54 protein-coding genes (2 of these 54 running past the window's edge) are annotated in these 56319 nt (G+C 61.9%); 40 read left to right on the top strand and 14 right to left on the bottom strand.

Annotated features, from left to right (window positions below; genetic code table 11):
• From dinG to pdxH, 4 genes are all read left to right on the top strand, one after another.
• Nucleotides 1-832, top strand: partial view of an ATP-dependent DNA helicase DinG gene (gene dinG / locus G7020_RS08155; RefSeq protein ID WP_181083567.1) — the end only. 1313 nt of this gene lie to the left of the window's left edge; the window shows 832 of its 2145 coding nt (coding positions 1314-2145); its start codon lies off the left edge, out of view; it ends in the stop codon at nt 830-832.
• Between the two features lie 34 nt (nt 833-866).
• A complete protein-coding gene (locus G7020_RS08150) occupies nt 867-2015 on the top strand; it encodes a serine hydrolase domain-containing protein (protein WP_181083566.1) in 1149 nt (382 codons plus the stop codon).
• A gap of 132 nt (nt 2016-2147) precedes the next feature.
• Nucleotides 2148-2780: an OmpA family protein gene (locus tag G7020_RS08145; RefSeq protein ID WP_181083564.1), complete on the top strand. Its 633-nt coding sequence runs from the start codon at nt 2148-2150 to the stop codon at nt 2778-2780.
• 117 nt (nt 2781-2897) lie between these two features.
• A complete protein-coding gene (pdxH, locus tag G7020_RS08140) occupies nt 2898-3518 on the top strand; it encodes a pyridoxamine 5'-phosphate oxidase (RefSeq protein ID WP_181083562.1) in 621 nt (206 codons plus the stop codon).
• Here pdxH and G7020_RS08135 read toward each other — a convergent pair.
• Nucleotides 3509-3739 carry a hypothetical protein gene (locus G7020_RS08135; RefSeq protein WP_181083560.1) on the bottom strand — a complete coding sequence of 77 codons (231 nt, stop codon included), beginning with the start codon at nt 3737-3739 and terminating at the stop codon, nt 3509-3511. The two genes, pdxH and G7020_RS08135, sit on opposite strands and share 10 nt — an antisense overlap.
• A gap of 216 nt (nt 3740-3955) precedes the next feature.
• Between G7020_RS08135 and G7020_RS08130 the strand changes: the two genes are divergently transcribed.
• The 7 genes from G7020_RS08130 to G7020_RS08100 all read left to right on the top strand — a co-directional run bounded on the left by G7020_RS08130 (nt 3956) and on the right by G7020_RS08100 (nt 10375).
• The gene (locus G7020_RS08130) at nt 3956-4417 is read left to right on the top strand and encodes a hypothetical protein (protein ID WP_181083558.1); all 462 of its coding nucleotides are present in this window, start codon (nt 3956-3958) and stop codon (nt 4415-4417) included.
• A gap of 238 nt (nt 4418-4655) precedes the next feature.
• The gene (locus G7020_RS08125; protein ID WP_181083556.1) at nt 4656-7448 is read left to right on the top strand and encodes a monovalent cation/H+ antiporter subunit A; all 2793 of its coding nucleotides are present in this window, start codon (nt 4656-4658) and stop codon (nt 7446-7448) included.
• Nucleotides 7448-7777, top strand: coding sequence for a Na+/H+ antiporter subunit C (locus tag G7020_RS08120; RefSeq protein WP_181083553.1), 330 nt, complete (start codon nt 7448-7450; stop codon nt 7775-7777). The genes G7020_RS08125 and G7020_RS08120 overlap by 1 nt, the downstream gene beginning before the upstream one ends.
• Nucleotides 7774-9282, top strand: coding sequence for a monovalent cation/H+ antiporter subunit D (locus G7020_RS08115; protein WP_181083551.1), 1509 nt, complete (start codon nt 7774-7776; stop codon nt 9280-9282). Before G7020_RS08120 ends, G7020_RS08115 begins: the two co-directional genes overlap by 4 nt.
• Nucleotides 9279-9773: a Na+/H+ antiporter subunit E gene (locus tag G7020_RS08110; protein WP_181083549.1), complete on the top strand. Its 495-nt coding sequence runs from the start codon at nt 9279-9281 to the stop codon at nt 9771-9773. Before G7020_RS08115 ends, G7020_RS08110 begins: the two co-directional genes overlap by 4 nt.
• Nucleotides 9767-10036 carry a K+/H+ antiporter subunit F gene (locus G7020_RS08105; RefSeq protein ID WP_181083547.1) on the top strand — a complete coding sequence of 90 codons (270 nt, stop codon included), beginning with the start codon at nt 9767-9769 and terminating at the stop codon, nt 10034-10036. Before G7020_RS08110 ends, G7020_RS08105 begins: the two co-directional genes overlap by 7 nt.
• A gap of 9 nt (nt 10037-10045) precedes the next feature.
• Nucleotides 10046-10375, top strand: coding sequence for a Na+/H+ antiporter subunit G (locus G7020_RS08100; protein WP_181083545.1), 330 nt, complete (start codon nt 10046-10048; stop codon nt 10373-10375).
• A gap of 24 nt (nt 10376-10399) precedes the next feature.
• Here the strand turns inward: G7020_RS08100 and G7020_RS08095 are convergent, their stop codons facing one another.
• Entirely contained in the window at nt 10400-13102 is a 2703-nt protein-coding gene (locus tag G7020_RS08095) for a [protein-PII] uridylyltransferase (protein ID WP_181083543.1), read from the bottom strand.
• A 23-nt stretch (nt 13103-13125) separates the two neighbouring features.
• Nucleotides 13126-13908, bottom strand: coding sequence for a type I methionyl aminopeptidase (map, locus tag G7020_RS08090; RefSeq protein WP_181083541.1), 783 nt, complete (start codon nt 13906-13908; stop codon nt 13126-13128).
• Nucleotides 13909-14225: 317 nt separating this feature from the next.
• Here map and rpsB point away from each other — a divergent pair, with 317 nt between their 5' ends.
• The 16 genes from rpsB to G7020_RS08010 all read left to right on the top strand — a co-directional run bounded on the left by rpsB (nt 14226) and on the right by G7020_RS08010 (nt 30090).
• Nucleotides 14226-14966 (top strand): 30S ribosomal protein S2, encoded by a 741-nt coding sequence (gene rpsB / locus G7020_RS08085; protein ID WP_181083539.1) that lies wholly within the window; start codon nt 14226-14228, stop codon nt 14964-14966.
• 126 nt (nt 14967-15092) lie between these two features.
• Nucleotides 15093-15962 carry a translation elongation factor Ts gene (gene tsf, locus G7020_RS08080; RefSeq protein ID WP_181083537.1) on the top strand — a complete coding sequence of 290 codons (870 nt, stop codon included), beginning with the start codon at nt 15093-15095 and terminating at the stop codon, nt 15960-15962.
• Between the two features lie 348 nt (nt 15963-16310).
• Nucleotides 16311-17054, top strand: a complete 744-nt coding sequence (pyrH, locus tag G7020_RS08075) for a UMP kinase (protein ID WP_181083535.1) — start codon at nt 16311-16313, stop codon at nt 17052-17054.
• Complete coding sequence (gene frr, locus G7020_RS08070) at nt 17051-17608, top strand: ribosome recycling factor (RefSeq protein WP_181083533.1); 558 nt, start codon at nt 17051-17053, stop codon at nt 17606-17608. Before pyrH ends, frr begins: the two co-directional genes overlap by 4 nt.
• Before the next feature lie 152 nt (nt 17609-17760).
• The gene (gene uppS / locus G7020_RS08065) at nt 17761-18522 is read left to right on the top strand and encodes a polyprenyl diphosphate synthase (RefSeq protein WP_181083531.1); all 762 of its coding nucleotides are present in this window, start codon (nt 17761-17763) and stop codon (nt 18520-18522) included.
• The gene (locus G7020_RS08060) at nt 18516-19331 is read left to right on the top strand and encodes a phosphatidate cytidylyltransferase (protein ID WP_181083529.1); all 816 of its coding nucleotides are present in this window, start codon (nt 18516-18518) and stop codon (nt 19329-19331) included. Before uppS ends, G7020_RS08060 begins: the two co-directional genes overlap by 7 nt.
• A complete protein-coding gene (gene ispC / locus G7020_RS08055; RefSeq protein ID WP_181083527.1) occupies nt 19328-20518 on the top strand; it encodes a 1-deoxy-D-xylulose-5-phosphate reductoisomerase in 1191 nt (396 codons plus the stop codon). The genes G7020_RS08060 and ispC overlap by 4 nt, the downstream gene beginning before the upstream one ends.
• Before the next feature lie 72 nt (nt 20519-20590).
• On the top strand, nt 20591-21943 hold the full coding sequence (gene rseP / locus G7020_RS08050; RefSeq protein ID WP_181083525.1) for an RIP metalloprotease RseP: 1353 nt from the start codon (nt 20591-20593) through the stop codon (nt 21941-21943).
• A gap of 68 nt (nt 21944-22011) precedes the next feature.
• Nucleotides 22012-24417, top strand: a complete 2406-nt coding sequence (bamA, locus tag G7020_RS08045) for an outer membrane protein assembly factor BamA (RefSeq protein ID WP_181083523.1) — start codon at nt 22012-22014, stop codon at nt 24415-24417.
• 50 nt (nt 24418-24467) lie between these two features.
• Nucleotides 24468-24971 carry an OmpH family outer membrane protein gene (locus G7020_RS08040; protein WP_181083521.1) on the top strand — a complete coding sequence of 168 codons (504 nt, stop codon included), beginning with the start codon at nt 24468-24470 and terminating at the stop codon, nt 24969-24971.
• Nucleotides 24971-26029 (top strand): UDP-3-O-(3-hydroxymyristoyl)glucosamine N-acyltransferase, encoded by a 1059-nt coding sequence (gene lpxD / locus G7020_RS08035; RefSeq protein ID WP_181083519.1) that lies wholly within the window; start codon nt 24971-24973, stop codon nt 26027-26029. The genes G7020_RS08040 and lpxD overlap by 1 nt, the downstream gene beginning before the upstream one ends.
• A gap of 94 nt (nt 26030-26123) precedes the next feature.
• A complete protein-coding gene (fabZ, locus tag G7020_RS08030; protein WP_181083517.1) occupies nt 26124-26564 on the top strand; it encodes a 3-hydroxyacyl-ACP dehydratase FabZ in 441 nt (146 codons plus the stop codon).
• The gene (gene lpxA / locus G7020_RS08025; protein ID WP_181083515.1) at nt 26561-27337 is read left to right on the top strand and encodes an acyl-ACP--UDP-N-acetylglucosamine O-acyltransferase; all 777 of its coding nucleotides are present in this window, start codon (nt 26561-26563) and stop codon (nt 27335-27337) included. Before fabZ ends, lpxA begins: the two co-directional genes overlap by 4 nt.
• A 1-nt stretch (nt 27338) precedes the next feature.
• Nucleotides 27339-28472: a lipid-A-disaccharide synthase gene (gene lpxB, locus G7020_RS08020; protein ID WP_181083513.1), complete on the top strand. Its 1134-nt coding sequence runs from the start codon at nt 27339-27341 to the stop codon at nt 28470-28472.
• Complete coding sequence (rnhB, locus tag G7020_RS08015) at nt 28472-29101, top strand: ribonuclease HII (RefSeq protein WP_181083511.1); 630 nt, start codon at nt 28472-28474, stop codon at nt 29099-29101. The genes lpxB and rnhB overlap by 1 nt, the downstream gene beginning before the upstream one ends.
• 155 nt (nt 29102-29256) lie before the next feature.
• Nucleotides 29257-30090, top strand: a complete 834-nt coding sequence (locus tag G7020_RS08010) for an HDOD domain-containing protein (protein WP_181083509.1) — start codon at nt 29257-29259, stop codon at nt 30088-30090.
• Nucleotides 30091-30581: 491 nt separating this feature from the next.
• Here the strand turns inward: G7020_RS08010 and G7020_RS08005 are convergent, their stop codons facing one another.
• Nucleotides 30582-31076 carry a methyltransferase family protein gene (locus G7020_RS08005; RefSeq protein ID WP_181083507.1) on the bottom strand — a complete coding sequence of 165 codons (495 nt, stop codon included), beginning with the start codon at nt 31074-31076 and terminating at the stop codon, nt 30582-30584.
• A gap of 114 nt (nt 31077-31190) precedes the next feature.
• On the opposite strand from G7020_RS08005, the gene G7020_RS08000 reads away from it, so the two are divergent.
• From G7020_RS08000 to ispD, 9 genes are all read left to right on the top strand, one after another.
• Nucleotides 31191-31550, top strand: a complete 360-nt coding sequence (locus G7020_RS08000; protein WP_181083505.1) for a helix-turn-helix domain-containing protein — start codon at nt 31191-31193, stop codon at nt 31548-31550.
• A 162-nt stretch (nt 31551-31712) separates the two neighbouring features.
• Nucleotides 31713-35234 (top strand): DNA polymerase III subunit alpha, encoded by a 3522-nt coding sequence (gene dnaE, locus G7020_RS07995; RefSeq protein ID WP_181083503.1) that lies wholly within the window; start codon nt 31713-31715, stop codon nt 35232-35234.
• Between the two features lie 185 nt (nt 35235-35419).
• Nucleotides 35420-36373, top strand: coding sequence for an acetyl-CoA carboxylase carboxyltransferase subunit alpha (locus G7020_RS07990; RefSeq protein WP_181083501.1), 954 nt, complete (start codon nt 35420-35422; stop codon nt 36371-36373).
• A 33-nt stretch (nt 36374-36406) separates the two neighbouring features.
• Nucleotides 36407-37690, top strand: coding sequence for a tRNA lysidine(34) synthetase TilS (gene tilS, locus G7020_RS07985; protein ID WP_181083499.1), 1284 nt, complete (start codon nt 36407-36409; stop codon nt 37688-37690).
• 171 nt (nt 37691-37861) lie between these two features.
• Nucleotides 37862-39493, top strand: coding sequence for a CTP synthase (locus G7020_RS07980; protein ID WP_181083497.1), 1632 nt, complete (start codon nt 37862-37864; stop codon nt 39491-39493).
• Complete coding sequence (gene kdsA / locus G7020_RS07975; RefSeq protein WP_014853633.1) at nt 39490-40335, top strand: 3-deoxy-8-phosphooctulonate synthase; 846 nt, start codon at nt 39490-39492, stop codon at nt 40333-40335. Before G7020_RS07980 ends, kdsA begins: the two co-directional genes overlap by 4 nt.
• A 33-nt stretch (nt 40336-40368) precedes the next feature.
• Entirely contained in the window at nt 40369-41658 is a 1290-nt protein-coding gene (eno, locus tag G7020_RS07970; protein WP_014853632.1) for a phosphopyruvate hydratase, read from the top strand.
• 174 nt (nt 41659-41832) lie between these two features.
• Nucleotides 41833-42111: a cell division protein FtsB gene (gene ftsB / locus G7020_RS07965; RefSeq protein WP_014853631.1), complete on the top strand. Its 279-nt coding sequence runs from the start codon at nt 41833-41835 to the stop codon at nt 42109-42111.
• Complete coding sequence (gene ispD, locus G7020_RS07960) at nt 42108-42806, top strand: 2-C-methyl-D-erythritol 4-phosphate cytidylyltransferase (RefSeq protein WP_181083496.1); 699 nt, start codon at nt 42108-42110, stop codon at nt 42804-42806. Before ftsB ends, ispD begins: the two co-directional genes overlap by 4 nt.
• 18 nt (nt 42807-42824) lie before the next feature.
• Here ispD and G7020_RS07955 read toward each other — a convergent pair whose 3' ends face one another.
• Both G7020_RS07955 and G7020_RS07950 read right to left on the bottom strand, forming a co-directional pair.
• The gene (locus tag G7020_RS07955; RefSeq protein ID WP_181083494.1) at nt 42825-43991 is read right to left on the bottom strand and encodes a hypothetical protein; all 1167 of its coding nucleotides are present in this window, start codon (nt 43989-43991) and stop codon (nt 42825-42827) included.
• Nucleotides 43992-44183: 192 nt separating this feature from the next.
• Nucleotides 44184-45077: a LysR family transcriptional regulator gene (locus G7020_RS07950; RefSeq protein ID WP_181083492.1), complete on the bottom strand. Its 894-nt coding sequence runs from the start codon at nt 45075-45077 to the stop codon at nt 44184-44186.
• A gap of 122 nt (nt 45078-45199) precedes the next feature.
• Between G7020_RS07950 and G7020_RS07945 the strand changes: the two genes are divergently transcribed.
• Both G7020_RS07945 and fghA read left to right on the top strand, forming a co-directional pair.
• Complete coding sequence (locus G7020_RS07945) at nt 45200-46315, top strand: S-(hydroxymethyl)glutathione dehydrogenase/class III alcohol dehydrogenase (protein ID WP_181083490.1); 1116 nt, start codon at nt 45200-45202, stop codon at nt 46313-46315.
• Nucleotides 46316-46413: 98 nt separating this feature from the next.
• Nucleotides 46414-47253 (top strand): S-formylglutathione hydrolase, encoded by an 840-nt coding sequence (gene fghA, locus G7020_RS07940; RefSeq protein WP_181083488.1) that lies wholly within the window; start codon nt 46414-46416, stop codon nt 47251-47253.
• A 124-nt stretch (nt 47254-47377) separates the two neighbouring features.
• Here the strand turns inward: fghA and G7020_RS07935 are convergent, their stop codons facing one another.
• The 6 genes from G7020_RS07935 to G7020_RS07910 all read right to left on the bottom strand — a co-directional run bounded on the left by G7020_RS07935 (nt 47378) and on the right by G7020_RS07910 (nt 53748).
• Nucleotides 47378-48712, bottom strand: a complete 1335-nt coding sequence (locus G7020_RS07935; protein ID WP_181083486.1) for an 8-oxoguanine deaminase — start codon at nt 48710-48712, stop codon at nt 47378-47380.
• A gap of 8 nt (nt 48713-48720) precedes the next feature.
• Nucleotides 48721-49422, bottom strand: a complete 702-nt coding sequence (locus tag G7020_RS07930) for an ABC transporter ATP-binding protein (RefSeq protein WP_181083484.1) — start codon at nt 49420-49422, stop codon at nt 48721-48723.
• Between the two features lie 2 nt (nt 49423-49424).
• A complete protein-coding gene (gene livG / locus G7020_RS07925; RefSeq protein ID WP_181083482.1) occupies nt 49425-50192 on the bottom strand; it encodes a high-affinity branched-chain amino acid ABC transporter ATP-binding protein LivG in 768 nt (255 codons plus the stop codon).
• The gene (locus tag G7020_RS07920) at nt 50189-51445 is read right to left on the bottom strand and encodes a high-affinity branched-chain amino acid ABC transporter permease LivM (protein ID WP_181083480.1); all 1257 of its coding nucleotides are present in this window, start codon (nt 51443-51445) and stop codon (nt 50189-50191) included. The genes livG and G7020_RS07920 overlap by 4 nt, the downstream gene beginning before the upstream one ends.
• The gene (livH, locus tag G7020_RS07915) at nt 51442-52365 is read right to left on the bottom strand and encodes a high-affinity branched-chain amino acid ABC transporter permease LivH (RefSeq protein WP_181083478.1); all 924 of its coding nucleotides are present in this window, start codon (nt 52363-52365) and stop codon (nt 51442-51444) included. Before livH ends, G7020_RS07920 begins: the two co-directional genes overlap by 4 nt.
• 264 nt (nt 52366-52629) lie before the next feature.
• Nucleotides 52630-53748: a branched-chain amino acid ABC transporter substrate-binding protein gene (locus G7020_RS07910; protein ID WP_181083476.1), complete on the bottom strand. Its 1119-nt coding sequence runs from the start codon at nt 53746-53748 to the stop codon at nt 52630-52632.
• Between the two features lie 198 nt (nt 53749-53946).
• On the opposite strand from G7020_RS07910, the gene G7020_RS07905 reads away from it, so the two are divergent.
• Both G7020_RS07905 and G7020_RS07900 read left to right on the top strand, forming a co-directional pair.
• Nucleotides 53947-54264: a DUF2288 domain-containing protein gene (locus G7020_RS07905; protein ID WP_181083474.1), complete on the top strand. Its 318-nt coding sequence runs from the start codon at nt 53947-53949 to the stop codon at nt 54262-54264.
• A 72-nt stretch (nt 54265-54336) separates the two neighbouring features.
• Complete coding sequence (locus tag G7020_RS07900; RefSeq protein WP_181083472.1) at nt 54337-54681, top strand: DUF5064 family protein; 345 nt, start codon at nt 54337-54339, stop codon at nt 54679-54681.
• Nucleotides 54682-54832: 151 nt separating this feature from the next.
• On the opposite strand, the gene phnE is transcribed toward G7020_RS07900, so the two are convergent.
• Both phnE and G7020_RS07890 read right to left on the bottom strand, forming a co-directional pair.
• Nucleotides 54833-55600 carry a phosphonate ABC transporter, permease protein PhnE gene (gene phnE, locus G7020_RS07895; RefSeq protein ID WP_181083469.1) on the bottom strand — a complete coding sequence of 256 codons (768 nt, stop codon included), beginning with the start codon at nt 55598-55600 and terminating at the stop codon, nt 54833-54835.
• On the bottom strand, nt 55597-56319 hold the 3' portion of the coding sequence (locus G7020_RS07890; RefSeq protein ID WP_181083467.1) for a PhnE/PtxC family ABC transporter permease. The gene runs 111 nt beyond the window's last position; the window shows 723 of its 834 coding nt (coding positions 112-834); its start codon lies beyond the right edge, outside the window; it ends in the stop codon at nt 55597-55599. Before G7020_RS07890 ends, phnE begins: the two co-directional genes overlap by 4 nt.

The following is a 56319-nucleotide window of genomic DNA, read 5'->3' as shown; positions in this document are numbered from 1 at the left end:
GCCGATGGCCCGCTGGCTGACGCTGGCCGAGGGCGGCGCGCTGTTCGATATCGAGGTCAATGCCAGCCCGATCCTCGCGGCTGAAACCCTGCGGCGCAATCTGTGGAACGTCTGCTACGGCGCGCTGGTGACTTCCGCGACGCTCACCGCGCTGAACAGTTTCGACCGTTATCGCATGCGCGCCGGCCTGCCGCGCTGCGCGGTGACCGCCGTGGTGCCGAGCCCCTTCCAGCATGCCGACGCCGGCGTGCTGCGGGTCCCTGATCTGAATGCCGATCCGCGTGACGCCACGGCGCATACCGCGGCCATCGTGCGCGAACTGCCGCAACTGGTGGAAGGTTCACGCGGCACTCTTGTGCTGTTCTCGTCGCGCAAGCAGATGCAGGATGTATTCGATGGCCTGGAGCGCGACTGGCGCAAGCGGGTGCTTATCCAGGGCAACCTGTCCAAGCAGGAAACCCTCAACAAGCACAAGGCGCGTGTGGACGAGGGCCAGGACAGTGTGCTCTTCGGGCTGGCCAGCTTTTCCGAGGGGGTCGATCTGCCCGGCGCTTACTGCGAGCATGTGGTGATTGCCAAAATCCCCTTTGCGGTGCCCGACGACCCGGTCGAGGCGGCGCTGGCGGAGTGGATCGAGGCGCGCGGCGGCAATCCGTTCATGGAGATCGCAGTGCCGGATGCCTCCCTGCGCCTGGTGCAGGCCTGTGGTCGGTTGCTGCGTAGCGAAGAGGATCGCGGCACCATAACCCTGCTCGACCGGCGGGTGGTGACCCAGCGTTATGGCAAGGCGATTCTCAATGCGTTGCCGCCGTTTCGCCGGGAAATCGGCTAGCAGGCCCGCTGAATATTATCGGAGAAGCGAACACATGCAGATTCAGGGCTATTTCGATTTGCGTTTCGAGGCGGTCAGGGACTGTTTTGAGGAATTGTTCGAACAGACCGGCCAGCGTGGCGCGGCGGTTTGCGTGATGATTGGCGGTGAAACCCTGGTCGATCTCTGGGCCGGCAGCGCCGACAATGCCGGCGAGCAGGTCTGGCAAAGTGACACCCTGGTCAATCTGTTTTCCTGCACCAAGACCCTCACCGCCGTGGCGGCGATGCAGTTGGTGGAGGAGGGCAAGCTCCAGTTCGATGCACCGGTTGCACGGTTGTGGCCCGAATTTGCCGCAAACGGCAAGCGGGACATCACCCTGCGCCACTTGCTCAGCCATCAGGCCGGGTTGCCGGCGATTCGTCAGCCGTTGCCCGCTGAGGCGCTGTACGACTGGGACACCATGGTTGCCGCGCTGGCCGCCGAGCGCCCGTGGTGGACGCCGGGCGAAGGGCATGGCTACGCCGCGATCACCTATGGCTGGCTGCTGGGCGAGCTGATTCGTCGCGCCGATGGGCGTGAGCCGGGCGAGGCGATAGTGGCGCGCATCGCCCGCCCGCTGAATCTGGATCTGCATATCGGGCTCGATGCCGCCGAGGACCATCGTGTCGCCTACCTGACACGGCAGAAGAACAACTTTGGCGATGAGGCCAGCCAGCGCCTGCTCAAGGCGATGATGGGCGATCCGCAGTCGCTCACGGGGCGGGCCTTCACCAATCCGCCGTCGGTCATGAACAGCGCCAACAAGCCTGAATGGCGACGCATGACGCAGCCTGCGGCCAACGGGCATGGCAATGCGCGCTCACTGGCAGGCTTTTACCAGGGGCTGCTGAACGGCGACCTGCTTGATCCGATGTCGCTTACGGAAATGACACGCGAGCACAGTATCGGCGAAGATCGCACCCTGCTGGCGCGCACCCGCTTCGCTCTGGGTTGCTGGCTGGACCAGCCGGGTGTGGCCAATGCTACCTTCGGCATGGGGCCGGGCGCCTTTGGCCATCCGGGCGCGGGCGGCTGCATTGGCTTCGCCGATCCGCAGCGTGAACTGGCATTCGGTTTTGTCACCAATACCCTGGGGCCTTATGTGCTGATGGACCCGCGAGCGCAGCGTCTGGCGCGGGTGGTGAACGCCTGTCTGGGCTGAGCCGCTCGTCTGTTTGTGCCAACACGACTTTTCAGAACAAGGACCTGCGTCCACAATCTGAAGCAAATCCTTGCTTAAGCTGTCCCACCCGTTATCTGCCGCATCAACATTCACATTCATGGAATCCGCTACATGAACCTGCTGAAAAGCACCTCCCTGATCCTGCTCATGATCCTTGCCGGCTGCAGTTCCAAAAGCGAGAAGCCAACCGAAGCGGCGGCGCTGCCGGAACCGGTGATCGATCATGCCTGGCTGGATGACTACGAGCCACGCCTGCGCGATGCCCTGAAAGAAAGCCGTTTCGAAGTCGAGCGGCGCAAGGAAGGGATGCTGGTGGTCACGGCACCAGTGGATGCCAGCTTCAACCCGGATCGCCCTGGCATGTTGCTGCCAGTGACGCTGGGGCCGATCAGCCGCGTGGCGAAGATGGTCGAAGGGGATGAGAAAACTGCAGTCGTGGTGCTGGGGCATGCGGACAGCACGGGTTCGCTGGAAATCAATCGCACCATCAGTCGCCAGCGCGCGGGTGCCGTGGCGGCTATCTTCCGCCTCAGCGGGCTCAAGCATGACCGGTTGCGCATTCGGGGCATGGGCTCGGATATGCCGCGAGCGTCGAACGAGCATGAAGAAGGCCGCGCGTTGAATCGTCGCGTGGAGATGATGCTTGCACCGCAAGCCACGCTGCTCGCCCTGATCAGTCAATACAATACGCCGCCGACCGAGCAGACTCAGGTCGCAGCCGCCGAGGTGAGCAAGGCCAAGTAACCCATGCCGTTGCTGCCTTGTGCAGGCAACTGTTTGGGTTTGTTTTGCGCTGAGTCAAGCGGAGTATGGCGCCAAACCGACTAAGCTTCGACTCCGACTGTTTCAGGAATGCCTGCGATGACCCAGACCCTGGCCGATATGCGCCGCGACTACACGCGTAATGGACTCAGTGAAGCCAATGCGCCGAACGAGCCTTTCGGCCTGTTCCGTCAGTGGTTCAGCGATGCCGTGCAGACCGAGCAGTTGCCGGTCGAGCCGAACGCCATGACCCTGGCCACGGTCGATGCCCAGGGTCGTCCGCATTGTCGCGTGCTGCTGCTCAAGGCGCTGGACGAACGCGGCTTCACCTTTTTCAGCAACTACGAAAGCGCCAAGGCCGAACAGCTTGAGGTCTGCCCGTTTGCAGCGATGACCTTCTTCTGGCCTAGCCTTGAACGGCAGGTGCGCATCGAGGGGCGAGTCGAGAAGGTCAGTGCTGCCGATTCGGACGCCTACTATCAGGTACGACCGCTGGGCAGTCGCCTGGGTGCCTGGGCTTCGCCGCAAAGCCGGGTGATCCGTGATCGAGCCGAACTGGAGCGGATGCTGGCCGAAGCCGAGCAGCGGTTTCTCGACAAACAGCCGCATTGTCCGCCGCACTGGGGCGGTTATCGGTTGCTTCCGGAACGGATGGAGTTCTGGCAGGGGCGTTCGAGTCGGTTGCATGATCGACTCAATTACCGGCTCGTTCAGGTGTGATTTTCCAGCTCCCGTTCCAGCCAGCTTTGCAAATCCTTTCTTTTGACTTTCGCCGCTTTGGCGGCTGCCAGTCTTTCCAATATCCAGGTGCGTCTATCCGGGTCATTCCCTGCCAGGGAAAGTGCCAGGTCGCGGTCGGCCCAGCGTCTGAAACGCACGAACAGCCAGGCATGAAATGCCAGGCCGGCAATGGTGGTGACGGCTATGATGAAGTAATCCATGGAGAAGTCTCATGAGTTGCAGAGGGCTTTTCGCCTGTGCGGGGCGCTATAGCCTCGGGTACAGTAGGGCCTTGCCAAGGTCTGTTATGTTTCATCGGACCGGGATGAAGGACCAGGATAGCCTGAACATGCTGAGTCAGGACGAGTCTGTTGCCAAGGGATTCTTCGCCACAGGCCTACCCAGCGCCGGGTCAATATCGTTTCAGGAGAGTACATATGCGCAACCCTGTCTTAGTTGCTTCGTTCACCGTCATGGCGCTGGCCGTGGGCGGTTGTACATCCAATCTGACCGGTGATTCCTATTCCCGCGATGAAGCGCGAACGGTGCAGACCGTTCGCTATGGAACCATCGAGTCGCTCCGTCCGGTCCAGATCGAAGGGACCAAGACGCCCATAGGCGGCGGCGCTGGCGCCGTTGTGGGTGGCATAGCTGGCAGTGGTGTCGGTGGTGGACGTGGCAGTGCGGTGGCCGCCGTGATCGGTGCGGTGGCTGGCGGCATGCTGGGTGCCGCAGCGGAAGAAGGTATCACGCGCACCCAGGGCGTCGAGATTACGCTGCGTGAGGACGATGGCAGCCTGCGTGCCTATGTGCAGCAGGTCGAGCCCAATCAGGTATTTCGAGTGGGCCAGCGGGTGCGGGTCATGACCGTCAATGGCACCAGTCGTATAGCGCCCTGATACTTTCGGCTGGTGCGGTGGTTTTGTACCGCTCCAGTTGTTAGGTTGAGCCCGTCATGCGAAGAAGTGCGATCCACGCAAGCGGATCGCGCTTTCGTTTTTAGAAATATATCAATCCATGACGTTACGGTAGTCGGTGTGGATAATCGTCGCACGCCGTCATGCCTCTTTGGGCTGAGTGCTGGCCTACCAAAGGATATAACCGCTGCGCACTTGCGCGGCTCAAGGGGTTTTGCTCATGGCGCTTGCGCTGATAATCGCTCTGCCATTCCTCGGAATCTGCCTGCCGTTGCTGTTCGAAAGGCTTGGCCGGTCCGCCTGTGCTTTCGGTGCAGGCCTGGCTCCACTGGCGGCGCTGATTCTCCTCATGACCAAACGTGCCGCGGTGTTCGACGGCGAAGTCGAAGTGCAGATGTTGCCCTGGCTATCGGAGCTCGGTCTGAATCTGAGCCTGAGGCTCGACGGGCTGGGCTTCCTGTTTGCCCTGTTGATTCTGGGCATTGGCTTGCTGGTCATTCTCTATGCGCGTTACTACCTGTCGAAACATGAGCCGATGGGGCGCTTTTACAGTTTTTTCCTGCTGTTCATGGGCGCGATGCTTGGCGTGGTGCTGTCCGAAAACCTGTTGCTGATGCTGATGTTCTGGGAGCTGACGAGCCTCTCTTCCTTTCTGCTGATCGGCTTCTGGAATCATCGCTCCGATGCGCGCCAGGGCGCTCGCATGGCGCTGGCGGTGACGGGGGGCGGCGGGCTGGCATTGCTGGCCGGCATCCTGCTGATCGGTCATATCGTTGGCAGCTACGAATTGAGTGCGGTGCTGGTCTCCGGCGACCTGATTCGGGCGCATGCCTTGTATCCGTTGACGCTGATTCTGGTGCTGCTCGGGGTTTTCACCAAGTCCGCACAGTTCCCGTTCCATTTCTGGCTGCCGCAGGCGATGGCCGCGCCGACGCCGGTTTCGGCCTTTCTGCATTCGGCCACCATGGTCAAGGCCGGAGTGTTCCTGCTGGCGCGCTTGTATCCGGCGCTGTCGGATTCGGAGTGGTGGTTCTACCTGGTCAGCATGACCGGGCTGGCAACGCTGCTGATCGGCGCCGTGATGGCGCTGTTTCAGCACGATCTCAAGGGGCTGCTGGCCTACTCGACCATCAGCCATCTGGGGCTGATCACCCTGTTGTTCGGTCTCGACTCGCGGCTGGCGGCGGTGGCGGCGATTTTTCACATCATCAACCACGCCACCTTCAAGGCCTCGCTGTTCATGGCCGCAGGGATCATCGATCACGAGACCGGAACCCGCGACATGCGGCGTATCAACGGCATGCTGAAATACATGCCGCACACGGCAGTACTGGCGATGATCGCCTCGCTGGCGATGGCCGGCGTGCCCCTGCTCAATGGTTTCCTGAGCAAGGAAATGTTCTTCGCCGAGACCCTCGACCAGCATCTGCTGGGCAGCTTCTACTGGACCATCCCGGCGCTGGCGACCCTGGCTGGCGCTTTCTCGGTAGCCTATTCGCTTCGCTTCGTGCATGACGTGTTCTTCAATGGCGAGCCGATCGACCTGCCCAAATACCCACCGCATGAGCCGGCGCGCTACATGAAGATTCCGGTGGAGATCCTGGTGCTGCTCTGCCTGATGGTCGGCATGTTGCCGGCCTACACCGTGGCGCCTCTGCTGGCGACTGCGGTTGCCGGAACCCTGAATGGCACGGTGCCCGAATACAGCCTGTCGATCTGGCACGGCTTCAACCTGCCGCTGTTGATGAGTTTTGTCGCGTTGCTCGGTGGGGTGCTCATCTATGGACTGCGCAAGTGGATATTCCTCTGGTACGAAGGGCTTCCCCGGGTCGATTCGCTGGAGGTTTTCAGGCGTGTGATCAGCGACCTTACCGCAGGCGCGCGCTGGGTGACCGAACGCCTGGAGAACGGTTCATTGCAGCGCTACCTGATGCTGGTACTGTTCAGTTCGCTGCTGTTGGTGATCTATGCCCTGACGCCGCTGAAGATCTTCAGTGGTCCGGTTGCACTCACCCCTCTGGATATCATCACTGTCGGCGGAATGGCGATCCTCAGTCTGGCATCGCTGCTGACAGTGCTTTTCCACCGTCGGCGACTCGTGGCGCTCATGGTGCTGAGCGTGGTCGGGCTGATGGTGGCGCTGGCCTTCGCTCGCTATTCGGCGCCAGACCTCGCCTTGACGCAACTGTCGGTCGAGGTGGTGACCATCATCCTGCTCATCCTGGCGCTGTTCTTCATGCCTGACCGAACTCCGGCGGAGTCGAGCAGCCTGCGCAGCTTCCGTGACCTGATCCTTGCCGGCAGTTTCGGCACCATGATCGCCTTGCTCACGTATGCGGTACTGACGCGGCCTTACGAGAGCATCGCATCCTTCTTTCTGGAGAACAGCGTTTCGGGTGGCGGCGGCACCAACGTGGTCAACGTGATTCTGGTGGACTTCCGTGGCTTCGATACGCTCGGCGAAATATCGGTCCTGGCCATCGCTGCGGTGGGCATCTATGGATTGCTCTATGGATTGCATCTGCCCCATCCGCTGCGTGACTACGGCGGTAGGCTGTGGAGCACCGACAGCCACCCGATGGTCCTGGACACACTGGCCCGTGCGTTGCTGCCGATGGCCTTGCTGATTTCCGTGTTCATTTTCCTGCGTGGGCACAACCTGCCGGGTGGCGGTTTCATTGCAGGCCTGATTACGGCGGTCGCATTGATCCTGCAATACATTTCCCACGGCGTGACCTGGGCGCAGCAGCGCCAACCCTTCAGCTACCACGGCATCGCCGGCCTCGGTGTTCTCACCGCAGGTCTGACCGGGTTGGGCAGCTGGCTGTTCGGTTATCCGTTCCTGACCTCAGCCTTCGACCATTTCCATCTTCCATTCATTGGTGAGTTCGAGCTGGCTACGGCCATGCTGTTCGACCTGGGCGTATATCTGGCGGTAGTCGGTGCAACCCTGCTGATCCTGTCCAATATCGGCCACGTCAGCCAGGATGAATCGTGCAAGGAGGTGCTCTGATGGAAGCTGTACTGGCGATAACGCTGGGAATCATGATGGCCAGCGGTGTCTATCTGCTGTTGCGTGCGCGAATATTTCCGGTGGTGATGGGGCTGACGCTCATATCCTACGCTGTGAACCTGTTCATTTTTTCCATGGGCCGGCTGACCACGGGCATGCCGGCTGTCATCGGCAGAAGCGCGGAATATGGCGATCCGCTCCCGCAGGCGCTGGTACTGACCGCCATCGTCATCGGCTTTGCCATGACTGCATTTGTCGTGGTGCTGTCTCTGCGTGGTCTGGGTGAGCTGAAAACCGATCATGTGGACGGTCGGGAGCCGCGCGAATGAATCATGTGTTGATCCTTCCGATCCTGCTGCCGTTGCTCGTCGGCAGTCTGCTGTTGCTGACCCATAGAATGGGTACGCCTTTCAAGCGTCTGCTGTCCTTGCTGGCGACCTGGTTGCTTGTGCCGCTGGCCCTGTGGCTGCTGCTGCAAGCCAATAGCGGAACGCTGTTCGTCTACCAGCTTGGCAATTGGTTGCCACCGTTCGGCATCATGCTGCTGCTCGATCGCCTGAGTGCGATGATGCTGTTGGTGACGGCAGTGCTGGCGGGCTTTGCGGTTCTTTACGCCTCGCGTGGAGACGATGAAAAAGGCCCGAATTTCCATGCGCTGTTCCAGTTTCAGCTGGCTGGCATCAACGGCGCCTTCCTGACTGGTGACCTGTTCAACCTGTTCGTGTTCTTCGAGATCCTGCTGATTTCATCCTATGCGCTGTTGCTGCATGGCAACGGGGCGAAGCGCGTGCAGGCCGGTATTCACTATGTGGTGTTGAACCTGCTGGGTTCGGGGTTGTTCCTGATCGGGGTCAGCATGCTGTACGGCCTCACCGGAACCTTGAACATGGCCGATCTGGCCATCCGGGTCGGCGCGACCGATCCTGCCGATGCACCCCTGCTGGCGGCGGCGGGCTATCTGCTGCTGATCGTATTTGCGCTGAAAGGTGCGATTCTGCCGTTGTACTTCTGGTTGCCGCGCGCCTATGCCGCGGCGACGGCACCGGTTGCGGCGCTGTTCGCGATCATGACCAAGCTCGGTCTGTATGCGATTGTCCGGGTATTCACGCTGGTTTACGGCAGCGAGGCAGGCATCCTGAACAATATGGTGCTCGACTGGCTGTGGCCGCTGGCGATGCTCACCCTTGCCGCTGGCGTGCTGGGCGCGCTCGCGGCGCGCAATCTGCAGATGCTGTTGGCGTATCTGGTGGTGGTTTCGGTGGGAACCCTGCTGGCCGGGTTTGCCCTGGGCACCGAGCAGGGCCTGAGCGCTGCGCTCTACTACCTGCTGCACAGTACGCTGGTCGCCGGTGGGCTGTTCCTGCTGGCGGATCTGATTGCCTGTCAGCGGGGTGAGAAGGGCTCAGAGCTGGTATCGGCGCCAGCGCTGAGGCAGCCGTTGCTGCTGGGGGCGCTGTTCTTTTTTGGTGCCATTTCGGTTGCCGGACTGCCACCTTTTTCCGGCTTTCTGGGCAAGGTGATGCTGTTGCAGGCGGTATCGCCCGGTAACGGCGCCCTGGCGCTCTGGCCTGTGGTGCTGGTGGGCGGGCTGGGCATGGTAATCACCCTGAGCCGCGCTGGGAGCACGATCTTCTGGCGACCGAGCGATGCGGTAGCAGAGGTTGTAGGGGCGCCGTCCGATTCGCTGCGCTTGCTGGCGACTCTTGGCTTGTTGCTGGGCAGCGTGCTGCTGGTCGTTTCCGCACAGCCGGTGCAGGCGTATGTCCAGGCCACGGCTGCACAGTTGTTCGACCTCGGTCCTTATCTGCAGATCATTCAGGGAGGTGGTGCATGAAGAGGTTCCGTCTGCTGCCCAATCCCATGCTGACGCTGCTGTTGGCTGCACTCTGGCTGCTGATGAACAATACCCTGGGGGTCGGTCACATCGTACTGGGGTTGTTCCTCGGCTGGGTGATCCCGCTGTTGGTCGCAGGCTTCCTGATCGATGTGCCGCCTGTGCGCAAGCCGCTCAAGCTGTGCCTGTTCATGCTGATGGTGTTCTATGACATCGTGATCGCCAACATTCATGTGGCCAGGCTGGTGCTCGGGTCGAAGGAGAAACTGCAGCCTGCGTTCATCGAAGTGCCGATGCTGATTGAAAACGAATTCGTACTGGCGACGCTGACCAGCATCATCTCGCTGACGCCCGGTACAGTATCGGCTGGCCTCAGTGCCGATCACAGGAGCTTGCTTCTGCATGCGCTGGATGCACCCGATATAGAGACGGTGGTCACCGAGGTGAAGAGCCGCTATGAGGCGCCGCTGCTGGAGATTTTCGAATGCTAGCCTACGTGATTCTCTTCTGTATGGGCCTGCTGGGTGTGGCGGTGCTGCTCAATCTCATTCGCCTGGTCAGGGGGCCGGACATGCCAGACCGGGTGCTGGCGCTCGATACGCTGTATATCAATGGCCTGGCGCTGATCGTGCTGTTCGGTATCTGGCTGGCTTCCGATCTGTTCTTCGAGGCCGCGCTGCTGATTGCGGTGATGGGCTTCGTCAGTACCGTTGCGGTAGGCAAGCATTTGCTGCACGGCGACATCATCGATTGAGGAGAGCACATGCCGTTCTGGATTGAATTGCTGGTCAGCGTCTGTCTGATCGTCGGAAGCATCTTTGCGCTGATCGGAGCGATAGGCCTGTATCGCCTGCCCGACTTCTATACTCGTCTGCATGGGCCGACCAAGGCCACCACCCTCGGAGTGGGCGGGATACTTGTCGCCTCGATGCTTTTCTTCAGCTATCAAAACGATGGCCTGAGCCTGCACGAACTGCTGATAACCCTGTTCCTGTTCATCACCGCCCCGGTCAGCGCTCACATGCTGGCCAAGGCGGCCATGCAGCAGAAGCTGTTCAGCGTCGAGCGCACCAAGGGCCGGCCTTGGGATTGAACGGCGCTTGGCAAGGCGGGCTGTTCAGATCTCGATGCTGCTGGGCGATGCCTGATGCTCGTTTTCCTGCGATAGCTGCCTGACCAGCGCCTCCTGCAGTTGGAGGCACAGCTGCGGGTCCGACAGTGGCTGATTATCGGCATTGGTCACGAAGAACACGTCCTCCACCCGCTCGCCCATGGTGGCGATCTTGGCGTTCTGCACCGACAGGTCGAAGTCCAGGAACAGCTGGCCAATGCGTGCCAGCAGGCCGGGGCGATCCGGTGCGATGACCTCGATGATGGTCTGCGGACGCTGGGTGTCGTTGTGGATGGTGACCTGCGGCGGAAAGGCGAAGTGCTTGAGTTGCCGGGGCACGTGCCGCTTGATGATCGTCAGGTACTCTTCCGGTCTGCGCAGCGCCTCGATCAGCCCGTGGCGGATTTCCTGGATGCGTTCCGGATCGTGGCCGATCGGCGCGCCATCGACGTCCAGCACGATATAGGTGTCGAGGGTGAACTGGCTGCTTGAGGTGATGATGCGGGCGTCATGGATGTTCAGGTTGAGCTGATCCATGGCGGCCACGGTCACGGCAAAGAAGTCATGCTGGTCGGCGGCGTAGATGAAGATCTGGGTGCCACCCTCGAACTCGCGCTGGGTGGTTTCCTTGATCAGTACCAGCGGCTCGCTGCTGTCGCCATGCTGGAGTATGGCTTCGGTATGCCAGGCCACATCGGTCGGCGAGTGACGCATGAAATAGTCATCGCCCAGTTGCGCCCAGAGCTGTTCGGCATCGTCCGGGTCGGTGCCGTTGCGTACCAGGCTGTCGAGTGCGGCGCGCTGGGTCTGGCGGATCTGTTCCTCGCGCTCCAGCGGGTTTTCCAGACCGCGCCGCAGGGCTCGCCTGGTCTCGTTGTGCAATTGGCGCAGCAGGCTGGCGCGCCAGGAGTTCCAGAGCGTCGGGTTGGTAGCGTTGATGTCTGCCACGGTGAGCACGTAGAGATAGTCCAGATGCGTCTCGTCACCGACCATCTGGGCAAAATCGTTGATCACCTGTGGATCGGAAAGATCCTTGCGTTGTGCCGTGGTGGACATGATCAGGTGATTGGCCACCAGCCAGACCACCAGGCGCGTGTCCCAGGCCGGCAGCTTGTGCCGCACGCAGAACGCCTGGGCATCGACCGCCCCGAGTTCGGAATGATCGCCGCCGCGGCCCTTGGCGATATCGTGATAAAGACCGGCGATGTAGATGAGTTCCGGCTTGGGCAGCAGCCCCACCAGTTTGCTGGCCAGCGGGTATTTCTCGGCGACGCCGGGCTTGCTCAGCTTGCGTAGGTACTTGATGACGTTGAGCGTGTGGGCGTCGACGGTATAGATGTGGAAAAGATCGTGCTGCATCTGCCCGACGATATGGCCGAACTCCGGCAGATAGCGTCCGAGAATGCCGTAGCGGTTCATCCGCCGCAGGTTGCGGTGGATGCCTTCCTTGCATTTGAACAGTTCGATGAACAGGCTGGTGTTGCGGATATCGCTGCGAAATTCGTCGTCGATCAGGTGGCGGTGATCGCGCAGCAGGCGGATGGTCTCGGCGCGCACGCCCTTGATCTCGGGGTGCTGTGCGAGCAGCACGAAGACTTCCAGCAGCGCAAAGGGACGATGGACGAAGACCGAGTCCCTGGCGACTTCCAGGTAACGATCACGCACCAGAAAGCGGCTGTTGAGCGGGACGGCATCGCCGCTGTCGCCTTCCCAGAGAATCACTTCGGCGAAGTGCTGGCCCACTAGGTCGCTGAGTTCGGAAATGCTCATCACCACCCGGTAGTACTTCTGCATGAAGCGTTCGATGGCCAGCTTGGCATCGCTGTCTTCATAGCCGAGCAGCGTGGCGAGGCTGCGCTGGTGATCGAACAGCAGGCGGTCCTCGGCGCGCCCGGCGAGCATGTGCAACCCGTAGCGGACCCGCCAGATAAAGGCCTGGCTGGACACCAGCAGCGAATATTCACCTTCGGTGAGAAAGCCCTGATCGACGATGGCGCTCAGGTTCAGGCTGCCGAACTGGCGCCGCGCGATCCACAGGATCGTCTGGATGTCGCGCAATCCGCCCGGGGAGCCTTTGACGTTGGGTTCCAGGTTGTATTCGGTATTGTTGTATTTTGCATGGCGGGCGCGCTGCTCGTTGCGCTTGGCGAGGAAGAACTCCTTGCTTGGCCACATTTCACTCGGGCTGGTGACCTTCAGCATGTTCTGCCTCAGGCGCTCGGGACCGGCAATGGTGCGGCTTTCCATCAGGTTGGTGATGACGGTCAGGTCTGCGCGAGCCTCTTCGGCGCATTCGGCCACCGAGCGCACGCTCTGCCCGACCTCCAGGCCGATGTCCCAGAGCAGGGTCAGAAAACCTTCGATGGCGTCGCGAAACAGTTCCTGATCGCTGTCGTCGAGCAGGATCAGCAGGTCGATATCGGAATAGGGGTGCAATTCGCCGCGCCCGTAGCCGCCAACGGCTACCAGGGCGATGTCGGCCCCCTTGCTCCAGTCGAAGCGCGACCAGGCGGCGCGCAGGATCTGGTCGACGAACCAGGCGCGGTCGACGATCAGGCGGCGAATGTCGCAGCCTGCGAGAAAGCGTGCGTCCAGCACCTGACGTGCCTTGCTGATGACCTTCTTGAATGCGGGAATCGGGCTGGCCTTGAGCGCCAGCTCCGCCTGGAACTGGCTGCGGTCGAAGAGTTCGGGATCAACCTGTGGCATGCCAGTTCTCCATCAAGCAGTATTCAGGGGCGGGTGCGGGCTATGGTGTCATCGCTGCGCAGGGTGAAGATTTCGTAGCCATCGGCGGTGACCACCAGCGTGTGCTCCCATTGCGCGGACAGCTTGCGGTCCTTGGTGATGGCCGTCCAGCCGTCGCCCAGCAGGCGGGTTTCCGAGCGGCCCTGGTTGATCATCGGTTCGATGGTGAAAGTCATGCCTTCCTTCAGCTCCAGGCCGGTGCCGGCACGTCCGTAATGCAGCACCTGCGGCTCTTCGTGGAACACCTTGCCGATGCCATGACCGCAGTATTCGCGTACGACGGAGAAGCCGTTCTTCTCGGCGTGCTTCTGGATCACTTCGCCGATATCGCCGAGGCGCGCGCCGGGGCGCACGAGTTCGATACCTTTATAGAGGCACTCCTGGGTCACCCTGCACAGGCGCTCGGCCCATTCGGGGGCTTTGCCGACGATGAACATCTTGCTGGTGTCGCCGTGATAGCCGTCCTTGATCACGGTGATGTCGATATTGAGGATGTCGCCATCCTTCAGTGGCTTGTCGTTGGGAATGCCATGGCAGACCACGTGATTGATCGAGGTGCAGATCGACTTCGGGTAGCCCTTGTAGTTGAGCGGCGCCGGAATGGCCTGCTGCACATTGACGATATGCTCGTGGCAGAGTCGATCCAGCTCTTCGGTGGTGACGCCCGGCTTCACATGTTCACCGATCATTTCCAGCACTTCGGCCGCCAGGCGGCCGGCAATGCGCATCTTCTCGATATCTTCAGGCGTCTTGATGGTGACAGTCATGCAAAACCTCAGAGGGTGCCGGGAAGCCCGGCGAAAAAAGGAAAGTTCGAATGATAAACCAAATAGGCGCAGAGCCGACAAAAGCGCTGGAAGGCTGGAGGCTGAACGACAAGTGATCCAGGTTCGGCATTTTCGTCCAGCCTCCAGCTTGTAGCTTGTAGCTTGTAGCTGCTTTCTATGCTATAAAACGCGCCGCTCGACGGGACAGCCCGTTGCGCCTGACCCCACACACGTGTCGACACGGTATCCTGGGTGCTCGAAAGAGTTGGATATCGGGGCGCGTGGAGGCCTAACCCGTTTTATCCGAGGAAGTATCAATGACTCAAGTCACCATGCGCGACATGCTGAAGGCCGGTGTGCACTTCGGCCACCAGACCCGTTACTGGAACCCGAAAATGAACAAGTTCATCTTCGGTGCGCGCAACAAGATTCATATCATCAATCTTGAAAAAACCCTGCCGATGTTCAACGACGCACTGCAGTTCGTCGAGAAGCTGGCCGCAGGCAAGAACAAGATTCTGTTCGTCGGCACCAAGCGTTCCGCTGGCAAGATCGTTCGCGAAGAGGCTGCTCGTTGCGGCTCGCCGTATGTCGATCATCGCTGGTTGGGCGGCATGCTGACCAACTACAAGACCATCCGCGCCTCGATCAAGCGCCTGCGTGAGCTGGAAGCCCAGTCCCAGGACGGCACTTTCGACAAGCTGACCAAGAAAGAAGCACTGATGCGCACCCGCGATCTGGAAAAACTGGATCGCAGCCTGGGCGGCATCAAGGACATGGGTGGTCTGCCGGACGCCATGTTCGTCGTTGACGTCGATCACGAGCGCATTGCCATCTCCGAAGCCAACAAGCTGGGCATCCCGGTCATCGGCATCGTCGATACCAACAGCAGCCCGGAAGGCGTCGATTACATCATCCCCGGTAACGATGATGCCATCCGCGCCGTGCAACTCTACCTCGGCGCAATGGCCGACGCCGTAGTGCGTGGCCGTCAGAATGGCGCCGGTGGTGCTGACGAATTCGTCGAAGAAGCCGCCCCCGAGGCCGCTCAAGGCTGAGTGAGCAGTACCGCCTAGTTGAACCCGGTGAACAAGAAGGGGGCTATGCCCCCTTTTTGCCACTTCCGAATTTGATCGCTCTGGTGAAGGGCGATGATCGATAACGAATCGAGAGGATTTGCGAACATGGCAGAGATTACTGCAGCCCTGGTTAAAGAACTGCGCGAGCGTACCGGCCAAGGCATGATGGATTGCAAAAAGGCACTCACCGCTGCTGGTGGTGATATCGAAAAAGCCATCGACGACATGCGTGCTGCGGGTGCCATCAAGGCAGCCAAGAAAGCCGGCAACATCGCCGCCGAAGGTTCCATCGCGATCAAGGTCGCCGATGACAACTCGCGTGCCGTGATCATCGAAGTCAACTCCCAGACCGATTTCCTGGCCCTGCAGGAAGACTTCAAGAATTTCGTCAACAACAGCGTCGAGCAGGCTTTCGCCGAAAACCTGACTGATGCCGCTCCGCTGATCGCCGCTCAGGAAAGCAATCGCGAAGCGCTGGTCGCCAAGTGCGGCGAGAACGTCAACATTCGTCGCCTGACCGCCGTTGCCGGCGAAACCGTGGGTGCCTACCTGCATGGTCACCGCATCGGTGTCCTGGTGGTGCTCAAGGGTGGTAGCGAAGAGCTGGCCAAGCATGTTGCCATGCACGTCGCCGCCAGCAACCCGGCCGTAGTCAGCCCGGATCAGGTGTCCGAAGAGCTGATTGCCAAGGAAAAGGAAATCTTCCTGCAACTGAACGCCGAGAAGATCGCCGGCAAGCCGGAAAACATCGTCGAGAACATGGTCAAGGGCCGCATCAACAAGTTCCTCGCCGAAGCCAGCCTGGTCGAGCAGGCCTTCATCATGGACCCGGAAGTCAAGGTCGGTGAGCTGGTGAAGAAAGCCGGCGCCGAAATCGTTTCCTTCGTGCGTTACGAAGTAGGCGAAGGCATCGAGCGTGCCGAGGTCGACTTCGCTGCCGAAGTGGCCGCTCAGGTCGCCGCGACCAAGCAGTAACAGCTTCCTGCTGTCCCTCGAAGAGGCTGCCCGCTCACGCGCGCGGCCTCTTTGTCGAATAGAAGGTCGATGAAAAACGTAGGCGAGGCAGGCAAGACAAGGCAAAAACAGGCGAGGAAGCGGAGTTTAGTCTTCTAAATAAGCATTCCGAGCCTGTTTTTAACGCAGTATTGCCAACGCAGGTAGTTTTTCAACGGCCTGATAGGGATAAAGAAATGGTTATTTGTCCCTGTATAGTCACCGCTTGGCACCAAAACGCAGTCGCGCTGTCATAGCGCAGATATTTCTGGTTGTGTGGCCCGAACCGACATGCAACCTGGTCATAACGCCGCAGGAGAAACAACGCCAATGGCTCAGCAGATGAGTGCACGCAACCCACGCTACAAACGCATTCTGCTCAAATTGAGTGGCGAAGCCCTGATGGGTTCGGAAGATTTCGGCATCGATCCCAAAGTGCTCGATCGCATGGCTCTGGAAGTTGGGCAACTGGTCGGCATCGGCGTTGAGGTGGGGCTGGTCATTGGTGGTGGCAACCTGTTCCGTGGCGCGGCGCTGTCGGCTGCCGGGATGGATCGGGTCACCGGCGATCACATGGGCATGCTGGCGACCGTAATGAACGCCCTGGCCATGCGCGATGCCTTGGAGCGCTCGAATATTCCTGCGCTGGTGATGTCCGCCATTTCCATGGTCGGCGTGACCGATCATTACGACCGTCGCAAGGCGATGCGTCATCTGAAGACCGGTGAGGTGGTGATTTTCTCCGCCGGGACCGGCAACCCCTTCTTCACCACCGATTCGGCGGCATGCCTGCGCGCCATCGAGATCCACGCCGACGTCGTGCTCAAGGCCACCAAGGTCGATGGTGTCTACACCGCCGACCCTTTCAAGGATCCTAATGCCGAGAAGTTCGAGCAACTGACTTATGATGACGTGCTCGACCGCAAGCTCGGCGTGATGGACCTGACCGCCATCTGCCTGTGTCGCGACCACGAGATGCCGCTGCGGGTATTCAACATGAACAAACCCGGCGCCCTGCTCAATATCGTGCTTGGCGGTGCCGAAGGAACCCTGATCGAGGAGCCGAATCAATGATCAACGAGATCAAGCAAGATGCGCAGGAGCGCATGAAGAAAACCCTGGAGTCGCTGGCAGGCGCCTTCGCCAAGATCCGCACGGGCCGCGCGCATCCGAGCATTCTCGATGGCGTGATGGTGTCCTACTACGGCAGCGATACACCGCTGCGTCAGGTTGCCAACGTCACCGTCGAGGATTCGCGCACCCTGGCTCTGACCATCTTCGACAAGAGCATGATCCAGGCGGTGGAAAAAGCCATCATGACCTCCGACCTGGGCCTGAACCCGGCCACTGCCGGCACCACTATCCGCGTACCGATGCCGGCGCTGACCGAGGAAACGCGCAAGGGCTTCACCAAGCAGGCGCGTAGCGAGGCCGAGAATGCCCGTGTCGCGGTGCGCAACATCCGTCGTGACGCCATTGCCCAGCTCAAGGATCTGGTGAAGGAAAAGGAAATCAGCGAAGACGAGGAACGTCGTGGCCAGGATGACGTTCAAAAGCTCACCGACAAGTACGTTACGGAAATCGACAAGGCGCTGGAAAACAAGGAAAACGACTTGATGGCGGTTTGACCGAGCCGTGTCGGCACGCTTCGTACTGCTCGCTTACAGCATGCCAGGCCGCATCGGACTGGCATGCGTGGGGCTGATGAGTCGTATCCCCGGAATTCCGCTGGTTGTTTCTCCTATTGTTTGCAGCGTGATTGAGCGCAGGTAGTCGTTTCATGGAAAAGGTCAGGCCGATTGCCGGGCGGAATGTACCCCGTCATGTCGCAATTATCATGGATGGCAACAATCGCTGGGCAAAGCGGCGTCTCCTGCCTGGCGTGGCCGGGCACAAGGCGGGCGTCGATGCGGTGCGGGCGGTCATCGAGGTATGTGCCGAGGAGGGCGTCGAAGTCCTGACCCTGTTCGCCTTTTCCAGCGAGAACTGGCAAAGACCGGCTGATGAAGTGGGCGCGCTGATGGAGCTGTTTCTGTCGGCCCTGCGCCGCGAAGCGCGCAAGCTCAATGAAAACGGTATCAGTCTGCGCATCATTGGCGACCGCACGCGTTTCCATCACGAATTGCAGTTGGCGATGGCCGAGGCCGAAGCGATGACGGCCGGCAATGATCGCTTCGTGCTCCAGGTGGCGGCCAACTATGGCGGGCAGTGGGACATTCTCCAGGCTACGCAGCGCATGGCACGCGAGGTCCGGTCGGGCCAGCTTGATGCCGACGCGATCACCGCATCGCTTTTCCAGAGCTACCTGGCCACCGGCGATATGCCGCTGCCGGATTTATGCATCCGCACGGGTGGCGAGCGGCGCATCAGCAATTTTCTGCTGTGGCAGATGGCTTACGCCGAACTCTATTTCTCCGACCTGTTCTGGCCGGATTTCAAGCACGAAGCAATGCGCACCGCACTGGCTGATTTCGCCAGGCGGCAGCGGCGCTTCGGCAGAACCGGCGATCAGCTCGAAACAGAGGTTCGTGCAGAATGTTGAAGCAACGCATCATCACCGCTGCGATTCTCCTGCCGATCGCGCTGATCGGTTTTTTCCTGCTCGAAGGGCTCTCCTTCGCCCTGTTCATCGGTGTGGTGGTGAGCCTCGGCGCCTGGGAGTGGGCAAGGTTGGCCGGGCATGTCGGTCAGCCAGCGCGGGTGGCTTATGCGCTGTTCGTGGTCGCGCTGCTGGCCGTGCTCTACCAGCTTCCGGCACTGGCGCCCTGGCTGCTGGCCGCCAGCGTGCTCTGGTGGCTGGCGGCGACGGCACTGGTGCTGAATTACCCGGACAGCCAGCGCCACTGGCGTGGCCGGGCAGGCAGCCTGGTGATCGGCCTGCTGATCCTGCTGCCGGCCTGGCAGGCGCTGGTTGTGCTCAAGCAGTGGCCGCAAGGCAACTGGCTTATCGTTGCCGTCATGGTGCTGGTCTGGGTCGCCGATATCGGTGCCTATTTTTCCGGCAAGCGTTTCGGGCGGCGCAAGCTGGCACCGCAGGTCAGTCCCGGCAAGAGCTGGGAAGGGCTGGTGGGCGGCCTGCTGACCAGCCTGCTGGTTACGCTCGGGGTCGGGCTCTATCGCGGCTGGTCCGCACGTGAGCTGGTGCTGGCGCTGCTGGGGGCGACAGTGGTGGTACTGATATCGGTGGTGGGTGACCTGACCGAAAGCATGTTCAAGCGCAGTGCGGGGATCAAGGACAGCAGTCAACTGCTGCCGGGCCACGGCGGCGTCATGGATCGTATCGATAGCCTGACCGCAGCCGTGCCCGTATTTGCCGTCCTGCTGTGGCTCGCCGGCTGGGGTGCCTGGTGACTGAGCCCTTGCAGATAACGGTGCTCGGCGCGACGGGTTCGATCGGTCTGAGCACGCTGGACGTGATCGCGCGTCATCCGGGGCGCTATCAGGCTTTCGCCCTGACGGCCTTCAATCGCATTGCCGAGTTGCGCGAGTTGTGTCGCCTGCATCGTCCGCGTTACGCGGTGGTGGCGAACAGCGATCAGGCGCGGCTGTTGCAGGATCAGTTGTTCGGCGATGACCTGCAGACCCGTGTGCTGGTGGGTGAGGGTGGGTTGAGCGAAGTGGCGGCCCATCCCGAAACCGATGTGGTGATGGCGGCCATCGTCGGTGCGGCGGGTTTGCGTCCGACCCTGTCGGCGGTGCAGGCCGACAAGCGCGTATTGCTGGCGAACAAGGAAGCCCTGGTCATGTCCGGCGCGCTGTTCATGCAGGCGCTGCGCCAGAGCAAGGCGGTGCTGCTGCCCATCGACAGCGAACACAATGCGATTTTCCAGTGCCTGCCCGGTGATTATGCCCAGGGCCTTGCGGGCGTCGGCGTCAGGCGCATATTGCTCACCGCGTCCGGTGGGCCGTTTCGCGAGTGGCCGCTGGAGCAGTTGGTTGACGTGACTGTCGAGCAGGCCTGCACGCATCCCAACTGGTCCATGGGCCGCAAGATTTCGGTGGATTCGGCGAGCATGATGAACAAGGGCCTGGAGCTGATCGAGGCGTGCTGGCTGTTCGATGCGCGCCCGGATCAGGTCGAGGTGGTGATCCATCCCCAGAGCGTCATCCACTCGATGGTCGATTATGTCGACGGCTCGGTGCTGGCGCAGTTGGGCAATCCCGACATGCGCACGCCGATTGCCCATGCGCTGGCCTGGCCGGAGCGCATCGACTCTGGCGTATCCGCGCTGGATCTGGTGCGCATTGGTCGGCTGGATTTCCATGCGCCGGATGAGTGGCGCTTTCCCTGTCTGCGCATGGCGCGTCAGGCAGCGCACAATGGCGGGACGGCGCCGGCGATGCTCAATGCCGCCAACGAGGTGGCCGTCGATGCCTTCCTTGATGGGCGGATTCGCTTCACTGAAATCGCGAGTATCATCGAAGACGTGCTGAATCGTGAGGCGGCGGTTGCGGTGCACTGCCTCGGTGATGTCCTGGGCGCCGATGCGCAGGCGCGCAGGCTGGCGTCGCACTGGCTTGAGGGGCGCAATCGCTAGCGGGTCGGTCTTGGACCGGCGGAGCGGGCGAGCCCCATCGCTGCAGAACGGCCTTTCGAGGCAGAGGAATTTATGAGCGCGCTGTACATGCTTGCCGGCACCCTGGTTGCTCTGGGTGTACTGGTCACCTTTCACGAATACGGGCATTTCTGGGTCGCGCGGCGTTGTGGCGTCAAGGTGCTGCGCTTCTCGGTAGGCTTCGGGCGGCCCCTGGTGCGCTGGCACGATCGCCAGGGCACCGAGTTCGTCATCGCGGCCATCCCGCTCGGCGGTTATGTGAAGATGCTCGACGAGCGCGAGGGCGATGTGCCGCCCGCACTGCTCGATCAGACCTTCAATCGCAAGACGGTGAAGCAGCGCTTCGCCATCGTCTCTGCCGGGCCGCTGGCCAACTTCCTGCTTGCGCTGGTGTTTTTCTGGGCGCTGGCGCTGCTCGGCAGCGAGCAGATCCGGCCGGTGGTGGGCGCCGTTGAGGCGGGCAGCCTTGCCGAACGTGCTGGTCTGATATCGGGACAGGAGATCATCGAGGTCAACGGCAAGCCCACCTCCGGCTGGGCTGAGGTCAACCTGCAACTGATCCGCCGGCTGGGCGAGAGCGGTTCGCTGGACATGCGTGTGCGCAGCCTTGGCAGCACTCAGGAACAGTCCATACGGCTGGAGCTGAACGACTGGCTGAGAGGCGCCGAAGAGCCCGACCCGATCGGCTCGCTGGGCATCCGTCCCTGGCGACCGGCCATCGCCCCGGTGGTCGCGCAACTGGATCTCGAAGGTCCTGCGCAGGCTGCCGGCGTGCGTCTGGGGGATCGACTGGTCAGTCTCGATGGCGAGCCGTTGCAGGAATGGCAGGAGGTCATCGACCGGGTCCGGTTGCTGCCCGGCAAGTCCGCGCAGCTGGAAGTGGAGCGTGAAGGGCGGCGTCTGGAGCTGCCCCTGACCCTGGCGACACGTGGCGAAGGTGAGGATTTGCGCGGCTACCTGGGGGCCGGTGTTGCCGCCGGAGAATGGCCGGACGACATGCTGCGCACCATCAGTTACGGGCCTCTGGAAGCCATTGGCGAGGGGCTTCGGCGGACCTGGGCGATGAGCCTTCTGACCCTCGATTCCTTGAAGAAAATGCTCTTTGGCGAGCTCTCGGTAAAAAACTTGAGCGGCCCGATAACCATTGCTAAAGTGGCGGGCGCTTCTGCACAGTCCGGCCTGGGTGACTTTCTAAACTTCCTCGCCTACCTGAGCATCAGCCTTGGAGTACTCAATCTTTTGCCTATCCCGGTTCTGGATGGCGGGCATCTGCTCTTCTATCTGGTCGAGTGGGTCCGTGGACGTCCCCTGTCGGACAGGGTCCAGGGTTGGGGAGTACAGATTGGTATCAGCCTGGTTATCGGGGTGATGCTGCTTGCGTTGGTCAATGATATTGGCCGGCTTTAATCGCCTACAACTTGATGTCGCCGCGCCCTGCGCAGGTTCAATTTTCAGGTTTGAAAAGAAAGGACTTCATGAAACGTCTGCTGCTACCTGCGGTGATTTCCGCACTGATGATTGCCGAAGTTCACGCCGAGTCCTTCACCATCTCCGATATACGCGTCAACGGCCTGCAGCGGGTTTCCGCCGGCAGCGTCTTCGGTGCCCTGCCGCTGAACGTTGGCCAGGCCGCTGATGACCGTCGCCTGGTCGATGCGACCCGTGCGCTGTTCCGCACCGGTTTCTTCGAAGACATTGAGTTGGGCCGAGAAGGCGATGTGCTGGTCATCAGCGTAGTGGAGCGACCTTCGATCTCCGGTATCGAAATCGAGGGTAACAAGGCGATCAAGACCGAAGACCTGCTTTCCGGTTTACAGCAGTCAGGCCTGGCCGAGGGCGAGATTTTCCAGCGCGCTACCCTTGAGGGCGTGCGCAACGAGCTGCAGCGCCAGTATGTGGCCCAGGGTCGTTACTCGGCCACCATCGAAACCGAAGCCGTACCGCAGCCGCGCAACCGTGTCGCGTTGAAGATCACCATCAACGAAGGCTCGGTCGCTTCGATCAAACACATCAATGTGGTGGGCAACACGGTCTTTGCTGATGAGGACCTGACCGACCTGTTCGAGCTGAAGACCAGCAACTGGCTGTCGTTCTTCCGTAACGACGACAAGTATGCCCGTGAAAAGCTCTCCGGCGATCTTGAGCGCCTGCGTTCCTATTATCTGGATCGCGGCTACATCAACATGGATATCACCTCTACCCAGGTATCCATTACGCCGGACAAGAAAGACGTCTACGTCACGGTGAACATCGACGAAGGCGACCGCTATACCGTCAGCGACGTCAAACTGAGTGGTGACCTGAAGGTCCCTCAGGAAGAGTTGCAGGCGCTGCTACTGACGAAGGAAGGTCAGGTTTTCTCGCGCAAGGTCATGACCACCACCTCGGAACTGATCACGCGGCGGCTCGGCAACGAGGGTTACACCTTCGCCAACGTCAACGGTATCCCCGAAGCCAATGACCAGGACAATACCGTCTCGATCACCTTCGTGGTCGATCCCGGCAAGCGTGCCTACGTCAACCGCATCAACTTCCGCGGCAACACCAAGACCGAGGACGAAGTACTGCGCCGCGAAATGCGCCAGATGGAAGGTGGCTGGGCCTCGACCTATCTGATCGACCAGTCCAAGACCCGCCTGGAGCGTCTGGGCTTCTTCAAGGAAGTCAACGTCGAAACCCCGCAGGTACCAGGGACCGACGACCAGATCGACGTCAACTACAGCGTCGAGGAGCAGCCCTCCGGCTCGATCATGGCGAGTATCGGTTTCGCCCAGAACGCCGGTCTGATCCTCGGTGGCTCGATCAGCCAGAACAACTTCCTCGGCACCGGCAACCGCGTCAGCATCGGCCTCAACCGCAGCGAATACCAGACGCGCTACAACTTCGGCTTCGTCGATCCCTACTGGACCGAAGATGGCGTGAGCCTGGGCTACAACGCCTTCTACCGCACCACCGACTACGACGAGCTCGATTACGACGTGTCCAGCTACTCGGTGGACAGTCTGGGTGGCGGCATCAATATCGGTTATCCGATCAGCGAGACCTCGCGCCTGTCCTTCGGGCTTACCGTGCAGCAGGACGATCTGGGCACAGGTCGTTATACCGTCGACGAGATCTACGATTTCATGGAAGAGGAAGGCGACAGCTTCCTCAACTTCAAGGCGTCGGTGGGTTGGTCCGAATCGACCCTGAACCGTGGCGTGCTGGCTACCCGTGGTCATTCGCAGAGCCTGGTGTTTGAAACCACCATTCCGGGCAGCGACCTGTCGTTCTACAAACTCGACTACAACGGTCAGCTGTTCGTGCCCATGACTCAGAACTATACCCTGCGCATGCACACGCGCCTGGGTTATGGGGACGCCTATGGCTCCACTTCGCGCCTGCCGTTCTATGAGCATTACTATGCCGGCGGCTTCAACTCGGTACGCGGTTTCGAGGACAGCAGCCTCGGCCCGCGCAGCACGCCGAGCCAGGCTTATGATCCTGTCACTGGAGCTCCATTGAATGGTGAAGGCCAGTGTGGCGTCGATAGAAAGGGCCGACCGACCTGTACCGATGACCAGGACCCAAGGCCCTTCGGTGGCAACGTACTGGTCCAGGGTGGCCTCGAAGTACTGTTCCCGATGCCGTTCGTCAAGGACCAGCGGTCGCTGCGTACCTCTGTCTTCTGGGATGTTGGTAATGTGTTCGACACCAACTGCCCCTCCGGTTCGAACAATTGCAGCGATATCGACTTCGGCGACATGGCCAGCTCGGTCGGCGTAGGCCTGACCTGGATCACCGCTATGGGCCCGCTGAGCTTCAGCCTGGCGATGCCGGTGGTCAAGCCGGATGATGCCGATACCCAAGTCTTCCAGTTCTCCCTGGGACAAACCTTTTAACGACCTGGGGCGTTTCGCTCCAGGGCTTTCTTTCAAGAGTGGTATATACCGTGCGTAAGTTGACCCAACTGCTTTTCGTTGTTGCTGCACTGGCAGCCGCCCCTGCATTCGCCGATATGAAAATCGCCGTGCTGAACTACCAGATGGCATTGCTCGAATCCGACGCCGCCAAGCGTTATTCGGTCGATGCGGAAAAGAAATTCGGCCCTCAGCTGGACAAGCTCAAAGGGCTTGAAAACGATGCCAAGCGCATTCAGGACCGTCTCGGCAAGGACGGCGACAAGATGCAGCAGGCCGAGCGTGAGCGCCTCGAACTGGAGTTCAAGCAGAAGGCCCGTGATTTCCAGTTCCTCTCCAAGGAGCTCAATGAATCCAAGGCTGCAGCTGATCGCGACATGCTCAAGCAGCTCAAGCCGAAGCTGGACAAGGCCGTCGAGGAAGTCATCAAGAAAGGCGACTACGATCTGGTTCTGGAGCGTGGCGCGGTGGTCGATGTCAAACCTCAGCTCGACATTACCCGCCAGGTCATCGAGCGCATGAATCAGCTGCGCTAATGAACGGGCCTGTCTATACGCTCGGTGAACTTGCCGAGCAGCTGGGCGCCACATTGCGTGGCGAGGCGGCACAATCGGTGACGGGTCTGGCTACGCTGCAGGACGCCGGCCCGCAGCAGCTGAGCTTTCTGGCCAACGCGCAGTACCGCAAGTATCTCGCCAGCACCCGCGCCGGGGCCGTCCTGCTTACACCGAAGGATGCCGAAGGTTACCCCGGTACCGCGTTGCTCGTTGCCAATCCCTATCTTGCCTATGCGCGCATCTCGCACCTGTTCGAGACGCGGCCAAAGGCAGCGGGCGGCATTCACCCCAGCGCCATCGTCGATCCGCGCGCGAAGATCGATCCCAGTGCCAGCATCGGCGCTCAGGTCGTGATCGAGGCGGATGCATGGATTGGCGCGGATGTGGTGATCGGCGCCCAGTCGTTCGTCGGCGCACGTAGCCGGGTGGGCGCGGGTGGTCGTCTGGCTTCGCGCGTCACCCTCTGCCATGACGTCTGCATCGGTGAACGGGTCGTGATACAGCCGGGAGCGGTGATCGGTGGTGAAGGTTTCGGTTTCGCCAACGAAAAGGGCAACTGGGAGAAGATCGCCCAGCTCGGTGGCGTGCGGATCGGCGATGACGTCGAAATCGGCGCCAACACCACGATCGATCGTGGGGCGCTTTCCGACACGCTTATCGGCAACGGCGTCAAGCTGGATAACCAGATCATGATCGCGCACAACGTGCAGATCGGCGACAACACGGCCATAGCCGGTTGTGCCGGGATTTCGGGAAGCGCCAAGATCGGTCGCAACTGCATGCTGGCGGGTGGTGTCGGGCTCGTCGGGCATATCGAGATATGTGACAACGTATTCGTCACCGGTATGACCATGGTGACCCGCTCGATCACCGAGCCAGGCAGCTATTCATCGGGCACTGCCATGCAGCCTGCCGCTGAATGGCGCAAGAGTGCCGCCAGAATACGGCATCTCGACGAGATGGCCCGCCGACTGCAACAGGTGGAAAAAAGCCTGGCTGCCGTGACCCCGGACGGGGATTCGTCTTCAGATGCCTGATCCTATCCTCTGATTGCCCTGCCAGCCACTCAGCGGCTGGCTGCACAGCCGTGATGGCGTGCTGCTTCCCTACTCATTACAGGCATTTCCCCACATGATGGACATCAACGAAATCCGCGAATACCTTCCGCACCGCTATCCTTTTCTGCTGGTTGATCGGGTGGTGGAGCTGGATACGGAAAGCAAGCGTGTTCGCGCCTACAAGAACGTCACCATCAACGAACCGTTTTTCAATGGGCACTTTCCGCAACATCCCATCATGCCGGGCGTGTTGATCATCGAGGCGATGGCGCAGGCGGCTGGATTGCTCGGTTTCAAGATGATGGGCGTCAAACCGGCTGACGGCACGCTCTACTACTTCGTCGGCTCGGACAAGCTGCGTTTTCGCCAGCCCGTGGTGCCGGGCGATCAGCTTGTGCTTGAAGCGTCCTTCATCAGTGCCAAGCGCGGCATCTGGAAGTTCGATTGCCGCGCCAGCGTTGATGGCAAACCTGTATGCTCGGCTGAAATCATCTGTGCGGAACAGAAGATATGAGCTTGATTGACCCTCGCGCCATCGTCGACCCTGCCGCACGGCTGGCCGACGACGTTCAGGTCGGACCGTGGTCGATCATCGGCCCGGACGTCGAGATAGGCGAGGGCACGGTGATCGCGTCTCATGTGGTCATCAAGGGGCCGACCCGGATCGGTCGACACAATCGTATCTACCAGTTCTCCTCGGTAGGCGAGGACACCCCCGATCTCAAATACAAGGGCGAGCCAACGCGCCTGGTGATGGGCGATCACAACGTGATTCGCGAAGGAGTGACCATTCACCGGGGCACCATACAGGACCGCAGCGAAACCACCATTGGGGATCACAACCTGATCATGGCCTATGCGCATATCGGTCATGACAGCGTCATCGCCAATCACTGCATTCTGGTCAACAACACAGCGCTCGCCGGCCACGTGCATGTCGGTGACTGGGCGATTCTTTCCGGCTACACCCTGGTGCATCAGTACTGCCATATTGGCGCCTTCAGCTTCTCCGGGATGGGCACCGCCATCGGCAAGGATGTCCCTGCGTTCGTCACGGTATTCGGTAGCCCGGCAGCGGCGCGCAGCATGAACTTCGAGGGCATGCGTCGTCGTGGTTTCAGTGCCGAGACCATTGCGGCTCTGCGCAACGCCTACAAGATCGTCTATCGCAAAGGGCTTACCGTCGAGCAGGCGCTTGGCGAGCTGGCTGGCGATGCAGGGATCTTCCCGGAAGTGGCGCTGTTCCGTGATTCGATCCAGGCATCCAGCCGTGGTATCACCCGCTGATATGTCCAGACCTCTGGTAGTGGCGCTGGTCGCTGGTGAGGCTTCAGGCGACATCCTCGGTGCGGGCCTGATGCAGGCGCTCAGGGCGCAACGACCGGATGTTCGTTTCGTCGGCGTCGGTGGGCCGCGCATGGAGGCTCAGGGCCTCACTTCCTATTTTCCGCTTGAACGCCTGTCCGTGATGGGGCTGGTGGAAGTGCTCGGTCGCCTGCCGGAGCTGCTGATGCGTCGCAAGCGTCTGGTGCAGACGCTGTGCGAGCTGCGTCCCGATGTGTTCATCGGTATCGACGCGCCGGATTTCAACCTGGATCTGGCCCTCAAACTGCGACGTTCCGGCATCAAGACCGTGCATTACGTCAGCCCTTCGGTGTGGGCCTGGCGGCAGAAGCGCGTGCTGAAGATTCGCGCCGCCTGCGACCTGATGCTTACCCTGTTCCCCTTCGAGGCGAAGTTCTACGACGAGCATCAGGTGGCCGTATGTTTCGTTGGCCATCCACTGGCCGATGCCATCCCGCTGGAGCCTGATCGCGATGCTGCGCGGGATGCGCTCAACCTGCCCCGGGAAAGCCAGGTCGTGGCGCTGATGCCGGGCAGTCGTGGTGGCGAGGTCGGGCGGCTTGGCGAGCTGTTCCTGGATGCGGCTGACCGCCTGCGGGCGATGCGCCCCGGCATCCATTTCGTGATGCCCTGCGCGAGCCCCGAGCGTCGGGCGCAGCTTGAGCAGATGCTGGCAGGGCGCGACCTGCCGCTGACATTGCTCGATGGTCGTTCCCACGAGGCACTCGCTGCGTGCAATGCGGTGCTGATCGCTTCCGGTACGGCAACGCTCGAAGCCCTGCTGTACAAGCGCCCGATGGTGGTGGCCTACAGCGTTGCGCCGCTGACCTTCGCCATTCTCAAGCGTATGGTAAAAAGCCCCTACGTCGCACTGCCCAACCTGCTTGCACAGCGCCTGCTGGTGCCCGAGCTGTTGCAGGATGCGGCAACTCCCGAGGCCATGGCGCAATTGCTGTCGCCCTTGCTGAGCAACGGCGAGGTGCAAACCGAAGGCTTTGACGCCATTCATCGCACGCTGCGCCGCGATGCGTCGGACCGGGCTGCCCAGGCGGTGCTCGAACTGGTCGAGGCAGGCTGATGCAGATGGGGCTGGATTTCAATCTCGTCGAGGAACTGGTGGCGGGAGTCGATGAGGTGGGCCGGGGGCCACTGTGCGGGCCTGTCGTCACCGCCGCGGTGATCCTTGATCCCAGGCGTCCGATTGAGGGCCTCAACGATTCCAAGAAGCTCACCGCCGCGCGCCGCGAAGTATTGTTCGACGAGATCTGCGAGAAGGCCCTGGCCTGGTGCATTGCCCGTGCCGAGGTGGACGAAATCGACCGTCTCAACATTCTCCACGCCACCATGCTGGCCATGCAGCGTGCTGTGGAGGGGCTGAGCATTACCCCGAAGCTGGCACTGATCGACGGCAACCGATGCCCGCAGCTTGGCGTGCCCTGTGCACCTGTGATCCAGGGAGACGGTCGAGTGCCGGCAATTGCCGCCGCCTCGATCCTGGCCAAGGTCAGCCGCGACCGTGAGATGCAGGCCTTCGATCTGGTTTATCCCGGTTACGGCCTGGCCGGACACAAGGGCTATCCCACACCGGCCCACCTCGAAGCCCTGCAACGCCTTGGCGCCACCCCGATTCATCGCCGCAGCTTTGCGCCGGTGCGGATGGCGCTGGAGGTCGAAAACCTGGCGTGCGCTGAGCAAGTCTCGGTCTGAAGACATGCCTGCTCGCAGCGTGTTGCGCGAGAAAGAATGGGTTTTGCGGAAAGTCCCTTCCTGGAGCAAAGCAGCAAGCCGCCTCGGCAAAGTCGGTCGCTATCTTCTGTGACAGAATTCCGTTGCGACGTTATGCCGGGGAATCAGGGGCTGAAGTGAGAGAGCGTGCCAAGTATCTGTTGACGTTGTTGCAAAGCGATATCGCAGCCAACCGGCTGATATTGCCGTCGCTGCCCGAGGTGGGGTTGCGCGTTCGTTTGATCACCCTGCAGGAAAACTGCACCCTCGGTGAACTGGAGCGCGAAATCGCTACCGATCCTGCCCTCGCTGCCCGTCTGGTCAAGGTAGCCAGTAGCTCGGTCATGCGCCGGGGCGTTCCCGTCAGTTCCCTGAAGCAGGCCATCGCCGGCCTGGGTTTCGACCTGGTGCGCCTGCTGGTCAGCCAATTGGCCATCCTGCAAACAATGAAGAGTACCCAGGGTGACAAGGTGCGCCTACGCGGTTTCGTTGCCAGCGGCTCGCATATCAGTGCGCTCTGCCGTGCTCTGTCCGCCCCGTTTCCGCATCTGGATGCCGAGCTGGCCACCCTTGGCGGGCTGCTGCACGACATCGGTAAGCTGCCCCTGCGTGATTTCCTTCAGCGCCAGGAAAACCTGACGCCGACCGAGCGGCTGCATTTCGAGCTGATGCTGCATCCCCATGTGGGCGCCATGATGCTGCGCCAGTGGAAGGTGTCCGAGGAGCTGGTGCAGATGGCGCGCGGGCATGAGTCTATCCTGCGTGAAACCGGGCAGCCCTTGCCCGACTATGTGGACTTGGTGATCGCCGCCAACCTGCTGCACTACGGCGTGGAAAAGGGCCGTTATGCGCGCTTCGCCGGTCTCGACATTCCGGCGCTGAGAAAATGCACTGGCGGCACCCATACCCGCGAAGACGCCCAACGCGCTGACGAATGCCTTCGTATGGCGCAGCTGCTGGCCTGCGCCTGATGTCGGCCTGTTTTTTCCGTTTATTAAGTATTTTAAGAGTTAAAATTTTTGCGCATTGACACCAAGCTCTCTCTGAATTGACTGGAATAGTCGGGTCACCCAGTTGTTATAGTTTCTGTGTATTCGTTCATTGCGATGGCCAAGTTTTTCGCTGCTTTTATAATAAATGCTGTAGTTGTTTTTTGAGTACGGGATGCTTATCTCCGCGCGATGAGTGCGGACCGAAATTCTGGCTTCTATGAGGCCCGGCCTGACTATGCGCGAACTCCAGCCACGCTTCTGGGATGCGGATAGTATTGCTTTCTCTATTTCTTCAATAGCAAAATTCTTTCCGCTCCATCCTGTTGGTATGACTTCATTCTGTATGTTGTTTATTGGTGCGCTGGTGCAGCCGAATAGGAACAAGCTAATTGCAAGTAATATGATTTTCATGCCGTTCTAATGTTCTATTGTTTGTGCAGTAGGTAGATGTCTGTATTCATTGAGGCCTATTAGATGGGTTTCGGCCACCAGCGAGGTGTCGTTCGGCAGTATTCACGATATTCGTCACCGAAGATTCTCACCAGATAAGGCTCTTCGTAGCGGTCAATATAAATTGCTGCGAAGCGACTCCATATCAACAGCCAGAGTGCCAGCAGCGGCGAGCTGTATATCAGCATGAGTCCGATCAGCACGAAGTTGCCCGCCCACATCATGGGGTGTCGCACCCAGGCATAAGGTCCTCGGCGCACCAGCTCGGTCGGTCGAACGAAAGGGCTGATCGTGCCGCTTTTGCGGGTGTGCATGAATAGTGCGCAGGTAATCGCCAGCAGGCCGCCGAGGTTCATCAGCAAGACCCCGGTATATTTCAGTGCGAGGATGCGCGGCAGTTCGATGTCCAGGTTCTGTTCCAGGCCGAGAAAGAAGCGCGGGAACACATAGAGGACTCCGAAAGGGGCGACGAAACCATAGATAAGCGTATCGAGGGATTTGATAAGTCTCTGCATGCGTATCAATTATGCTCGTTGTAGACATAAAAACATGTATCACGGCAAATTACCTCATTCAACATAATGTGTCTATAGGCAACGATTTACGGCGTACTCCTTAGGGCGCCAACCATGTCAAAACCCAAGAACAGATCTTCTCGTATCGCCCAGTTGCTTGGAGCACAGGTGCGGGGGTATCGGCAGGCGCGGGGCCTGACTCAGAGCCAGCTGGCTGAGCGCGTGGGGGTGGAAACAGAAACCATCTCGCGACTGGAGCGAGGTAGCGCGTTGCCGTCGCTGCTGAAGATCGAAGAGCTGGCAGCCGCGCTGGACGTATCGGTTGCCGCGCTCGTCGGCGGCAGCTCCACGTTGCCCAGTGACCAGGCCCGGCAGATGGAAAGCCTGTTCGAGGGGCTTGATGAGGCAAGCCGCAGTTTCATTCTCGATATCGCCCGCAGGCAGCGGGAGTTCCTGCTTGGGCGCGGTCAGTAAGTCGCTCGAAGCCTTGATATTGCTGCTCCGAACCTGAGGCGAGACGGGCGTCTCTGCAACTGCGGCTATGCAATCGCAGTTCGATTCCCGGCGGCAGCTGTGGTTTCCGGCAAGGGCCGGTACAATCCCCGGCCTGTCGTTTCACCAGCTCAAGGTTCGTCCATGCCCGTCTCGTTCGTCCATCTCCGTCTGCACACCGAATTCTCCCTGGTCGATGGGCTGGTGCGCGTCAAGCCACTGATCAAGGCGGTGGCTGCGGCGGGAATGCCGGCAGTGGCGGTCACCGACATGAGCAACATGTGCTCGCTGGTGAAGTTCTACAAGACAGCGCAGGGGGCGGGGATCAAGCCGATCTGCGGCGCCGATATCTGGCTGGCCAGCCGTGAGGACGACGGCCCGTTGACTCGTCTGACCCTGCTGGCGATGAATGTCCAGGGTTATCGCAACCTTACCGAGCTGATTTCGCGTGGCTGGACCGAAGGCCAGCGCAATGACCAGGTGATCATCGAGCGCGACTGGGTGAAGCAGGCAGCTGAAGGGCTGATCGCGTTGTCCGGCGCCAAGGAGGGCGAGATCGGGCTCGCCCTGCTCAACGGCGAGGAAGCGCAGGCCGAGGCGCTGCTGGCCGAGTGGCAGGCGGTCTTCCCCGGACGTTTCTACCTGGAGGTCCAGCGCACCAATCGCGTCAACGACGAGGAGCACTTGCACGCGGCGGTGGCGCTGGCCGAGCGCTGCGGCGTGCCGCTGGTGGCGACCAATGACGTGCGCTTCCTCAAACAGGATGATTTCGAGGCCCATGAAACCCGCGTCTGCATCGGCGAAAGCCGCACCCTCGATGACTCGCGGCGACCGCGCAACTACTCCGATCAGCAGTACCTGAAAACGCCCGAGGAAATGCACGAGCTGTTCAGCGATCTGCCCGAGGCGCTGGAAAATACGGTCGAGATCGCCAAACGCTGCAACATCGAGGTGCAGCTGGGCACTTATTTCCTGCCCGATTTCCCGGTGCCGGACGGCATGACCATGGATGATTACTTCCGCAAGGTCTCCTTCGACGGCCTCGAAGAGCGCCTGGAAGTGTTGCTGCCCAGGGATACGCCCGACTACGAGGCGAAGAAGCAGGTCTACGTCGACCGGCTGAATTTCGAGCTGGATATCATCATCCAGATGGGCTTTCCGGGTTACTTCCTGATCGTCATGGACTTTATCCAGTGGGCCAAGAACAATGGCGTACCGGTGGGGCCGGGGCGTGGTTCGGGCGCCGGTTCGCTGGTGGCCTATGTGCAGAAGATCACCGATCTGGACCCGCTGGCCTACGACCTGCTGTTCGAGCGCTTCCTCAATCCCGAACGGATCTCCATGCCCGACTTCGACGTCGACTTCTGCATGGATGGCCGCGACCGGGTCATCGACTACGTGGCCGAGAAGTATGGCCGCAATGCGGTCAGCCAGATCATCACTTTCGGCACCATGGCGGCCAAGGCGGTGGTGCGCGACGTGGCGCGGGTGCAGGGCAAGTCCTACGGCCTGGCTGACCGGCTGTCGAAGATGATTCCCTTCGAAGTGGGCATGACCCTGGAAAAAGCCTATGAGATGGAAGAGCCGTTGCGCGATTTCCTCGCCGTCGATGAAGACGCCAAGGAAATCTGGGACATGGCGCTCAAGCTCGAAGGCATCACCCGCGGCACCGGCAAGCACGCCGGCGGCGTGGTGATCGCGCCGACGAAACTGACCGACTTTGCGCCGATTGCCTGCGATGAAGAGGGCGGCAGCCTGGTCACCCAGTTCGACAAGGATGACGTCGAGTCAGCCGGGCTGGTCAAGTTCGACTTTCTCGGCCTGCGTACCCTGACCATCATCAAGTGGGCCATGGAGACGATCAACCGCGAACAGGCCAGGAAAGGCCTGGAGCCGCTGAATATCGACTTCATTCCTCTGGATGACAAGCCGACCTTCTCGTTGCTGCAGAAAGCCGAAACCACCGCCGTGTTCCAGCTCGAATCGCGGGGCATGAAGGAGCTGATCAAGAAGCTCAAGCCCGACTGCCTGGAAGATCTGATCGCCCTGGTGGCGCTGTTCCGCCCCGGCCCGTTGCAGTCGGGCATGGTCGACGACTTCATCAACCGCAAGCATGGTCGTGCGGAAATCTCCTATCCGCATTCGGACTACCAGTACGAAGGCCTCAAGCCGGTACTGGCGCCCACCTACGGCATCATCCTGTACCAGGAACAGGTGATGCAGATTGCCCAGGTCATGGCCGGCTACACGCTGGGCGGCGCCGACATGCTGCGTCGCGCCATGGGCAAGAAAAAGCCCGAGGAAATGGCCAAGCAGCGCGGCGGTTTCATCGAGGGCTGCAAGAACAATGGTATCGACGCCGACCTGGCAGGCAACATCTTCGATCTGGTGGAGAAGTTCGCCGGTTACGGCTTCAATAAATCGCACTCGGCGGCCTATGGTCTGGTGTCCTACCAGACGGCCTGGCTCAAGGCGCACCACCCCTCGCCGTTCATGGCGGCGGTGCTTTCGGCGGACATGCACAACACCGACAAGGTGGTCACGCTGATCGAGGAATGCCGCAGCATGAAGCTGCGCATCGATGCGCCGGACGTGAACAACTCCGAATTCAAGTTCACCGTCGGCGATGACGGGCGGATCATCTATGGCCTGGGTGCGATCAAGGGTGTGGGTGAAGGGCCGGTGGAAGCCATCGCCGAATGTCGCAGCGAAGGCGGGCCGTTCAAGGACCTGTTCGATTTCTGCAGCCGGGTCGATCTCAAGCGCATCAACAAGCGCACCCTCGAAGCCTTGATCCGTGGCGGCGCGCTGGATCGCCTCGGGCCGTATTTTTCCGATGAGCCGAAGCTCTATCAGGCCGGTATCGATCGCAACCGGGCGGTGCTGCTGTCTGCCATGGAGGAGGCGATCCAGGCGGCGGAGCAGACCGCGCGCAGCGAGGAAAGCGGCCACATGGACCTGTTCGGCGGGCTGTTCGCCGAGCCCGAGGCGGATGTCTACGCCAACCATCGCAAGGCCCGCGAGCTGACGCTCAAGGAGCGCCTCAAGGGCGAGAAGGACACCCTGGGTCTGTACCTCACCGGCCATCCGATCGATGAATACGAAGGCGAGGTGCGCCGCTTTGCTCGCCAGCGCATCATCGACCTGCGTCCGGCGCGCGATACCCAGACCGTCGCGGGGTTGATCGTCAACCTGCGGGTGATGAAGAACAAGAAAGGCGACAAGATGGGTTTCATCACATTGGACGACCGCTCCGGGCGCATCGAGGCCTCGCTGTTCGCCGAAGCCTTCAATACGGCCCAGGCGCTGTTGCAGACCGATGCGCTGGTGGTGGTCGAGGGCGAGGTCAGCAACGACGACTTCTCCGGTGGTCTGCGTCTGCGTGCCAAGCGCGTGCTGAGCCTGGAGGAAGCGCGCACCGGCCTGGCCGAGAGCCTGCGTGTCAAGGTCGCCAGCGATGCGCTCAAGGGTGACCGGGTGCGCTGGCTGGCGGACGTCTGCGGTCGTCATCGCGGCGCCTGTCCGATCACCCTGGAGTACACCGGCAGCGATGCGAAGGCGCTGCTGCAGTTCGGCGAGAGCTGGCGCATCGACCCGGCTGACAACCTGATCCAGGCATTGCGTGACCAGTTCGGGCGCGACAACGTCTTCCTGCAATACCGATAGCGGCCAGCATCGCGTCGGCGCCGGAAAAGGGGCGCATGAGCCGACCGCTGCCGAAGGCCCGATCCGATCGGGTCACGATTACGAACATTTTTTGTTCGACCTGAAAGCGCCTGTCCCGTAAGGTAGGGCGCAAAAAAACGGAACAGCTCCCGGCCACCTAGGCCGACGACGCATGACGGATGACTATGAACCCGAATTTTCTCGATTTCGAACAGCCGATCGCCGACCTGCAAGCCAAGATCGAAGAACTGCGCCTGGTTGGTAATGACAATTCGCTGAACATTGGCGAAGAAATCACCCGCCTGCAGGACAAGAGCGAGTCGCTCACCGAGAGCATCTTCGGCAATCTGACCAGTTGGCAGATCGCTCGCCTGGCCCGGCACCCGCAGCGGCCCTATACCCTCGACTACATCAGGCATCTGTTCACCGAGTTCGAAGAACTGCACGGCGACCGGCATTTCTCCGACGATGCCGCCATCGTTGGCGGTACTGCGCGCCTGAACGGCGAGCCGGTGATGATCATCGGTCACCAGAAAGGCCGCGAAGTGCGCGAGAAGGTGCGCCGCAACTTCGGCATGCCGCGCCCTGAAGGCTACCGCAAGGCCTGCCGCCTGATGGAAATGGCCGAACGCTTCAAGATGCCGATCCTGACCTTCATCGACACCCCCGGTGCCTATCCGGGTATCGATGCCGAAGAGCGCAACCAGAGCGAGGCCATCGCCTGGAACCTGCGTGTGATGGCGCGGCTGAAGACCCCGATCATCGCAACCGTGATCGGCGAGGGTGGTTCCGGCGGCGCGCTGGCCATCGGTGTCTGCGACCAGCTGAACATGCTGCAGTATTCCACCTACGCGGTGATTTCGCCGGAAGGCTGTGCCTCGATCCTCTGGCGTACCGCCGAGAAGGCGCCGGAAGCCGCCGAAGCCATGGGTGTGACGGCTGAGCGCCTGCAGAGCCTGGGTATCGTCGATCAGGTCATTCCCGAGCCGCTCGGTGGCGCTCATCGCAACCCGGTCGCCACTGCGGCCTCCGTTCGCGAAGCACTGACCGCACAGCTGGACATGCTCAAGGGACTCGACACCGACGCGCTGCTGGCCCGTCGTTACGAGCGGCTGATGAGTTACGGCATTCAGCAATAACAGGCTGCACGCGACAGGCAGGGTGAAAGGCAGGTGACTCTGGAATCCCGTCTTCTTCAGGCCCTGTCTCAATGGCGCCAGGCTCCGGCCTGGCGCGTTGCGTTTTCAGGCGGGCTGGATTCCACGGTGCTGCTGCATGCCCTGGTGCAGCTTGCCGAGCGACATCGGCTTCCGCCCATTTCCGCGATCCATATCCATCATGGTCTGCAAGCCGTGGCTGATGCCTGGCCCGAGCATTGCCGGCAGTTCTGTGCGCGGCTGGGCGTGCCGCTGCAGGTCATTCCTGTGCAGGTTCGGGCGGGCGCCAGCCTGGAGCGGGCCGCGCGCGAGGCGCGTTATGCGGCCTTTGCCTCCTGCCTGCAGAATGGCGAGCTGCTGCTGACCGCGCAGCACCGCGACGATCAGGCTGAAACCCTGCTGTTCCGCCTGCTGCGTGGCGCCGGGGTGCGTGGGCTGGCGGCCATGCCGGCAAGCCGGGCGCTGGGGGCTGGCTGGCTGGTGCGGCCCTTGCTGAATGTGGGCCGTGCGGAGCTGGAGGTCCATGCCCAGGCGTATCGGCTGGAATGGATCGATGATCCCTCCAACCAGTGTCTCGATCATTCGCGCAATTATCTTCGCCATCAGGTCGTGCCGCTGCTGCAGCGGCGCTGGCCGCAGGCCTCGGCGAATATGGCGCGAACCGCTGCGCATCTGGCAGAAGCGCAGTCGCTGCTCGATGAATTGGCCGAGATGGATTTGCTGGCGGCTCGGGTATCGGACGACTGGCCCTGGTTGCCGCTGCCAAGCCTGGATCTGCCGGCCCTGCGTTCACTGAGCCCGGCCCGTCAGCGCAATGCGCTGCGTCACTGGCTGGCCCCTTTGACCCCGCTGCCGGACACGGACCATTGGGCCGGCTGGGACGCATTGCGCGATGCCGCTGCGGATGCCGCGCCGTGCTGGCGTCTGGCGGGTGGCGAGCTGCGGCGTGCGGGGGATCGTGTGTGGTGGCTGTCCGGGGCCTGGCTTGAGCCGGTTTCCGCTGTATGTCCCTGGCCGGACACTTCTGTGGCGCTGAGGCTGCCTGGTAATGGCGTGGCCAGCCTTGAGGGGGCGGAGCACGGCTCGTTCGAGGTGCGTTATCGGCAGGGCGGCGAGACGCTGGCGTTGCCTGGTCGCGGCAGGCGTGATCTGAAACGTCTGCTCAATGAGGCTGCGGTGCCCGGCTTTGCCCGTTCGCGCCTGCCGTTGCTCTACCGCAATGGCGAGCTGGTCGCCGTCGCCAATATGCCGCAATTCGATGTCGCACGGGCGTCACTCGTCTGGACGCCACCGGCGTGATGCGTGTTTGAGCTGATGGGGTCTTTCCAGTAGACTACGCTCCCGTCTCAATACAGCTTCTGCGGTTTCTTCGAATCCGTGGCAGTTGCGCTATTGCCGCCTGTGGCGCAATGGCATCTTCGCTTTCCCCCGGCGGCGCTGACCGCTTAACGCAGACTTCTAGGGTTTTTCATGACGCGCTACATCTTCGTCACGGGTGGTGTTGTTTCTTCATTGGGGAAAGGCATCGCCTCGGCTTCATTGGCGGCCATCCTGGAGGCGCGGGGCCTGAAGGTCACGATGCTCAAGCTGGACCCTTACATCAACGTCGATCCGGGCACCATGAGTCCGTTCCAGCACGGCGAGGTGTTCGTCACCCACGACGGCGCCGAGACCGACCTTGACCTGGGTCACTACGAGCGCTTCATTCGCACGCGCATGACCCAGAACAACAACTTCACCACCGGTCGCGTCTACGAGGACGTGCTGCGCCGCGAGCGCCGTGGTGACTATCTGGGCGCGACCATCCAGGTCATCCCGCACATCACCGACGAGATCAAGCGCCGCGTCATCAAGGGTGCCGGCGATGCCGACGTGGCCCTGGTGGAAGTGGGCGGTACCGTCGGCGACATCGAGTCGCAGCCGTTCCTGGAGGCGATTCGCCAGTTGCGTGTGGAAGTCGGCGCCAAGCGCGCCATGCTGATGCACCTGACGCTGGTGCCCTACATCGCCACCGCCGGCGAGACCAAGACCAAGCCGACCCAGCATTCGGTGAAGGAGCTGCGCTCCATCGGCCTGCAGCCGGACGTGCTGGTATGCCGTTCGGAAGTGCCGATCGACCTGTCCTCGCGGCGCAAGATCGCCCTGTTCACCAACGTCGAAGAGCGAGCGGTGATCAGCCTGCCGGACGCCGACACCATCTACAAGATTCCCGGCATGCTGCATGCCCAGGGCCTGGACGACTATGTGCTCGAACGTTTCGGCCTCGAATGCCGTGGCGCCGACCTCTCCGAGTGGGACCGCGTGGTCGATGCCAAGCTGAACCCGGAGAAGGAAGTCACCATCGCCATGGTCGGCAAGTACATGGAACTTCTCGATGCCTACAAATCTCTGATCGAGGCCATGAGCCACGCCGGCATCCAGAGCCGTACCAAAGTGAATCTCCGTTATATCGACTCCGAAGACATCGAGAACCAGGGCACCGGCCTGCTCGAAGGCATGGACGCGATCCTGGTGCCGGGCGGTTTCGGCCTGCGCGGCGTCGAAGGCAAGATCGCCACGGTGCAGTACGCCCGCGAGAACAAGATTCCCTACCTCGGCATCTGCCTCGGCATGCAGGTGGCGGTGATCGAGTTCGCCCGCAATGTGCTGGGCTGGACCGACGCCAACTCCACCGAGTTCGACAAGGACAGTGGCCATCCGGTTGTGGGCCTGATCACCGAGTGGGCCGATGCCACCGGCGCCGTGGAAACCCGCAGCGACGCTTCCGACCTGGGCGGTACCATGCGCCTGGGCGCCCAGGAATGTGGTCTTGAAGCAGGCTCCAAGGTATTTGCCTGCTACGGTGCAGAGCGAATCGTCGAGCGCCATCGCCATCGTTACGAAGTGAACAACAACCTGCTGCCGCAGCTGCAGGACGCCGGCCTGAAGATCACCGGGCGTTCCAGTGACGGTGCGCTGGTAGAAGTGGTCGAGGCGCCGGATCATCCCTGGTTCGTTGCGTGCCAGTTCCACCCGGAATTCACCTCCACGCCCCGTGACGGTCATCCGCTGTTCAGCGGCTTCGTCCAGGCGGCGCTGGACTACAAGGCGGGCAAGGCATGAGCCAGAAGATCATTCGCGTCGGCAATATCGAGATCGCCAACGACAAGCCGTTCGTGCTGTTCGGCGGCATGAACGTGCTGGAATCCCGCGATCTGGCGCTGCAGATCTGCGAAACCTATGTGAAGGTGACCGAGAAGCTCGGCATCCCCTACGTGTTCAAGGCCAGTTTCGACAAGGCCAACCGCTCGTCCATCAACTCCTTCCGTGGCCCCGGACTGGAAGAGGGCATGCGGATTTTCGAGGACGTTAAGAAAGCCTTCGGCGTGCCGGTGATCACCGACGTGCACGAGCCGCACCAGGCGCAGCCGGTGGCTGATGTCTGCGACATCATCCAGCTGCCGGCCTTCCTTTCCCGCCAGACCGATCTTGTGGTGGCCATGGCCAAGACCGGCGCCGTCATCAACATCAAGAAGGCACAGTTCCTGGCACCCCAGGAAATGAAGCACATCCTGAAGAAGTGCGAGGAAGCGGGCAACGATCAGCTGATCCTCTGCGAGCGCGGCTCATCCTTCGGCTACAACAACCTGGTGGTCGACATGCTCGGCTTCGGCATCATGAAGCAGTTCGAGTACCCGGTGTTCTTCGACGTGACCCACGCGCTGCAGATGCCAGGCGGTCGTGCCGATTCCGCGGGCGGGCGCCGCGCCCAGGTCACCGAGCTGGCCAGGGCCGGCCTGTCCCAGGGCCTGGCCGGCCTGTTCCTGGAAGCGCACCCCGATCCCGATAATGCCAAGTGCGATGGTCCCTGCGCGTTGCGCCTGGACAAGCTCGAGCCATTCCTCTCCCAGCTCAAGCAGCTGGATGACCTGATCAAGAATTTTTCGCCAATCGAAACTGCTTGAAGCCTTGCAGCTATCTACGGAGTGTTAATAAAAATGGCAAAGATCGTCGACATCAAAGGGCGTGAAGTTCTCGACTCCCGTGGCAACCCCACCGTGGAAGCGGACGTTATCCTCGATAACGGCATCGTCGGCAGCGCCTGTGCGCCGTCCGGTGCGTCCACCGGTTCGCGCGAGGCGCTGGAGCTGCGCGATGGCGACAAGAGCCGTTACATGGGCAAGGGCGTGCTGAAGGCGGTCGGCAACATCAACGGTCCGATTCGCGATCTGCTGCTGGGCAAGGACCCGGCCGACCAGAAGGCGCTGGATCGCGCGATGATCGAGCTGGACGGTACCGAGAACAAGGCCAAGCTGGGCGCCAACGCCATCCTCGCCGTGTCCCTCGCCGCCGCCAAGGCCGCTGCCCAGGATCAGGACCTGCCGCTCTACGCGCACATCGCCAACCTCAACGGCACGCCGGGCCAGTACTCCATGCCGGTGCCGATGATGAACATCATCAACGGCGGCGAGCATGCCGACAACAACGTCGACATCCAGGAATTCATGGTCCAGCCGGTCGGCGCCAAGACCTTTGCCGATGCGCTGCGCATGGGCACCGAAATCTTCCATAACCTCAAGGCCGTCCTCAAGGCCCGTGGCCTGAGCACTTCCGTGGGCGACGAAGGCGGTTTCGCACCGAACCTGGCGTCCAACGAAGACGCCCTCGGCGCCATCGCCGAAGCGGTCGAGAAGGCCGGCTACACGCTGGGCACCGACGTGACCCTGGCGCTGGACTGCGCTTCCAGCGAGTTCTACAAGGATGGCAAGTACGACCTGGCCGGCGAGGGCAAGGCGTTCGACGCCGCCGGTTTCGCCGATTACCTGGCCGGTCTGGCCCAGCGTTATCCGATCATCTCCATCGAAGACGGCATGGATGAGTCCGACTGGGCTGGCTGGAAGGTCCTGACCGACAAGATCGGCGCCAAGGTGCAACTGGTCGGCGACGACCTGTTCGTGACCAACACCCGCATCCTCAAGGAAGGTATCGAGAAGGGCATCGGCAACTCGATCCTGATCAAGTTCAACCAGATCGGCTCGCTGACCGAGACCCTGGAAGCCATCCAGATGGCCAAGGCCGCCGGCTACACCGCAGTGATCTCGCACCGCAGCGGCGAAACCGAAGACCACACCATCGCCGACCTCGCCGTGGGCACTGCCGCTGGTCAGATCAAGACTGGCTCGCTGTGCCGCTCGGACCGCGTTTCCAAGTACAACCAGCTGCTGCGCATCGAAGAGCAGCTGGCCGGCAAGGCGCCGTACAAGGGACGTGCCGAGTTCCGCGGTTAAACCCGACGTGGTAGAAAGGGCGGCGTAAGCCGCCCTTTTTTGTGAAAGCTTAAGTCCGGTTCTGATGCGGGTGACCAACATCGTGGATCAATCGGCGATTGAAAGGGTCGGATGATGTCGCCGCTTGCCTTTACACCCTCATTGGAACCCAACCGAATTCATTCAATGCCGTCCATGCGTACTCCCTACTGGTTGTTCGTCGTTCTGATCCTGCTGCTGGGTGGCCTTCAGTATCGCCTCTGGGTGGGCGAGGGCAGCATGGCCCAGGTCAGCGGGCTGAACCGTCAGATCGCCGAACAGAAGGGCGAGAACCAGCGCCTGCTGGAACGCAATCGCATCCTCGAAGCCGAGGTGATGGAGCTCAAGCAGGGCATGGAAACCGTGGAGGAACGCGCCCGCCAGGAGCTGGGCATGGTCAAAGAGGGTGAAACCCTCTATCAGCTCAGCGAATGAGCGCCGCGCCATCCTTCTGGGTCGTGATCCCGGCGGCCGGTGTGGGCAGCCGCATGCGCGCCGACCGTCCCAAGCAGTATCTGCCACTGGCCGGGCGGACCATTCTCGAACACACCCTCGACTGTTTTCTCGGGCATCCGGGCTTGCGAGGCCTGGTTGTAAGCCTGGCTGGCGACGATCCCTGGTGGCCGTCCTTGGAGTGCGCTATCGATCCGCGGATTCATCGTGCCGAGGGCGGTGCCGAGCGAGCCGATTCAGTGTTGAGAGGGCTGCGCCTGCTCGGTGAGCTGGGAGCCGGCACCGACGACTGGGTGCTGGTTCACGACGCGGCGCGACCCAATCTGGCACCAGAGGATCTCGACAGGCTGCTGACCGAGTTGGCGGACGACCCGGTCGGAGGCCTGCTGGCCGTTCCGGTGCGCGACACGCTCAAGCGTGCCGGCCCTGGCGGTCGCGTGCTGGAAACCGTGGACCGCAGCGTGATCTGGCAGGCCTATACGCCGCAGATGTTTCGTTTCGGCGCGCTGCAAGGTGCGCTTGCTGATGCGCTGGCACAAAAGGTGGTGATCACCGATGAAGCCTCGGCGCTGGAGTGGGCCGGGCAATCACCGCGCCTGATCGAAGGACGGGCGGACAACCTGAAGATTACCCGCCCGGAAGACCTGCAGTGGCTGGAGCAGCGCTGGAAGTCCTGACCAACGCTGCCTTACCGATCAGAAGCGATAGATCGCCGCCGCACCGCTCTGTGTAGGCATTCGTTCCACCGGAACGACAATGACCTCGCCACCTTGCTCCAGAGTCCAGATGGTCAGTTCGTCCAACAGGTCGGGCGTTGTCGCGTCCCCATTTTCCGCCGGCGTTGCCTTGCCTTCGGTCTTGTCGACGCAACCGGGTATCTGCCGCTCGGCCTCCACCAGCAACGTAGCCACGCGGCCTTGTACCGCCGCCTGGCCGATTTCCTCCAGCTGATCCGAGGCCAGGCCTTTGCCGTGGGAGGTGCCGAACTGGTTGATCAGTCCTTCGAGCCGCTTCAGGTAACGCGGCTGCATCACCAGCCAGCTGTCTTCCCTGATCTCGTTGAGCGTCAGCGCGCCCTGGCCGACCTCGATGCCTTCGGGCAGCAGGTACTCGTTGTGGCTGATGCGACGGAAATGCGACTGCTGCTCCGGCAGTGCGGCCAGGATCAGCGGCAAACCGCTGGGGCGCGAGTGATATTCGAGAATGGTTCGGTCCACCTCGCGGAAGTAGCGATCGCGGTCGCGGTCGATTTCCGCCTGCTTGCCGCTGCCGCCTGCCTCGACCTGCATGGCGTCGCCTCTCTCGCTGGCGCGGCTATAGCCTTGCGAAAGACCGCTCTGGCTCTTGTCGGTCAGTTCGGTGCCGAGGGCTTCGGCGAGCGTGCGGGGGACGTTCTCGTGCAAAGGAATCTCGTCGAGCGCATCGCGGTTGCCGCCCAGCAGGCGTACCGAGTCGCGTGACAGACAGAGAATCTGATAGCGATCCGCCGATTGCGCGATGCGTACCAGGGGTTTGACATGCATGCGGTCATTGGCGACGGCCAGTTCCGGCACGCCGCGCTGCAGCCGGAAGAACTGGAAATAGCCGGGGCAAGCGAACACCGCCAACCCGTCCAGGTTGTGATTCCAGAATTCGGCATCATTCATCAGTTCCAGAAACGGGCGGAGCAGGGCCTCGGCCTGGCCGTTCCAGCCCTGTTGCCTGAGCGAGTCTTCCAGCTGGCGAACCAGATGCCTGAAGCGGATGGGGTCCTGTTGGCGCTCAGGAAAGCTGCGGTGAGTAGGCTGGTAGAGGGACAGGCAGGGGGCCTCACGCTGGGCCAGCAACTGATTGAGGGTTTTACTATCGAGCAGTCTGTTCATGCACGGCCTCGTTCGTTTGGGTGGTTGGGGTCCTCGCGGGATGTACCGATGATCGGTGCGCGGAAGCGACTTCGATCAAAACGGGTGAAGGGACTGGTTACTGGTTACGACGTAGTTGCAGGAAGGGGGTTCCTGTCCCGAGCAGGTAGTCGGACGCACGGGCAGTAAGACATTGTTTCAGGGCGGCCTGGTTCAGGTGCGCAGGTATTCCGGACGACTGGCCAGGCCGTCCTTCAGTGCCTGGATCAGCAGGCGCACCTTCGGCAGTGGATAGCGACGCTGCGGGTAGACGGCCCAGACGGCGGTATTGGGCGGCTGATGGGCTTCGAGCAGCGAAACCAGCTCGCCCCGGCGCAGCGGCTCCTGCACATAGTAATCCGGCAACTGGCAGAGACCGAAACCGCGCAGGGCTGCGTCCAGCACCGCTTGGCCGCTGTTGCAGCGCCAGTTACCGCTGGGCTTGAAGGGTTGCTCGCGGCCATCGACCTGCAGCATCCAGGTATCGCCGGTGCCCACCAGGCAGTTGTGCCGCGCCAGTTCGGACAGCGTATGCGGACGCCCGTAGCGTTCGAGATAGGCCGGCGCGGCACACAGGTACATGGCGCGTGGTGCGATGCGGGTCGCCACCAGCCGCGATTCGCCGAGGCGGCCCAGGCGTATCGCCAGATCGAAGCCTTCCTGCACCATGTCCAGGGTGCGGTTGGACAGGTCTATTTCCACCCGCAACTGCGGATGTTGCGCCATGAAGTCGTTCACCAGCGGGACGATAAAGCGCTCGCCGTAAGCCACCGCGGCGGTCATGCGCAGCAGCCCGGTGGGGGCTGTGTGCAGGTCGCTGATGGCATGGAAGGCTTCGTCGCGTTCTTCGATCAGGCGCTGGCAGCGTGCCAGGAAGGTGTGTCCCGCCTCGGTCAGCGAGACGCGCCGAGTGGTGCGGTAGAGCAGGCGGGCCTGCAATCGCTCTTCGAGACGGGCTACCTGGCGGCTGACGTGTGAAGACGACACCCGCAATTGCTCGGCGGCACGCATGAAGCTGCCGCATTCGGCGACGGCGACGAACTCGTCGAGACCTTCCCAGCGATTCATATCGGCTCCTGGCTGAAAGACTCGATTATCCCTGTGGGGCAACAATGTTTCCACGCTTGGCTCATTAACCCAAAGCGCGGATGAAACTACACTCTGTCCCATTCACCCAGGAGGAGTCCTTCATGAGCATCAAATCACGCGCTGCCGTCGCCTTCGGCCCCAATCAACCCCTGCAGATCGTCGAAGTGGATGTCGAGCCGCCCAAGGCCGGCGAGGTGCTGGTACGCATCGTCGCCACCGGCGTTTGCCACACTGATGCCTATACCCTGTCCGGCGAGGACTCCGAAGGCGTCTTCCCCTGCATCCTCGGCCACGAGGGCGGCGGTATCGTCGAGGCGGTCGGCGAGGGCGTGACCTCGGTGGCGGTGGGTGACCACGTGATCCCGCTGTATACCGCCGAATGTCGCCAGTGCAAGTTCTGCACCTCCGGCAAGACCAACCTCTGCAGCTCGGTGCGCGCCACCCAGGGCAAGGGCCTGATGCCGGACGGCACCACCCGCTTCAGCTACCAGGGCCAGCCGATCTATCACTACATGGGCACCTCGACCTTCTCCGAATACACGGTGCTGCCGGAAGTCTCGGTGGCGAAGATTCCCAAGGAGGCGCCGCTGGACAAGGTCTGCCTGCTGGGCTGTGGCGTGACCACCGGCATCGGTGCGGTGCTCAACACCGCCAAGGTGGAAGCGGGTGCCACGGTGGCCATCTTCGGTCTGGGCGGCATCGGTCTGGCGGCAATCATCGGTGCGAAGATGGCCGGCGCCAGCCGCATCATCGCCATCGACATCAACCCGTCGAAGTTCGCCATTGCCGAAGAGCTGGGCGCCACCGATTTCGTCAACCCGAAGGATCACGACAAGCCGATCCAGGAGGTCATCGTCGAGATGACCGATGGTGGCGTGGACTACAGCTTCGAATGCGTGGGCAACGTGCAACTGATGCGCGCCGCGCTGGAGTGTGCGCACAAGGGCTGGGGCGAGTCGGTGATCATCGGCGTCGCCGGCGCGGGGCAGGAGATCAGCACCCGTCCGTTCCAGCTGGTCACCGGCCGGGTCTGGCGCGGCAGCGCCTTCGGTGGCGTCAAGGGTCGCACCGAGCTGCCGGGCTATGTGGAGAAGGCGCAGAGTGGCGAGATCCCGCTGGATACCTTCATCACCCACAACATGGGGCTCGATGAAATCAACCAGGCGTTCGACCTGATGCACGAAGGCAAGAGCATTCGTACAGTTATCCACTTTTGAAAAGACGATTGAAAGCGCCATAGGCTGAAGGCTGGACGATTCGCTTCTTCGTTCAGCCTCCAGCCTTCAGCGCTTTTCTCGGCTTTTACGGAGTTTTCATGGAAAACATTTCCTGCCAGAAAAGCTTCGGCGGCTGGCACAAGCGTTACCGTCACCGCTCCAGCAGCCTGAACTGCGACATGGTGTTCGCCGTGTACCTGCCGCCGCAGGCGGAACAGGGCGAGAAACTGCCAGTGCTGTACTGGCTGTCGGGCCTGACCTGCACCGACGAGAACTTCATGCAGAAGGCCGGCGCGCATCGGCTGGCCGCCGAGCTGGGGCTGATCATCGTCGCGCCGGATACCAGCCCACGCGGGCCGGATGTGCCGGACGATCCGGACGGCGCTTGGGATTTCGGCCTGGGCGCGGGGTTCTATCTGAACGCCACCCAGCAGCCCTGGGCGCAGCACTACCGCATGTACGACTACGTGGTGCAGGAGCTGCCGGCGCTGATCGAGGCGAATTTCCCGGTGTCCGACAGGCGCGGCATCAGCGGGCATTCCATGGGCGGCCATGGCGCGCTGGTCTGTGCGTTGAAGAATCCCGGTCGCTATCGCTCGGTGTCGGCTTTCGCGCCCATCACCAATCCCCTCAATTGCCCCTGGGGCGAAAAGGCGTTTTCCCGCTACCTGGGCGAGGACCGCTCGCGCTGGCGCGAATGGGACGCCTGCGCGCTGCTGGCCGAGGCGGGCGAGAAGCTGCCGCTGCTGGTGGACCAGGGCGATCGCGAAGATTTCATGGAAAACCAGCTCAAGCCCGAGGCGCTGGAAGCCGCAGCCAAAGCAGCTGGCCATCCGTTGACGCTGCGCATCCAGCCCGGCTACGACCACAGCTACTACTTCATCGCCAGCTTTATCGACGACCACCTGCGGCATCATGCCGAGGCCCTGAAGGCCTGAGTTCTGGCTCCGGTAGGGTGGATGTCGCGAAGCATATCCACGCGTTCGGTTGGTCCGACACCGTTTGGTTGGTCTGACAACAACGCGTGGAAGATGCTTCGCAGTCTTCCACCCTACGATCTGCTCAACCGCCAGCCAGATCTATAGCGGCCTGACGGTGGTCGGCTTTCAGCCGTTCCAGGTCGAGCCCTTCGATCTGGCCGTCGATGACCTTCCAGCGACCCGCGATCATCACCCGGTCGGCCCTGTCGGCGCCGCACAGCAGCAGGGCGGCGATGGGGTCGTGGCTGCCGGAAAAGCGCAGCTCATCGAGCCGGTACAGCGCCAGGTCGGCCTGTTTGCCCGGCGCGATCTCGCCGATATCACGGCGTCCGAGCAGCCGTGCCGAGCCTCGGGTGGCCCAGCCGAGTACCTTGTGCGGAGTGATTTTCTCGGCGCCGTAGCGCAGGCGCTGCAGCAACAGCGCCTGGCGGGCTTCGAGCAGCATGTTCGAGGTGTCGTTCGAAGCCGCGCCATCGACGCCCAGGCCGATGGTCGCGCCCTCGTCTTCCAGTTGCAGCGTCCGGCAGATGCCCGAGGCCAGGCGCATGTTGGAGCTGGGGCAGTGGCAGATGCCGACGCCCGCCGCGCCGAGGCGGTCGATCTCGATCTGGTTGAAGTGGATGCCGTGGGCCAGCCAGGTCTGCGGTCCCAGCCAGCCGATGCTTTTCAGGTAGTCGACGCTGCGCATGCCGAAGCGGCGGATGCAGGCTTGCTGCTCGTCGGGCGTTTCGCCCAGGTGGGTATGCAGGCGCAGGTCGTGAGTCTGGGCCAGTTCGGCACTGGCGCGCATGAGTTCGCGGGTCACCGCGAAGGGGGAGGAGGGGGCCAGGGCGATCTGGATCTGCGCACCTTCGCCGCGCTCGTGGTAGCGCTCGGCCAGGCGCTGGCTGTCAGCCAGGATCGCCTCGGCGCTCTGCACGCAGGCGCTATTGTGCGACCCGGCGACGTTCATCGAGCCACGACTCAGAGTGGCGCGCATGCCCATTTCGCGCACCGCCTCGACCTGGATATCGATGGCCTGCTCCAGCCCGGCGGGAAACAGGTAATGCTGGTCCGCCGTCGTGGTGCAGCCCGAGAGCAGCAGTTCGGCCAGCGCCACCCGGCTGGCCAGCGCGAGCTGCCGTGGCGTCAGTCCGGACCAGAGCGGATACAGCGCCGGCAGCCAGTCGAGCACCGGCTTGTTGACCGCCGGTCCCCAGGCGCGGGTCAGAGTCTGGTGGAAATGATGGTGCGCATTGACCAGCCCCGGCAGCACCACATGGTCGCGGGCATCGAAGGTTTCCTCGACCGGGCTGGCGGGTACGGCGCCGGCGCCCAGCAGCTCGACGATCACGCCGTTTTCGATCACCAGGCCCGCAGGCGCCTGGTGATCGTTGGCGGTGAAAAGCGCGCGTGGATTGCTGATCCAGAGCCGCATGCTTTCTCCTAGCCGCCCAGGTAGGCGTCGCGGACCCTGGGGTCGCTCAGCAGTTCTTCGCCGCTGCCCTGCATGACGATGTGACCGTTTTCCAGCACATAGCCGCGATCAGCCAGCTTCAGCGCCTGATTGGCGTTCTGTTCGACCAGGAAGATGGTCACGCCGTCTTCGCGCAGTTGCTCGATGATCTCGAATATCTGCTGGATGATGATCGGCGCCAGACCCAGCGACGGTTCATCGAGCAGCAGCAGGCGGGGCTTGCTCATCAGCGCGCGGGCGATGGCCAGCATCTGTTGCTCGCCACCGGACATGGTGCCGCCGCGCTGCTGATAACGCTCCTTCAGGCGCGGGAACAGCAGCAGCACCTTGTCCAGTTGCTCCTGGAAATCCGCCTTGCCGGTGAAGAAGCCGCCCATGGCGAGATTTTCCTCCACGGTCAGGCGGGCGAAGATGCGCCGGCCTTCGGGCACCACGGCGATGTCCTTGCGCATGATGTCGCAGGTCTGCTGGCCCACCAGTTCTTCGCCCTCGAAGCGGATGCTGCCTCCGGAGGCCTGGGGCGAGCCACAGAGCGTCATCAGCAGGGTGGATTTGCCGGCGCCGTTGGCTCCGATCAGGGTGACGATTTCGCCCTTGCGGATTTCGACATTGACGCTGTGCAGCGCCTGGATCTTGCCGTAGCAGGTCGAGACGTTTTCGAAATACAGCATGCTTACGCCTCTCCCAGATAGGCTTTGATCACGTCCGGATTGTCGCGCACCTGCTCCGGTGTGCCGTCGGCCAGCGGGCAGCCCTGGTTGATCACGACGATATGGTCGGAGATGCTCATGACCAGTTTCATGTCGTGTTCGATCAGCAGCACCGTGACGTTGTGCGAGTCGCGCAGCAGGCTGATCAGCGCTTTCAGGTCTTCGGTTTCCTTCGGATTGAGGCCGGCTGCCGGCTCATCGAGCATGAGGATGCGCGGGCGCGTCATCATGCAGCGGGCAATTTCCAGGCGCCGCTGCTGGCCATAGGCGAGCGTGCCGGCGGGGCGGTTGGCCACGTCGGTGAGGTTGACCTGTTCGAGCCAGTGCGCGGCAAACTCCATCGCTTCGCGCTCGCTCCGGCGAAAGGCCCTGGTCTTCAGCAGGCCGGACAGAAGGCCGGTGTCGAGATGCCGATGCTGGGCCACCAGCAGGTTTTCCACGACGGTCATGTCCTTGAACAGGCGCACGTTCTGAAAGGTGCGGACCACGCCCTTGCGCGCGATCTTGTGTCCCGGCAAGCCCTGGATCGGTTCGCCGTCCAGCAGGATTTCCCCCGAGGTCGGCTGGTAGAAGCCGGTCAGGCAGTTGAATACGGTGGTCTTGCCGGCGCCGTTGGGGCCGATCATCGAGACCACCTGTTTGTCCTGTACGGTCAGGCCCACTCCGTTGACGGCCAGCAGGCCGCCGAAGCGCATGGTCAGGCCGCGTACTTCAAGAATCGGGCGGCTCATTGCTTCAGCTCCATGTGTGGGCGCTGCATGGGCAGTAGGCCCTGCGGACGCCAGATCATCATCAGCACCATCATGGCGCCGAACATCAGCATGCGGTATTCGCTGAACTCACGCATCAGCTCCGGCAGCAGGATCATCACGATGGCGGCGAGAATCACCCCCAACTGCGAACCCATGCCGCCCAGCACGACGATGGCGAGGATGATCGCCGATTCGATGAAGGTGAAGGACTCCGGCGACACCAGCCCCTGGCGCGCGGCGAAGAAGCTGCCGGCGAAACCGGCGAAGGTCGCGCCGATGGTGAAGGCCGAGAGTTTGATCACCGTGGGGTTCATGCCCAGTGCGCGGCAGGCGATTTCGTCCTCGCGCAGCGCTTCCCAGGCGCGGCCAATGGGCATGCGCAGCAGGCGGTTGATCACGAACAGCGTCAGCAGCACCAGCAGCAGGGCGATCAGGTAGAGGAAGATCACCTTGTTGATGGAGTTGTAGGCGACACCGAAGAACTCGTGGAAGGTCTGCATGCCTTCGGCGGCGCGGCGGTCGAAGGAGAGGCCGAACAGGGTCGGTTTGTCGATGCCGCTGATGCCGTTGGGGCCGCCGGTGAACTCGGTCATGTTGCGCAGCAGCAGGCGGATGATCTCGCCGAAGCCCAGGGTCACGATGGCCAGGTAGTCACCGCGCAGGCGCAGCACCGGAAAGCCCAGCACGAAGCCGAACAGCGCCGCCATGGCGCCGGCGATGGGCAGGCTGAGCCAGAAGCCGAAACCGTAGTAGTGCGACAGCAGGGCGTAGGTGTAGGCACCGACCGCGTAGAAACCGACGTAACCCAGATCCAGCAGCCCGGCCAGCCCCACGACGATGTTCAGGCCCAGGCCGAGCATCACGTAGATCAGGATCAGCGTGGCGATGTCCACCGCCCCGCGCGAGGCGTAGAAGGGCCAGACCAGCGCCACCAGCACCAGGGCGATGATGATCCAGCGCTGGGTCGAAGGCAGGGTCAGGAAGTTGCCGGCCCCGGCGGGCACGGTCGGCAGGTTCGGGCTGGCCGCCCAGCCTGCTGCCAGGTGGGTGCGAAACAACTGCCAGACGAACATGGCCACGGCGCAGGCGGCGATGATCCAGAAGGTATCGGCGTCGGCGCCCCGCACCTCGATGCGGATACCGACCGTGGTGAGCTTCAGGCCGAATACCGGAACCGCGACGGCGATGACCAGCAGGGCGCTGAAGAAGGCTGTACGCAGATTGCGAGTCATACCTTTTCCACCTCCGGGCGACCGAGGATGCCGGTTGGGCGGAACAGCAGGACCAGGATCAGCAGCGTGAAGGCCACCACGTCCTTGTACTGGTCGCCGAAGATGTCGGCGCCGAATGCCTCGGCCACGCCCAGCACCAGACCACCGAGCATGGCACCGGGAATGCTGCCGATGCCGCCCAGCACCGCAGCGGTAAAGGCCTTGATGCCGGCGAGAAAGCCGATGTGCGGGTTGATCACCCCGTACTGCATGCTGATCAGCACGGCGGCAATGGCGGCCAGGGCGGCGCCGATGACGAACGTCAGGGAGATGATGCTGTTGGTATTGATGCCCAGCAGGTTGGCCATCTTCAGGTCTTCGGCGCAGGCGCGGCAGGCGCGACCCAGGCGCGAGCGCGAGATGAACAGCGTCAGGCCCATCATGGCGACGATGGTGACGATGAAGATCAGCACCTGCATGTAGGAAATCACCACGCCGTTCATCAGGCTCTCGCCGATCACGAAGTTACCCGGCATGGGGTTGGGGATGGCCTTGTCCTTGGAGTCCTGGGCCAGCAGGACGAGGTTCTGCAGGAAGATCGACATGCCGATGGCGGAGATCAGCGGGATCAGCCGGTTGCCGCCGCGCAGCGGTCGGTAGGCGACCCGTTCGATGCTGTAGCCGTAGGCGCTGGTGACGATCATGCTCGCGATGAAGGCGCCGATCATCAGCAGAGGCAGGGCATCGAGCCCCATCATCGACAGCCCGACGATGGCGATGAAGGTCACGTAGGAGCCGATCATGTATACCTCGCCATGGGCGAAGTTGATCATGCCGATGATCCCGTAGACCATCGTGTAGCCGATGGCGATCAGGGCGTAGGTGCTGCCAACGGTGAGGCCGTTGATCAGCTGTTGGAAGTAGTGGTAAAGCTCAGGCATCACGTCTCTCCTGAACACCAGGCATCCAATGCTCGACCCCGCCAGGGCAGGCCTGCTTCGAACACGCTGCATGGAGAATGCAGTGCCAAGGGCGGGGTGCGGATCACGCACGCGCCAGGTTCGAGGCGGGCCGGCTGTGCAGGCCACTCGCTTGGTTGAAGGTGTTGCTGGGGGGGTCCGAATGGCTTGTGGCCGGGGCCGCCCCGATCAGCTGAAACGAAGCCCACTGCGGCTGCGGTGGGCTTCGGTCGGGTGGTTACCGGCTCATTGGGCTTCGGATTTGGTGCCGTCCTGGTGCCACTCGTAGATCACGAAGTTGAAGTCCTTCAGATCACCCTTTTCATCGAACGTGAGGTTGCCGGTCGGCGTATCGAAGGTATTGCTGCGCAGAGCCGCGGCCACCTTGTCGGTGTCGGTGCTGCCGGCTTTCTCGATGCCTTCGGCAATGACCTGTACGGCGGCGTAGGAGGGGAACACGAAGGGGCCGCTCGGGTCCTGCTTCTTGGCCTTGAAGGCCTCGACCAGCGCCTGGTTGCGCGGGTCCTGGTCGAAGGATTTCGGCAGGGTGACCAGCATGCCTTCCGAAGACGGGCCGGCGATGGCGGAGATTTCCGAGTTGCCGACGCCTTCAGGCCCCATGAAGCGCACATTCAGACCCTTTTCCCTGGACTGGCGCAGCAGCAGGCCCATTTCCGGGTGGTAGCCGCCGTAATAGACGAAATCGACGCCTTCACGCCTGAGTTTGGCGATCAGCGAGGAAAAGTCCTTGTCGCCGGCGTTGATGCCTTCGAACAGGCCAACCTTGACGTTCTTGCTTTCCAGGATCTGCTTGACCGAGGTGGCGATGCCTTCGCCGTACTGCTGCTTGTCATGGATGACCGCGACGTTGCTCGGCTTGATCTTGTCGGCGATGAAATTGCCTGCGGTCGGGCCTTGCAGGCTGTCCAGGCCGATGGTGCGGAAGATCAGCTCGTAGCCGCGTGCGGTGATGTCCGGGCTGGTGGACGCGGCGGTAATCATCAGGATGCCTTCATCTTCGTAGATGTCGGATGCCGGCTGGGTGGAACTGGAGCACAGATGCCCGACCACGAAGTTGACCCCGTCATTGACGATCTTGTTGGCCACCGCGACCGCCTGCTTGGGGTCGCAGGCATCGTCGTAGACCACGCTTTGCAGCTGCTGGCCGTTGACGCCGCCCTTCTTGTTGATCTGCTCGATGGCCATCTGGGCGCCCATGAACTGCATGTCCCCGTACTGGGCGACCGCTCCGGTGACCGGGCCGGCCAGCGCAATCTTTATGGTGTCGGCGGCCAGGGTATAGCTCGTCGCGCCCGTCAAGGCGATGGCCAGGAACAGTTTGCAAAGAGGCTGCTTGGTCTTCATATGCGCTCCACTTTCATAATTATTGTTTGAACCCTGTGGGTTGCGGTGTCGCCTGGGCGCAAGCGTCCCTGAACGCACGGCAACTGTACCGGCACAGTGTAGAAGCGTCAGCACTCGTTTGCACAGTCAGGAACGTCATGGCTTGATGGCGCTCACCCGGACGCTATCATGGCGCCGCCCCTTTATTGAGCGAGTCCCATGAGCGAAGAATCAAGCATCCTTTATGCCAAATTGCTGGCTGAAACCGCCTCCATCACCTGGGAGGAGCTGCAACCCTTCTTCGCGCGTGGCGCGTTGCTGCGGGTCGCCAGCGATTTCGACCTGATCGCGGCGGCCCAGGCGGTTGCCGAGGATGATCGGGAAAAGGTTGCGGCATGGCTGAGCGAAGGGTGCCTGGGGCGGCTCGAAACGGAGCAGGCCCAGGATTGGCTGGCGCGTGACCCATCGCTGTGGGCCGTGGTGGTTGCTCCCTGGGTGCTGGTTCAGGAGAGAGCGACGAAGCCTGGTCTGAACTGATTCAAATCACGAATGATGTCGAAGTGGCATGATGAAATACGCGTTTTCCCGGAGCACAAAACAAGGGGTCGCATGTTCAAGCCTGGTCGTCTTTCTCGTGTCTACTTTCCCGACGGCTGCTCTCGGCAGCATTTTGCCTGCGATATCGAATACAGCGTGCACAATGATCCGAACAGGGGGCAGGTGCTGCAGGTCAGCATGCGTGGTGAGGTGGATGGCAAGCCCTTCGCCGAGGCATTCGAGCTGCACCGCGACGTCGCCTACAATGTTTTCAGCACCATTGCGCGGGTAGCCGTGCGCCACGGTCTGTGCCTGCCGGGCGGGCCGGTGCTGCATGGGCGCAGCGACTACGATGCGATGTTCGCCGATATCCGCAGCAAGCTGAGCCTGCTGTCGGGCGAGCCGCTGCCCTGGTGAGTTCTGCCGATACTGACAATTTTGAAAGCGTAGGCGAGGCAGGCAAGACGAGGCAAAAACAGGCGAGGAAGCGGAGTTTAGTGGCCTAAATGAGCATTTCGAGCCTGTTTTTAACGAAGTATTGCCAACGCAGCTAGCTTTCAACGGCCTGTCAGCCGCGCACCCAGCGCTGGCGCGCCCATCCACTGAGCGCATCGACCGCCAGCACCATCAGCAGCATGGCAAGGATCACCGTCGAGGCCTGGGCTTCCTGGAACAGGCTCAGGCTCATGTAGAGCATCTGCCCCAGACCGCCCGCACCGACGAAGCCGAGCACGCTGGCCATGCGGATATTGTTTTCCCAGCGGTACAGCGTATAGGCCACCAGCTGCGGCCAGAGCATGGGCAGGGTGCCGTAGCAGAACGCGGCGATGCGCCCGCTGCCGGCCAGCCGCAAGGCCTCGGCGGGCGCTCCGGGGGTGTTTTCCAGGGCTTCGGCGAACAGCCTGCCCAGGACGCCGGCGGTGTGCAGCGCCAGCGCCAGGGTGCCGGCATTCGGCCCCAGCCCGGCGGCCAGCACCATCAGCGCGGCCCAGACCAGCTCCGGGATGGCGCGCAGGGCATTGAGCAGCAACCGCGCGCCGCCCTTGGCGACCAGGCCGAAACGACCGGCGGCGGGCAACGCCAGCAGCAGGCCGAGCAGCGCCGCCAATAGCGTGCCGATGGCCGACATCGCCAGGGTTTCCAGGGTGCCATAGCCGATGGCTCGCAGATGACCGGTCGACAGGTCCGGGCTGAGGAAGCCCGAGGCATAGCTGGCCATCTGGCCCAGCCCGTCCCGGCTGATCAGGGCGCTGGCTTCGAGCTGCAGCCAGGCGAAGGAACCGATCACGGCGGCGATCAGCAATAGCGGCAGGGCGTAGCGCGACAGCGATTTCACACGAACCTCCGCCGCAGCAACTGGCTGAGCAGATCGGCCAGCAATACCAGCAGCAGGAAGGTCAGCAGCATGCTCGCCACCTCGCCGCCGGCGAACATGCGCATCGACAGGTCCATCTGCTGGCCGAGGCCGCCGGCGCCGACGAAGCCCATCACCACCGAGGCGCGGATCGCGCATTCCCAGCGGTAGACCGTGTACGACAGCATCTCGCCCGAGGCCTGCGGCAGCACGGCGTAGGCGAAAGCCTGCAGGCGTGTGCTGCCGGCGCCGAGCAGTGCGCGGGTCGGCAGCGGATCGACCGACTCGAAGATTTCCGCATAGACCTTGCCGAGCATGCCGGCGTAGGTGATGGCGATGGCCAGCACCCCGGCGGTAGGGCCGAGGCCGACGGCGCGGACGAACAGCAGCGCCCAGACGATTTCCGGCACGCTGCGCAGGATGATCAGCAGGCCACGCACCGGCCAGCGCAGCGCCTGCGCCCAACGTTGTGGACGCCCCCCTCGGCTGAGCGCGGAAATCGACAGGGCGCGGGTGGCGAGCAGCGCGCAGGGCAGCGCGACGGCCAGCGCCAGGGCCATGCCGGCGGTGGCGATGGCCAGGGTTTCCAGCGTCGCCTGCCAGAGCAGGGTGAGAAAATCGCGACCATGCTCGGGCGGCCAGAAGGCCGAGAGGAAGGCGCCCATGGTGTTGGCGTTGCTGCCATCGAAGAGCACGCCGAT

It is taken from the genome of Stutzerimonas stutzeri (assembly GCF_013522825.1).
In the GTDB taxonomy this organism is placed as follows: Bacteria; Pseudomonadota; Gammaproteobacteria; order Pseudomonadales; family Pseudomonadaceae; genus Stutzerimonas; species Stutzerimonas stutzeri_AK.
The sequence above is the reverse complement of the archived record's forward strand: the minus strand, read 5'-3'. Positions and strand labels throughout refer to the sequence as shown.

Bases quoted from the DNA above. Each gene is read 5' to 3' on its own strand.
- G7020_RS08150 (WP_181083566.1), top strand. From the start codon at position 867: ATGCAGATTCAGGGCTATTTCGATTTGCGTTTCGAGGCGGTCAGGGAC.
- G7020_RS08145 (WP_181083564.1), top strand. From the start codon at position 2,148: ATGAACCTGCTGAAAAGCACCTCCCTGATCCTGCTCATGATCCTTGCC.
- pdxH (WP_181083562.1), top strand. From the start codon at position 2,898: ATGACCCAGACCCTGGCCGATATGCGCCGCGACTACACGCGTAATGGA.
- G7020_RS08135 (WP_181083560.1), bottom strand. From the start codon at position 3,739: ATGGATTACTTCATCATAGCCGTCACCACCATTGCCGGCCTGGCATTT.
- G7020_RS08130 (WP_181083558.1), top strand. From the start codon at position 3,956: ATGCGCAACCCTGTCTTAGTTGCTTCGTTCACCGTCATGGCGCTGGCC.
- G7020_RS08125 (WP_181083556.1), top strand. From the start codon at position 4,656: ATGGCGCTTGCGCTGATAATCGCTCTGCCATTCCTCGGAATCTGCCTG.
- G7020_RS08120 (WP_181083553.1), top strand. From the start codon at position 7,448: ATGGAAGCTGTACTGGCGATAACGCTGGGAATCATGATGGCCAGCGGT.
- G7020_RS08115 (WP_181083551.1), top strand. From the start codon at position 7,774: ATGAATCATGTGTTGATCCTTCCGATCCTGCTGCCGTTGCTCGTCGGC.
- G7020_RS08110 (WP_181083549.1), top strand. From the start codon at position 9,279: ATGAAGAGGTTCCGTCTGCTGCCCAATCCCATGCTGACGCTGCTGTTG.
- G7020_RS08105 (WP_181083547.1), top strand. From the start codon at position 9,767: ATGCTAGCCTACGTGATTCTCTTCTGTATGGGCCTGCTGGGTGTGGCG.
- G7020_RS08100 (WP_181083545.1), top strand. From the start codon at position 10,046: ATGCCGTTCTGGATTGAATTGCTGGTCAGCGTCTGTCTGATCGTCGGA.
- G7020_RS08095 (WP_181083543.1), bottom strand. From the start codon at position 13,102: ATGCCACAGGTTGATCCCGAACTCTTCGACCGCAGCCAGTTCCAGGCG.
- map (WP_181083541.1), bottom strand. From the start codon at position 13,908: ATGACTGTCACCATCAAGACGCCTGAAGATATCGAGAAGATGCGCATT.
- rpsB (WP_181083539.1), top strand. From the start codon at position 14,226: ATGACTCAAGTCACCATGCGCGACATGCTGAAGGCCGGTGTGCACTTC.
- tsf (WP_181083537.1), top strand. From the start codon at position 15,093: ATGGCAGAGATTACTGCAGCCCTGGTTAAAGAACTGCGCGAGCGTACC.
- pyrH (WP_181083535.1), top strand. From the start codon at position 16,311: ATGGCTCAGCAGATGAGTGCACGCAACCCACGCTACAAACGCATTCTG.
- frr (WP_181083533.1), top strand. From the start codon at position 17,051: ATGATCAACGAGATCAAGCAAGATGCGCAGGAGCGCATGAAGAAAACC.
- uppS (WP_181083531.1), top strand. From the start codon at position 17,761: ATGGAAAAGGTCAGGCCGATTGCCGGGCGGAATGTACCCCGTCATGTC.
- G7020_RS08060 (WP_181083529.1), top strand. From the start codon at position 18,516: ATGTTGAAGCAACGCATCATCACCGCTGCGATTCTCCTGCCGATCGCG.
- rseP (WP_181083525.1), top strand. From the start codon at position 20,591: ATGAGCGCGCTGTACATGCTTGCCGGCACCCTGGTTGCTCTGGGTGTA.
- bamA (WP_181083523.1), top strand. From the start codon at position 22,012: ATGAAACGTCTGCTGCTACCTGCGGTGATTTCCGCACTGATGATTGCC.
- lpxD (WP_181083519.1), top strand. From the start codon at position 24,971: ATGAACGGGCCTGTCTATACGCTCGGTGAACTTGCCGAGCAGCTGGGC.
- fabZ (WP_181083517.1), top strand. From the start codon at position 26,124: ATGATGGACATCAACGAAATCCGCGAATACCTTCCGCACCGCTATCCT.
- lpxA (WP_181083515.1), top strand. From the start codon at position 26,561: ATGAGCTTGATTGACCCTCGCGCCATCGTCGACCCTGCCGCACGGCTG.
- lpxB (WP_181083513.1), top strand. From the start codon at position 27,339: ATGTCCAGACCTCTGGTAGTGGCGCTGGTCGCTGGTGAGGCTTCAGGC.
- rnhB (WP_181083511.1), top strand. From the start codon at position 28,472: ATGCAGATGGGGCTGGATTTCAATCTCGTCGAGGAACTGGTGGCGGGA.
- G7020_RS08005 (WP_181083507.1), bottom strand. From the start codon at position 31,076: ATGCAGAGACTTATCAAATCCCTCGATACGCTTATCTATGGTTTCGTC.
- G7020_RS08000 (WP_181083505.1), top strand. From the start codon at position 31,191: ATGTCAAAACCCAAGAACAGATCTTCTCGTATCGCCCAGTTGCTTGGA.
- dnaE (WP_181083503.1), top strand. From the start codon at position 31,713: ATGCCCGTCTCGTTCGTCCATCTCCGTCTGCACACCGAATTCTCCCTG.
- G7020_RS07990 (WP_181083501.1), top strand. From the start codon at position 35,420: ATGAACCCGAATTTTCTCGATTTCGAACAGCCGATCGCCGACCTGCAA.
- G7020_RS07980 (WP_181083497.1), top strand. From the start codon at position 37,862: ATGACGCGCTACATCTTCGTCACGGGTGGTGTTGTTTCTTCATTGGGG.
- kdsA (WP_014853633.1), top strand. From the start codon at position 39,490: ATGAGCCAGAAGATCATTCGCGTCGGCAATATCGAGATCGCCAACGAC.
- eno (WP_014853632.1), top strand. From the start codon at position 40,369: ATGGCAAAGATCGTCGACATCAAAGGGCGTGAAGTTCTCGACTCCCGT.
- ftsB (WP_014853631.1), top strand. From the start codon at position 41,833: ATGCGTACTCCCTACTGGTTGTTCGTCGTTCTGATCCTGCTGCTGGGT.
- ispD (WP_181083496.1), top strand. From the start codon at position 42,108: ATGAGCGCCGCGCCATCCTTCTGGGTCGTGATCCCGGCGGCCGGTGTG.
- G7020_RS07955 (WP_181083494.1), bottom strand. From the start codon at position 43,991: ATGAACAGACTGCTCGATAGTAAAACCCTCAATCAGTTGCTGGCCCAG.
- G7020_RS07950 (WP_181083492.1), bottom strand. From the start codon at position 45,077: ATGAATCGCTGGGAAGGTCTCGACGAGTTCGTCGCCGTCGCCGAATGC.
- G7020_RS07945 (WP_181083490.1), top strand. From the start codon at position 45,200: ATGAGCATCAAATCACGCGCTGCCGTCGCCTTCGGCCCCAATCAACCC.
- fghA (WP_181083488.1), top strand. From the start codon at position 46,414: ATGGAAAACATTTCCTGCCAGAAAAGCTTCGGCGGCTGGCACAAGCGT.
- G7020_RS07935 (WP_181083486.1), bottom strand. From the start codon at position 48,712: ATGCGGCTCTGGATCAGCAATCCACGCGCGCTTTTCACCGCCAACGAT.
- G7020_RS07930 (WP_181083484.1), bottom strand. From the start codon at position 49,422: ATGCTGTATTTCGAAAACGTCTCGACCTGCTACGGCAAGATCCAGGCG.
- livG (WP_181083482.1), bottom strand. From the start codon at position 50,192: ATGAGCCGCCCGATTCTTGAAGTACGCGGCCTGACCATGCGCTTCGGC.
- G7020_RS07920 (WP_181083480.1), bottom strand. From the start codon at position 51,445: ATGACTCGCAATCTGCGTACAGCCTTCTTCAGCGCCCTGCTGGTCATC.
- livH (WP_181083478.1), bottom strand. From the start codon at position 52,365: ATGCCTGAGCTTTACCACTACTTCCAACAGCTGATCAACGGCCTCACC.
- G7020_RS07910 (WP_181083476.1), bottom strand. From the start codon at position 53,748: ATGAAGACCAAGCAGCCTCTTTGCAAACTGTTCCTGGCCATCGCCTTG.
- G7020_RS07905 (WP_181083474.1), top strand. From the start codon at position 53,947: ATGAGCGAAGAATCAAGCATCCTTTATGCCAAATTGCTGGCTGAAACC.
- G7020_RS07900 (WP_181083472.1), top strand. From the start codon at position 54,337: ATGTTCAAGCCTGGTCGTCTTTCTCGTGTCTACTTTCCCGACGGCTGC.